The organism is Anaerobacterium chartisolvens (genome assembly GCF_003337415.1).
GTDB classification, from domain to species: Bacteria; Bacillota; Clostridia; order Acetivibrionales; family DSM-27016; genus Anaerobacterium; species Anaerobacterium chartisolvens.
Genome location: NZ_QPJT01000006.1, coordinates 1 through 57,671, shown reverse-complemented (window position 1 = coordinate 57,671; position 57,671 = coordinate 1). Strand labels below are relative to the sequence as shown.

Annotated in this window: 44 protein-coding genes, 2 tRNA genes, 1 CRISPR repeat array and 1 riboswitch (1 of these 48 running past the window's edge); of the genes, 6 read left to right on the top strand and 40 right to left on the bottom strand. The window is 43.0% G+C overall.

Going from position 1 to position 57,671, the window contains the following annotated elements; all coding sequences use genetic code 11:
- From DFR58_RS06640 to DFR58_RS06620, 5 genes are all read right to left on the bottom strand, one after another.
- Positions 1–329: the beginning of an ABC transporter ATP-binding protein gene (locus DFR58_RS06640; protein ID WP_114297032.1), read on the bottom strand. It extends 1,216 nt beyond the left edge of the window; the window shows 329 of its 1,545 coding nt (coding positions 1–329); the start codon lies at positions 327–329; its stop codon lies beyond the left edge, outside the window.
- A gap of 3 nt (positions 330–332) precedes the next feature.
- Positions 333–1,454 carry a BMP family lipoprotein gene (locus DFR58_RS06635; RefSeq protein WP_114297173.1) on the bottom strand — a complete coding sequence of 374 codons (1,122 nt, stop codon included), beginning with the start codon at positions 1,452–1,454 and terminating at the stop codon, positions 333–335.
- 167 nt (positions 1,455–1,621) lie between these two features.
- The gene (locus DFR58_RS06630) at positions 1,622–2,182 is read right to left on the bottom strand and encodes a GNAT family N-acetyltransferase (protein WP_170138056.1); all 561 of its coding nucleotides are present in this window, start codon (positions 2,180–2,182) and stop codon (positions 1,622–1,624) included.
- A gap of 13 nt (positions 2,183–2,195) precedes the next feature.
- Positions 2,196–2,990, bottom strand: a complete 795-nt coding sequence (locus DFR58_RS06625) for a SprT-like domain-containing protein (protein WP_114297030.1) — start codon at positions 2,988–2,990, stop codon at positions 2,196–2,198.
- Positions 2,991–3,001: 11 nt separating this feature from the next.
- Positions 3,002–3,421 carry a PaaI family thioesterase gene (locus tag DFR58_RS06620; protein WP_114297029.1) on the bottom strand — a complete coding sequence of 140 codons (420 nt, stop codon included), beginning with the start codon at positions 3,419–3,421 and terminating at the stop codon, positions 3,002–3,004.
- A gap of 387 nt (positions 3,422–3,808) precedes the next feature.
- Here DFR58_RS06620 and DFR58_RS06610 point away from each other — a divergent pair, with 387 nt between their 5' ends.
- The gene (locus DFR58_RS06610; RefSeq protein ID WP_114297027.1) at positions 3,809–4,069 is read left to right on the top strand and encodes a hypothetical protein; all 261 of its coding nucleotides are present in this window, start codon (positions 3,809–3,811) and stop codon (positions 4,067–4,069) included.
- Entirely contained in the window at positions 4,056–4,391 is a 336-nt protein-coding gene (locus tag DFR58_RS06605; protein ID WP_242987443.1) for a type II toxin-antitoxin system PemK/MazF family toxin, read from the top strand. The genes DFR58_RS06610 and DFR58_RS06605 overlap by 14 nt, the downstream gene beginning before the upstream one ends.
- Positions 4,392–4,431: 40 nt before the next feature.
- Here DFR58_RS06605 and DFR58_RS06600 read toward each other — a convergent pair whose 3' ends face one another.
- From DFR58_RS06600 to DFR58_RS06540, 12 genes are all read right to left on the bottom strand, one after another.
- Complete coding sequence (locus DFR58_RS06600) at positions 4,432–5,262, bottom strand: Rpn family recombination-promoting nuclease/putative transposase (protein WP_114297025.1); 831 nt, start codon at positions 5,260–5,262, stop codon at positions 4,432–4,434.
- Between the two features lie 403 nt (positions 5,263–5,665).
- Positions 5,666–6,443: direct repeats of the CRISPR family, unit length 37 nt; unit sequence GTTTCAATCCTTGTTTTAATGGAACTTGCTCTTAAAC.
- A 928-nt stretch (positions 6,444–7,371) separates the two neighbouring features.
- Entirely contained in the window at positions 7,372–8,226 is an 855-nt protein-coding gene (locus DFR58_RS06590) for an Rpn family recombination-promoting nuclease/putative transposase (RefSeq protein WP_114297023.1), read from the bottom strand.
- Positions 8,227–8,437: 211 nt separating this feature from the next.
- Positions 8,438–8,514 (bottom strand) — tRNA-Met (locus DFR58_RS06585).
- Positions 8,515–8,547: 33 nt separating this feature from the next.
- Positions 8,548–8,636, bottom strand: a tRNA-Leu gene (locus tag DFR58_RS06580).
- A gap of 206 nt (positions 8,637–8,842) precedes the next feature.
- Positions 8,843–9,271 carry a S1 RNA-binding domain-containing protein gene (locus tag DFR58_RS06575; protein WP_114297022.1) on the bottom strand — a complete coding sequence of 143 codons (429 nt, stop codon included), beginning with the start codon at positions 9,269–9,271 and terminating at the stop codon, positions 8,843–8,845.
- 118 nt (positions 9,272–9,389) lie between these two features.
- The gene (locus DFR58_RS06570; RefSeq protein ID WP_114297021.1) at positions 9,390–9,665 is read right to left on the bottom strand and encodes an FtsB family cell division protein; all 276 of its coding nucleotides are present in this window, start codon (positions 9,663–9,665) and stop codon (positions 9,390–9,392) included.
- 80 nt (positions 9,666–9,745) lie between these two features.
- On the bottom strand, positions 9,746–10,255 hold the full coding sequence (gene yabQ / locus DFR58_RS06565; protein WP_114297020.1) for a spore cortex biosynthesis protein YabQ: 510 nt from the start codon (positions 10,253–10,255) through the stop codon (positions 9,746–9,748).
- 34 nt (positions 10,256–10,289) lie between these two features.
- Complete coding sequence (gene yabP / locus DFR58_RS06560; protein WP_114297019.1) at positions 10,290–10,583, bottom strand: sporulation protein YabP; 294 nt, start codon at positions 10,581–10,583, stop codon at positions 10,290–10,292.
- Between the two features lie 280 nt (positions 10,584–10,863).
- On the bottom strand, positions 10,864–11,103 hold the full coding sequence (locus DFR58_RS06555) for an RNA-binding S4 domain-containing protein (RefSeq protein ID WP_114297018.1): 240 nt from the start codon (positions 11,101–11,103) through the stop codon (positions 10,864–10,866).
- 308 nt (positions 11,104–11,411) lie between these two features.
- Positions 11,412–11,687, bottom strand: coding sequence for an HU family DNA-binding protein (locus DFR58_RS06550; RefSeq protein WP_114297017.1), 276 nt, complete (start codon positions 11,685–11,687; stop codon positions 11,412–11,414).
- 70 nt (positions 11,688–11,757) lie between these two features.
- Positions 11,758–12,558, bottom strand: a complete 801-nt coding sequence (gene mazG / locus DFR58_RS06545) for a nucleoside triphosphate pyrophosphohydrolase (RefSeq protein ID WP_114297016.1) — start codon at positions 12,556–12,558, stop codon at positions 11,758–11,760.
- A gap of 133 nt (positions 12,559–12,691) precedes the next feature.
- Complete coding sequence (locus tag DFR58_RS06540) at positions 12,692–13,429, bottom strand: SH3 domain-containing protein (protein WP_114297015.1); 738 nt, start codon at positions 13,427–13,429, stop codon at positions 12,692–12,694.
- Between the two features lie 317 nt (positions 13,430–13,746).
- Between DFR58_RS06540 and DFR58_RS06535 the strand changes: the two genes are divergently transcribed.
- Positions 13,747–14,985: a D-alanyl-D-alanine carboxypeptidase family protein gene (locus DFR58_RS06535; protein WP_114297014.1), complete on the top strand. Its 1,239-nt coding sequence runs from the start codon at positions 13,747–13,749 to the stop codon at positions 14,983–14,985.
- Positions 14,986–15,021: 36 nt separating this feature from the next.
- Here the strand turns inward: DFR58_RS06535 and ablB are convergent, their stop codons facing one another.
- The 13 genes from ablB to DFR58_RS06470 form a co-directional block, all read right to left on the bottom strand.
- Positions 15,022–15,873: a putative beta-lysine N-acetyltransferase gene (gene ablB, locus DFR58_RS06530; protein ID WP_114297013.1), complete on the bottom strand. Its 852-nt coding sequence runs from the start codon at positions 15,871–15,873 to the stop codon at positions 15,022–15,024.
- Positions 15,845–17,128 carry a lysine 2,3-aminomutase gene (kamA, locus tag DFR58_RS06525; RefSeq protein ID WP_114297012.1) on the bottom strand — a complete coding sequence of 428 codons (1,284 nt, stop codon included), beginning with the start codon at positions 17,126–17,128 and terminating at the stop codon, positions 15,845–15,847. Before kamA ends, ablB begins: the two co-directional genes overlap by 29 nt.
- 22 nt (positions 17,129–17,150) lie before the next feature.
- The gene (locus DFR58_RS06520) at positions 17,151–17,882 is read right to left on the bottom strand and encodes an amino acid ABC transporter ATP-binding protein (protein WP_170138065.1); all 732 of its coding nucleotides are present in this window, start codon (positions 17,880–17,882) and stop codon (positions 17,151–17,153) included.
- 36 nt (positions 17,883–17,918) lie between these two features.
- Complete coding sequence (locus DFR58_RS06515; RefSeq protein WP_114297010.1) at positions 17,919–18,572, bottom strand: amino acid ABC transporter permease; 654 nt, start codon at positions 18,570–18,572, stop codon at positions 17,919–17,921.
- Between the two features lie 66 nt (positions 18,573–18,638).
- Complete coding sequence (locus tag DFR58_RS06510) at positions 18,639–19,475, bottom strand: transporter substrate-binding domain-containing protein (protein WP_114297009.1); 837 nt, start codon at positions 19,473–19,475, stop codon at positions 18,639–18,641.
- A gap of 172 nt (positions 19,476–19,647) precedes the next feature.
- A riboswitch (cyclic di-AMP (ydaO/yuaA leader) is annotated at positions 19,648–19,846 on the bottom strand.
- Positions 19,847–20,324: 478 nt separating this feature from the next.
- The gene (gene spoIIR, locus DFR58_RS06505) at positions 20,325–21,038 is read right to left on the bottom strand and encodes a stage II sporulation protein R (RefSeq protein ID WP_114297008.1); all 714 of its coding nucleotides are present in this window, start codon (positions 21,036–21,038) and stop codon (positions 20,325–20,327) included.
- A gap of 231 nt (positions 21,039–21,269) precedes the next feature.
- Positions 21,270–22,880 (bottom strand): CTP synthase, encoded by a 1,611-nt coding sequence (locus DFR58_RS06500; RefSeq protein ID WP_114297007.1) that lies wholly within the window; start codon positions 22,878–22,880, stop codon positions 21,270–21,272.
- Positions 22,881–23,242: 362 nt separating this feature from the next.
- A complete protein-coding gene (locus DFR58_RS06495; protein ID WP_114297006.1) occupies positions 23,243–24,745 on the bottom strand; it encodes a S41 family peptidase in 1,503 nt (500 codons plus the stop codon).
- 136 nt (positions 24,746–24,881) lie between these two features.
- Positions 24,882–26,411, bottom strand: coding sequence for an S-layer homology domain-containing protein (locus tag DFR58_RS06490; RefSeq protein ID WP_242987440.1), 1,530 nt, complete (start codon positions 26,409–26,411; stop codon positions 24,882–24,884).
- A 34-nt stretch (positions 26,412–26,445) separates the two neighbouring features.
- Positions 26,446–29,466, bottom strand: coding sequence for an S-layer homology domain-containing protein (locus tag DFR58_RS06485; RefSeq protein WP_114297005.1), 3,021 nt, complete (start codon positions 29,464–29,466; stop codon positions 26,446–26,448).
- A gap of 219 nt (positions 29,467–29,685) precedes the next feature.
- The gene (locus DFR58_RS06480) at positions 29,686–30,129 is read right to left on the bottom strand and encodes a YwiB family protein (RefSeq protein WP_114297004.1); all 444 of its coding nucleotides are present in this window, start codon (positions 30,127–30,129) and stop codon (positions 29,686–29,688) included.
- Between the two features lie 40 nt (positions 30,130–30,169).
- Positions 30,170–30,976, bottom strand: a complete 807-nt coding sequence (gene murI / locus DFR58_RS06475; RefSeq protein WP_114297003.1) for a glutamate racemase — start codon at positions 30,974–30,976, stop codon at positions 30,170–30,172.
- A gap of 38 nt (positions 30,977–31,014) precedes the next feature.
- Positions 31,015–32,118 (bottom strand): D-alanine--D-alanine ligase family protein, encoded by a 1,104-nt coding sequence (locus DFR58_RS06470; protein ID WP_114297171.1) that lies wholly within the window; start codon positions 32,116–32,118, stop codon positions 31,015–31,017.
- A gap of 264 nt (positions 32,119–32,382) precedes the next feature.
- On the opposite strand from DFR58_RS06470, the gene DFR58_RS06465 reads away from it, so the two are divergent.
- The gene (locus DFR58_RS06465) at positions 32,383–32,598 is read left to right on the top strand and encodes an FmdB family zinc ribbon protein (RefSeq protein ID WP_114297002.1); all 216 of its coding nucleotides are present in this window, start codon (positions 32,383–32,385) and stop codon (positions 32,596–32,598) included.
- Positions 32,599–32,726: 128 nt separating this feature from the next.
- Here DFR58_RS06465 and DFR58_RS06460 read toward each other — a convergent pair whose 3' ends face one another.
- The 7 genes from DFR58_RS06460 to DFR58_RS06430 form a co-directional block, all read right to left on the bottom strand.
- Positions 32,727–33,335 carry a class I SAM-dependent methyltransferase gene (locus tag DFR58_RS06460; protein WP_114297001.1) on the bottom strand — a complete coding sequence of 203 codons (609 nt, stop codon included), beginning with the start codon at positions 33,333–33,335 and terminating at the stop codon, positions 32,727–32,729.
- A gap of 214 nt (positions 33,336–33,549) precedes the next feature.
- Entirely contained in the window at positions 33,550–34,383 is an 834-nt protein-coding gene (locus DFR58_RS06455; RefSeq protein ID WP_242987437.1) for a GerMN domain-containing protein, read from the bottom strand.
- Between the two features lie 182 nt (positions 34,384–34,565).
- Complete coding sequence (locus tag DFR58_RS06450; protein WP_114297000.1) at positions 34,566–37,217, bottom strand: glycoside hydrolase family 3 N-terminal domain-containing protein; 2,652 nt, start codon at positions 37,215–37,217, stop codon at positions 34,566–34,568.
- Between the two features lie 330 nt (positions 37,218–37,547).
- Entirely contained in the window at positions 37,548–43,592 is a 6,045-nt protein-coding gene (locus DFR58_RS06445; protein WP_114296999.1) for an endo-beta-N-acetylglucosaminidase, read from the bottom strand.
- A gap of 31 nt (positions 43,593–43,623) precedes the next feature.
- The gene (locus DFR58_RS06440) at positions 43,624–45,177 is read right to left on the bottom strand and encodes an ABC transporter substrate-binding protein (protein ID WP_114296998.1); all 1,554 of its coding nucleotides are present in this window, start codon (positions 45,175–45,177) and stop codon (positions 43,624–43,626) included.
- Positions 45,178–45,284: 107 nt separating this feature from the next.
- On the bottom strand, positions 45,285–46,238 hold the full coding sequence (locus DFR58_RS06435; protein ID WP_114296997.1) for a carbohydrate ABC transporter permease: 954 nt from the start codon (positions 46,236–46,238) through the stop codon (positions 45,285–45,287).
- Positions 46,239–46,269: 31 nt separating this feature from the next.
- Complete coding sequence (locus DFR58_RS06430) at positions 46,270–47,226, bottom strand: ABC transporter permease (RefSeq protein WP_207659141.1); 957 nt, start codon at positions 47,224–47,226, stop codon at positions 46,270–46,272.
- Positions 47,227–47,665: 439 nt separating this feature from the next.
- On the opposite strand from DFR58_RS06430, the gene DFR58_RS06425 reads away from it, so the two are divergent.
- Together DFR58_RS06425 and DFR58_RS06420 are read left to right on the top strand one after the other, a co-directional pair.
- On the top strand, positions 47,666–49,504 hold the full coding sequence (locus tag DFR58_RS06425) for a sensor histidine kinase (protein ID WP_114296995.1): 1,839 nt from the start codon (positions 47,666–47,668) through the stop codon (positions 49,502–49,504).
- Positions 49,473–51,065: a response regulator transcription factor gene (locus tag DFR58_RS06420; RefSeq protein ID WP_114296994.1), complete on the top strand. Its 1,593-nt coding sequence runs from the start codon at positions 49,473–49,475 to the stop codon at positions 51,063–51,065. The genes DFR58_RS06425 and DFR58_RS06420 overlap by 32 nt, the downstream gene beginning before the upstream one ends.
- A 33-nt stretch (positions 51,066–51,098) precedes the next feature.
- Here DFR58_RS06420 and DFR58_RS06415 read toward each other — a convergent pair whose 3' ends face one another.
- From DFR58_RS06415 to DFR58_RS06405, 3 genes are all read right to left on the bottom strand, one after another.
- Positions 51,099–54,260: an alpha-mannosidase gene (locus tag DFR58_RS06415; RefSeq protein WP_114296993.1), complete on the bottom strand. Its 3,162-nt coding sequence runs from the start codon at positions 54,258–54,260 to the stop codon at positions 51,099–51,101.
- Between the two features lie 118 nt (positions 54,261–54,378).
- A complete protein-coding gene (locus DFR58_RS06410; protein ID WP_114296992.1) occupies positions 54,379–54,654 on the bottom strand; it encodes an ArsR/SmtB family transcription factor in 276 nt (91 codons plus the stop codon).
- Between the two features lie 103 nt (positions 54,655–54,757).
- Positions 54,758–57,226 carry an FAD-dependent oxidoreductase gene (locus tag DFR58_RS06405; RefSeq protein ID WP_114296991.1) on the bottom strand — a complete coding sequence of 823 codons (2,469 nt, stop codon included), beginning with the start codon at positions 57,224–57,226 and terminating at the stop codon, positions 54,758–54,760.
- Between the last annotated feature and the right edge of the window lie 445 nt (positions 57,227–57,671).

The window sequence follows — 57,671 nt, the reverse complement described above, 5'->3', positions numbered from 1 at the left end:
AGCCTGCCGGGCTCAACACCCAGTATAATGTTTTCAAGCACCGTGAAAATTTCCACAAGCTTGAAATGCTGATGTACCATTCCGATCCCAAACCTGTTGGCATCATTGGGGCTGCCTATTCTTATCGTTTTGCCGTTCTTTCTGATCTCGCCCTCTTCAGCCTGATATAGCCCAAAGAGTACGCCCATGAGGGTAGACTTGCCCGCTCCATTTTCACCCAGCAAGGCGTGGATTTCACCTTTTCTCAGGCGCAGCGTAATATTACTGTTTGCTGTAACCCCCGGAAATTCTTTAGTTATACCCAGCATCTCTATAATATATTCCTGCATACACTATCTTACCTTAACTGTAACCTTTTTAAGCCCAAGTCCCGATACAAGCTCTGCGTCTGACGCATAGCCTTTGGAATCCTGAATATTAATAGTACGCAAGGGCTTTACCGAGCCATCGGAAAGAGCCTTGTATATGACATCATAATCCTGTTTGGAGAAAGACGCAAACCTGTCGAAGGCGTTGCCGTCCTTCTGGCCTATTACAATCGTAGGCAGACCCACACCGCCATTCGATGCACTGAAGTATGTAGTCTCCCCTCCATACGTATTCCAGCTTTTGGTATTGTAAATAGAATCGAGAACCTGTCCCACCGAAGTGCCAAGGCCCTTCATGGCAGATGTAATAACTGTTTCACTGTCATATCTCTGATCAACGTCAACGCCTATAACCTTTCTCCCAGCCTCCGCAGCAGCAGACATAACGCTCTTTCCTGCCGAGCCTCCGCAAGCGAATATGCACTCGGTGCCTTCCTGATACATCGTTTTGGCGGTAGACTTATTTGTGTCAGTCTCGGCAAAATCACCGGTATAGTGGTAAATAACAGAAACGCTTCCGTCTGCAAGCCCCTGCTTTACCGCAGCAGCCTCGGCCCCCTGCAAATAGCCGTACCCGTAGGCCTGAACAGCAGGTATAGCCATTCCTCCCATAAATCCAAGCTTTTTTATTCCGTCGGCAACTGCGGCATATCCGGCCAGATAACCTGATTGCTCTTCACTATACATAACACTTGCCACATTTTTTTCTGTTTTTGATATTGAATTATCTGCGGTATGAGGTTTTCCATCCAGAAGTATAATTTTGACATCAGGATATTTTGTCTGTGCTTCGTAAACAGCCACCTCAAACAAATAGCCCGGTGTTACAATAACCTTTGCTCCTCCTGCAACAGCTAAGTCTATAGCTGCAAGATAGCCTGCATCGGATACCTCCTCGGGCTTGTAATATTTGTGAGTGATTTTGTTTTTCTCGGCAAACTCCACCACTCCCTCCCATGATCCCTGATTAAAAGATTTGTCGTCAATATTCCCCTTGTCGGTGATGAGCGCGATTTCAAAGCCCTTACCTTGTTCCGCTCCGCCGCACCCGGCAAGCATAGTGCAGGTAAAGATAAGCGCCAACATAACTGCCAAAAATTTTTTCACAAAACGTCCCCCTTGTTTCCCAATTATAGTGATATTCAAGTATATTTTAACATCTATACACAAATTATCAACCACTAATCATGGGGACATTTCCCATTGAATCACAACAAATTATATTGGATTTATTTATTGATTTTTAACGTAAATTAAAGCATTTTAATCATATGAAAATAGCTGTGTCCCGCTATTTCAATTTCTTTTTCCGTAAGATATCCCATTCCCTTATACAACCTTTGAGCACGGGTGTTATTAAGCTCCACATTTATGGACAGGCAGGTAAGTCCTCTGTCTCTTGCCTCTGCCTGAACGCTTTTCAAAAGCTCCGTGCCGATACCCCTTCCTCTGAACTCCGGCATAACGCAGAGGGAATCTATATAAAATTCTTCTTCCTCCGCTTCCTTATCCAGTATAATATCCTCACTCAGTGAAAACGTATCTCTTATAATCCCGGAAAGCTCCCTGTCAAGCCTTCCTGCATCCGCGCCGTGATACACCACTGCCATCCCCACGGCATGGCTCTCTATTTCCTTTACCCATATGTTATTGTAGCTGAACCTGCTGGCCTCGCCCTTAAATGCTCTGACTATAAATTCAAGGACCTTAGGCTTGGCATGTGCCTTAAGCATGGGAATATCCATTTCATCCAGAATAATATATATCAGCTCCGCCACTTGGGGAGCATCCGTTTTTTTTGCACGTCTTATCAATTCCGATCTCTCCTTACTCCAAAAGAGACAGAGGAACATAGTACTTTGAGTACTTGTTCCCCGCCTTGTCTGTGAGATGCCCATTCTTATCGTTTACCATTACGGTGGCTCTCTTATTTATATTATAGAGTATTCCCGTGAGCCTCTTCCCTTCAAACGTAAAGGAAACAGTGTCTCCGATATTAATTCCTAGCTTCTGCCTGGCTATCTGCTTGTGAGTCGCAAGCCTGTGGTAGCTTTCAGTCTGCCCGAAAATATTATTGGCTATTGCTTTAAACCTGCTGCCGCTGCAATTTGATCTTTTAAAAAGGACAAACTCAATTACATGACAAAGCTCGTGCTCAAACACAAGCTGCATTGCCTCAAGGCTGCTGCTTGTATTTATTCCGCACACCGTATTGGTACCCTTAACCGTTCCATAGTGAAAAAAGAAGTCAACCCCTATCCTGATCTCTATAGAAAGCTCCTCAGGCTTTATGGAATCTATGTTTTTAGGGCAAAGCGTAAGCCCCGCGCTTTTTGTCATACGCCGTGAAAGTGAAAATTTAAGTTTACCCGGAAAGCTGTTCTTAAACCAGCTTTGAAAGAATATTTTATCATACAGCTCAAACATCAGCTTAAGATCAGAAACGGATATTGTTTCAATTGTGCTGCTTTTTATATTGCGAGAGCTTTCTTTTAAAAAGGCAGCTATTTGCATTCTTTTATTGCTGATATCCTGAGGCTTTTGTTTTATATTTATTAAATCCAGCATCGGTAATTCCTCATCCGTGAATTCGTATGCATCCTTAAGATAATCTGTTTTCATTTATGAGTATATCATATTGTTTCTATAATAGGTATATCTTTATCTGTAATAAACATTGTAATAATTGACTTGCTATAGAGCGTGCCATCTTCAGAACGCACCTCAACCTCACACCTGCTTATTGTCCTTCCAAAGGCAATCATTTTGGCCTCAGCAATCACCTTCCCGGAAAATGCGGGCTTGATATATTCGGTATGAGCAGTCAGCGTGACAGCCTGTTTTCCGCAGAAAACAATAGCGGTGCCTGCCGCCACATCAGCCATAGTATACAGCAATCCGCCATGCATACTGCCCATATAATTTTTGCTTGTCTCACCTATTGTCAATTCGACCGTTGCGTACCCCTCTCCCATATCGGTCAAGCTCATACCGTTATTTACAGAAAACATGTCGTGCTTATTAAAATATTCCTTGTATTTTTGAAAATCCATCAATATCCTTTACCCTCCCATTAAATGCAGATAGTGCAAAATTCACAGTCCTACCCGGCTTCATAAGCTTATGCTGCGACTCTCCCTTACGTATAATAGCATACCGCTGCGCCATATACAATATTCCGATATAACCAAACAAAACAACTGCTTTATTTTTTACTTTATATGTAAGTCTATGATTACCATCAATAACCACTAAATTATGCGTATTATTTAAAAATGGCACTATAAACATCGGCTTTTCAGAATTTGTATAAGAATTTGCAAATGAAAGAAGTATGAATTACTTCCTCCCCATGAGAAAACAATTTTAAGTTGATAAATATTCTGCCGCATGGTATACTAAATAGTAGACTTATAATTCCACTTTAGGAGTGATTTTTTATGGTTGAAACTAAATCAATTAAAGTTGCAGCTTCAACATACGAAATATTAAAGGAAGCCGCTGAAAAAGAAAATACTACTTTACAGGCAATTTTAGATAAGTTGGCAAGAGAATATAAAACTAAAAAGTTTTTTGAGGAAGTTAATTTGGCATATGAAAGAATGTCGTCAGAAGATTGGGAAAACGAATTGGCTGAACGCAAGGAATTGGATATTACGCTTATGGATGGATCGGGGGATGCTTCTGATGAAACGTGGTGAAATTTGGTTTGTAAACTTAGACCCCGTTATAGGTAATGAACAAGCTGGCAAAAGACCGGTTCTTGTTATTTCTGTTGATGCTTTTAATCTTGGCGGTTCAAGGATGGTAGTTGCCGTACCATTTACAAAGCGTGATAAAAAACAACCTCTCCACGTTTTGGTAAAGGCACAAGAAACAGGATTAACAGTTGATTCATTTATAAAAACAGAGGATATTAGGGGTATATCCAAGGAACGATTGATTAGCAAAATTGGCGAAGTAAATGAATCAACAATTTCTGAGGTTGAAATAAGACTTAAAAGGCTTTTAGGACTAGAATAATCCACAAATACTACAAAAGTTCAAGGGCAGCCTCTTCCTCTTATTTTATATTCTCTACCTCTTCCACTGTCAGTCCTGTAAGCTTAGCTATGTCATCATCCTTTATTCCCTGACTCCGCATATTTTTAACTATCTGAATATTTCTCATTTCTATGCCTTCTTGTCTTGCTCCTGTAATCCTTGTTATCTCATCATGCACAGCCATTTCCCGCGCTTCATAGTACCTTCTTATCTCATCGAAGCTTCCAAGATACTGAAGCACCTCCTCAGCCCTTGCTATTGCAGGCTCTTCTCTCATTGCCATCTCAATCATCTCCTCCGGCGAATCTTCAATAAACACCAGCCATCTGTCCAGCGGCTTTCCTAAATCCGGCTTTGCCCTCCTGAACTTGGGCAACTCTATAAACCTTACCTCCATTATGTCTGTCAGCTTGCAGTCCTTATGCCTGTCTTCCCATAGGTGAAACACAGTGCTGTAGCTGTCCACATCTATATAGCTGAAATCCAGTATGTTTATCGTTATTGTCTTTTTAAGCTCATTAAAGGGCTGTCCCTCCTTAAGCTGTTCCGTAAATATTTTCGACCAGTAAAAAATAGTCCTCTTATCCATATTATACTGGTTTACAAGCTGAACCTCTATATTTATATGCTCTCCAAGCATGGTTTTGGCCCTTATATCCAGTATTCCCAGCTTGTCGTTTATTCCTTCCTTTTTTAAGCGTGTATTTTCTATTATCTCAATGTCCAGAAGCCGTTTGTTTCCTTCAAGCTCCAGCACCGCGTTTAAAAAACTTATCAGTATTTCCTTATTTTCAGGCTGCCCGAATATCCTCTGGAATATAAAGTCATTCTTTACTTTCAGCCTCTTCATACAAACCACCACATCCCGCATACCGTTATTTTCAATATATTATTATTTTACCAGAAATCATCACATATTAACATAGATTTGTTTGTCGGCTTCGTAAGAAATGAGGTAGGCTTTGCTGTGAAGCAGCCGAAAGCGGCAAACGCGCCGAAAAAAATTGTGTCCAAACATATAATCAAGGCTCTCAGGGGAATCCCTGAGAGCCTTGATATTAGTGGTTGCGGGAGCCCGCAGCACGTAATATGTACTACTTTTCTATATCGCGGAACGTTTTCCAAACTGTTTTTAGAGACAACAAAGAAATTAAGACCCAGAGATTAGCAGGGCCTTTATATAATATGCTTTAATGGACCCTACATTTAAGCAGACTTCCACCTTGATTTATTATTGTCACATCCGAAAAATTGTTTCAATCCTTGTTTTAATGGAACTTGCTCTTAAACTTTCTGACCTGTCAACAGATTTGCAGGATTTGATCTGTTTCAATCCTTGTTTTAATGGAACTTGCTCTTAAACCTCATGTTGCATCAGTCATAGAAATTATATTCGTATGTTTCAATCCTTGTTTTAATGGAACTTGCTCTTAAACTTTATCCAATTTCAATTTAATTTTCTCTATATATAGGTTTCAATCCTTGTTTTAATGGAACTTGCTCTTAAACAATGAACAGGACTTTTCAGTAACAAGAGTTTTAGCAAGGTTTCAATCCTTGTTTTAATGGAACTTGCTCTTAAACAAAAAAGCACCAGGATATGGGATTATTCCAAATAGTATTAGTTTCAATCCTTGTTTTAATGGAACTTGCTCTTAAACATTTCCTCTGCCGTAACCATTGACGAATGGGCGAAAGGTTTCAATCCTTGTTTTAATGGAACTTGCTCTTAAACTACAAAAAAAATGTATCCCGAAGATATAGATACTATGTTTCAATCCTTGTTTTAATGGAACTTGCTCTTAAACAAAAAAGCCGCACAGAGTATGCATAAAAAATTTATACTGTTTCAATCCTTGTTTTAATGGAACTTGCTCTTAAACTCTGAAATTATGGCGATAATTAACAACCTCTATGAGTTTCAATCCTTGTTTTAATGGAACTTGCTCTTAAACCCATTACAGTAGTGTCCAACAAGCTTTCTCCTGTTTCCAGTTTCAATCCTTGTTTTAATGGAACTTGCTCTTAAACAGACCTTTTGGGCAAAATCCTTATATTTCAGTCATTACAGCATTTTCTTGACCCCTTAAATATTGTACTTTTTTTCGTACATCAGGCTCTTTTACCCCGTTTTTTACCCATTTTTCAATCAGCAACAGAGCACTTAAGCCCTACAGCCATGTGCTTTTGCGGATCCAAAGCCGTAAAATGCCGATAATTTCTCAGGAACAGAAATTTTCAAGGTGCAAATCTGCCGGAACACACCGCTTTTAAATCCGGGTGTGTTACTTTCTTGCCTTTACGCTGATTTTACCATATATCCTTTTATTTATCAACATATGTTTTGCTTCGTTGCCAATACGCTTCTCCGATATATCTAATTTTAGTATATATATAATCCCATCAGACTCCCGCGGATACTTTTTCTCAGTACCCCTACCATGCAGCCTATAGCAAATCCCGCATATGAATCTCATCCCCAGAAGCTACATCGCTTTCCCCCAAGGGAAAGCTTCCTATCAAAAATCAGTGCAGCTTATACACACATATACTCTTATATATTAAAGCCTCAAATGCTCTTATGGGTTCTCCTATCCTGCCAGACAAGGTTTCTTGCACGGTCTGGTAATCAACGATTTGGACTATTCTTTTGCCCTGTCTCAAGGAATTGGAATCTTCGGTTAAAATCACTCATAATTTTGTAAATATACCGATAGGTTTAGCCCTTCCAGCAGCAAAACACACCTCATCCTTTCTATGTATTGGTATTATATGTAGGTTATTTACAGTCCGACTGGACATGATAGAGAAGTATGCCATTCGTTAAGTTTTTAACACTCTGAAATGCAAAAAAAGCTCTGGAAAGCCACAGTCCTCTACCTCACTAAGGCTTTCCAGAGCTTCCTTGTAATCTTGGCTTACTTTTTTGAGAACCGCCCCCAAAGGCAACCTCTTCTCCTTATTTTATATTCTTTACCTCTTCCACTGTCAGTCCTGTAAGCTTAGCTATGTCATCATCCTTTATTCCCTGACTCCGCATATTTTTAACTATCTGAATATTTCTCATTTCTATGCCTTCCTGTCTGCCTTCCTGTCTGCCTTCCTGCCTTGCTCCTGTAATCCTTGTGATTTCATCATGCACAGCCATTTCCCGCGCTTCGTAGTACCTTCTTATCTCATCGAAGCTTCCAAGATACTGAAGCACCTCCTCAGCCCTTGCTATTGCAGGCTCTTCTCTCATTGCCATCTCAATCATCTCCTCTGGCGAATCTTCAATAAACACCAGCCACCTGTCCAGCGGCTTTCCTAAATCCGGCTTTGCCCTCCTGAACTTGGGCAACTCTATAAACCTTACCTCCATTATGTCCGTCAGCTTGCAGTCCTTATGCCTGTCTTCCCACAGGTGGAACACAGTGCTGTAGCTGTCCACATCTATATAGCTGAAATCCAGTATGTTTATCGTTATTGTCTTTTTAAGCTCATTGAAGGACTGCCCCTCCTTAAGCTGCTCTGTGAATATTTTAGACCAGTAAAATATGGTGCGTTTATCCATATTATACTGGTTTACAAGCTGAACCTCTATGTTTATATGCTCTCCGAGCATGGTTTTTGCCCTTATATCCAGTATTCCCAGCTTGTCGTTTATCCCTTCCTTTTTTAAGCGTGTATTTTCTATTATCTCAATGTCCAGAAGCCGTTTGTTTCCTTCAAGCTCCAGTACCGCGTTTAAAAAGCTTATCAGTATTTCCTTATTTTCAGGCTGTCCGAATATCTTCTGGAATATAAAGTCGTTCTTTACCTTCAGCCTTTTCATACAACCTATCACATCCCGCATACCGTATTTTTAATATATTATTATTTTACCAGAAATCATCACGGATTAACATAGATTTGTTTGTCGGCTTCGTAAGAAATAAGGCAGGCTTTGCTGTGAAGCAGCCGGAAGCGGCAAAGGCACCGAAAAAAATTGTGTCCAAACATATAATCAAGGCTCACAGGGATTTTCCTGTGAGCCTTAATATTAGTGGTTGCGGGAGCCAGATTTGAACTGACGACCTTCGGGTTATGAGCCCGACGAGCTACCGGACTGCTCCATCCCGCGGTATATAAATATTGCATGAAATTTAACGCATTCTGGTGCCGGAGACCGGAATCGAACCGGTACGGTCGGTAAGGACCGCAGGATTTTAAGTCCTGTGCGTCTGCCAGTTCCGCCACTCCGGCTTACTCTTATGGCGTATCACCCATCGGCGACTTTTCTATTATAATACATACTGCTATGTGTGTCAACACTTTATTTTATTTAATTTTCTACTTATAAAATCCCCCGCTTATGAAGGCTTTATAACATTGTATATCCTGTTTTATCTGCGCGAAAAACAAAACGGACTTAAAGTCCGTCGTATTTGCATAGATAAAGAATCAATCGTTTAAAACTGAATGGATTTCCTGTATCCGCCGCTTCCTCTTTTTGATTCAAAGTTTTTTTTAAGGTCGTGAAGCTTCTCATCACTGTCCTTCATAAATTTCGAAAGACGATCTTCAAATGACAGGTTATCATTCCCGCTTTTATTCCAGTCTACATCCGCAGGCCTGCTGGATCTGACACTAGCCCTTCCAGTCTCTGTAAGTGCCTTTTTAATTGACAAGCTTATCTTTCCATTGTTGTCTATAGAGATTACCCTGACCTTAACAGACTGATTTTCTTTAAGATGTGCTTTAATATCTTTTACGTACTCTTCCGCAACCTCAGAAATGTGTACTAAACCTGTCTTTCCACCTGCTAGCTGAACAAAAGCTCCAAAGCTTGTGATCCCGGAAACCTTTCCTTCAACTACCGTTCCTACCTCAACCAGCATATACTAAGAAATCCTCCTAAAAAAAGTTATAAACCATCTTGATTATATAGCATATCCAACAATTCGTCAAGCACCTGATTCAAGTTTTTTACCGCGTTTCCAGTGCCCCTTTAACGAATTAATCCACATTAATAAAAACCTTTTCTCCCGGCTTTATAAACCCCAGCCTTTCCCTTGCAACGCGCTCGATAAATTCATCGGAGTTTATATCCTCCTTCTGTCTCTTTAAGCTTTTATTTACCCTTTTCTCCTCCTCAATCTTTCTTTCGATCTGTTTTCTTTCCTCTTGCTTAGCGTATATGATTCTTTGCTGGTCTATCATAATACAGGATAAATATATAATACCCGCAAGTATTATAAACAAACCAAGCCTGGATTTTTTCCTCTTGCTCATATCCTGTCCGCTCCCCTAAAATATGTAAATATGCTCCATATATAATATATTTCTATATATCGGCTTAAAATCCTTCTTTATTAAATCTTTTTCCTTATATTTTTTAATACTCTTTTCAGCCCTGCAACTTTTTGCAGCCTGCTTTTGCCAATTCTCCCCGCCCCCCTCACGCCTTTCCCTGCCAGCCTTAACAGCCACTTGCACGGCCTCCTTAATATTCTTGCCAACAGCCTTATAGGGTAAGTTGCTATAGTCCATATGATTTTTAATATTTTGGAAATAATTTTTATTGCAGTAAGGAAAAGCTTCATTACAATCCTGCTTAAAGCAACGACATATAAAGTAACCCCCAAAATAGTACCCGCAAAAATGTACCCTCTTATTTCTCCATCATTGCTATAGTATACTATTATAAACATTACCAGTGTAACAATAAGCCAATATACCAAATCCTCCATATTAGTAGCAATGATTCTGGTTCTTACGGTTCTTCTCTTAATTCTGAAGATATCGTAGATAAATCCAATAATCATGCCGCCAACTACCGCACATAAAAAAATGTGCGCCTGACTGCTAACAGAAATAGTCAACTATTTATCCTACCTCCATGGCTATAAACAGAATTTATTTGAACATTTTGCTAAAGAAGCCCCCGCCCTTGGATTTTGAGCCTTCCTTATCGGAATACTCGCAGCTCATGATATCTCCTTCAATGTTAAGAACAGAATCATCAAGGTTCAGCTTGTTTATATGAAGGTCTTCCCCCCGTATAATAAGCAAGCCCATTTCAGTATCCACTATAACCGATTCGTCATTAAAGCTCTCAACATCAATAACCCCGGAAATACTGAGCTTTTCTCTGTTTTCAAGGATGATATTCTGTGACTTCTGTCTGGGAACCTTTTTTTCTTCAATCATTTTTCGTCTCCATTTCCGGCATGGAATATGCGGCATATTCCCTTGCCGATACTAAAATTTTTCATAAAGCTTTATCGGTTAACGCACTGTCTAAGCTGTCGGGCTTTTGTTTTTGATGTCCAAAAGCAAGCTGCACAGGCAGGCTGCTAATTATAAATATGCATGTACAAGTGAAAAAATTACAGCATAAATAAAAAATCAAGGCCTATAGAAGCTGAAGGATCTATTTTTTAATCCTTCGCTCTGCCTTGATTGGTAATGCTCTTTTAAAATAAATGCACTATTTAATTATGTACATTTCCTTGGATTCGGCCTTTGAAACATGCTCCGATATTGAAGTTACTTCTACCTTGGTATTGCTGTTTCCAAACTGAATCTCAATGACATCTCCCACCTTGATGTCAGTTCCCGGCTTTGCCGTTTTACCGTTTATTTTGACTCTTTCCTGCTCACAGGCCTCATTTGCCAGCGTGCGTCTCTTTATAAGCCTTGAAACCTTTAAAAATTTGTCGATTCTCAAAATTCAATTCCCCCTTAGATATCTAGCGATAAAGATTTTACATGGAGGATATAACTTAATGGAAGAAATTTTTTTGACCCGTAAGGAATCCATCTAAGAAAAGCGCCTGATGATTTACCCGTGAGACATTTCCCCGCAAGGCGTCTTTTCGTTGCTGTTAAAAATTTCTGTAAGTAATTATATCCTCTATGTTTGTAAAATCTTTATCGAGTCCTATATAGATATGTCCATCCAAACCCAATATCCCATGATTCAAAAGCTCCCATGCATTTTATTATACACAGGAGCTTTTGATACAACAATTTATTTTACTTGTTTATTGAGTCCTTTAATGCTTTTCCGACTTTGAAAACAGGAGCCTTAGAAGCAGGAATGTCTATTTCCTCCTTTGTCTGGGGATTTCTCCCCTTCCTTGCAGCCCTTTCTCTTACCTCAAATGAGCCAAAACCCACAAGCTGAATCTTTTCCCCTTTTGAAAGAGCATCCTCCACGCTTTCCATAAATGCATTCAATGCCTTCTCAGCATCCTTTTTTGATAAATCGCTTTTCTCAGCCATATCGGCTATTAAATCTGATTTGTTCATTTATTTTCCTCCTTTTTAAACAATTGACGGTGTGCTTAAAATTATAGCACCCGGCAATTAATTGCTGATTTTATGCTTTTTCTTCTGAAAAATATGCTTTGGCCTCATTCCAGAGCTGATCCATTTCCGCCAAACTCATATCCTCCAGCTTATTGCCATTTTTTATGCTGTTGCTTTCGACATATTCAAATCTCTTTATAAACTTGTTTATAGTCCCCGTAAGCGCCAGCTCGGGCTGTAGCTTTAAAAACCTTGACAAATTTACCAGAGAAAATAATACATCTCCCAGTTCATCCTTTATTCTTTCCATATTTTCACTTTTATATACATCCCTAAGCTCTCTTATTTCCTCTTCAACCTTAGAAAACACATCGTCTAAGTTATCCCAATCAAATCCCACCTGAGCCGCCTTCTGCTGAACCTTGTAGCTTCTCATCAGAGCAGGAAGGTTTGACGGCACATCCTTCAATACCCCCGTCTGGGTTTTCAAGCCCTTCTCCCTCTTCTTCAAAACCTCCCAGTTCTCCACCACCTGCTCAGGGGTGTCGGCCATGTCATTTCCGAAAACATGGGTGTGTCTCAAAATAAGCTTTCTGCATATGCCTGTAATAACATCATCCATACTAAAAGCCTTTGTCTCTCTGGCTATCTGTGCATGGAACACCACCTGCAAAAGCACGTCACCCAGCTCCTCACACAGCTTGTCCCTGTCATTTAAATCTATTGCCTCCAGTGCTTCATAGGTTTCCTCAATGAAACAGCTTTTGAGGCTTTCATGAGTCTGCTTCCTATCCCACGGGCAGCCCTTCTCACTTCTCAACAGCTCTATCAAGTCAATCAAGTCGCTGAGGCTGTACTTGTCCTTGAGCATAATTCATCTCCTGTCCAACTGCTATATAAAAAGCATATCCAAAACTCATAAATTTAACCATGTCACATACCTATTTTATATAGTAATGCCCCGTAAGTCAAACAATTGGGCAAAAATCCTTCATATTAAAGCCTTATTGCTGCTGCATGGTGATATATTTACCCATTACCCAGCCCGAAACACCGTTTGCAGTCTTTATATTGTACCATTCTCCGCTTTTTGACAGCACCGTCACGCTGTCTCCCTTAACGAGGCTTCCTACGATTTGTGCACTGGTGCTTTTTTCAGCCCTTATGTTAAGGGAGGATGCATTAACAATTCCCTTTTGAGTAACCGTCTCCACCGGCTTTTCGACCTTCTCCACAGGAGCGTCCTCTACCTTGTAGCCGCCTCTTATCAGCACCCAGCACTGGCCTGTAACCTTAAAGCCTCTTCCGTCATCCCTTGCTGAAATAACCAGATGATTGTATTCCAATGCCTGTCCGTTGTCAAGATCCTTAGCGGAGGTTGTATCGCAAAGCCCTCCGTTCTGTCCCTTAACAGACACAGCCTTCCCCGATCTCATAACAATTTCCGTCCCCGCACCCGTATAAACAATTTTACCCGCGTCTATGGAAACGGATTCAAAGCCCTGTGCCGCCGTACCCGCTCCGCCTGACTTAAGTTCCTCCACCTGCTTTTTTAATTCCTCCACCTTTTTTTTATATTGCTCTATACTCGCGTCCACATAGCTTTTAGACACCAAAGGGTCTTGGTCAGACCCCGGCTCCGCCGCTCCGTCGGATGCCGCCAAAATTATGTTGAACCCTATCGACACTATTAAAAGAAGGGTCAAAGGAAAAATTAAAATCATATGCCTTGGTAATTTCATAGTAGTCTCCTATACAAAGATATTTTCATAGCCTGATGTATTAAATTATAATTTTTACAGATGAATATTTGGTTACAATATCTTTAAAACATTGTAACAATTATATGTCATCTGATGAATATATGTAGTTAATAAACACCTCTTCAACTCATAAACTGCCCGTCTCCGGCAATCCTGCCTTCCGTTTCATGGCCTCTTGCCGGCAAGGTGCCAAAATTGACTAATACACTAATCAATTATATAATACTTGATATAAATGTTTATTTCAAACATTTCCTTTGCAAAATTGATACAAATGCCGGAAAGGGGATTTGAAAATGCAGCTTAAGAAGCTTTTTTGTTTATTTATAACAATTATTATTGTCGCATCATACTCATTTTCAGCCTTTGGCTTACCCGGCTCTTCCGCTGAAAAAGCTCCCGATATTGATGCCGCATCGGCAATATTAACCGAGCCGCTTAGGGGGCAGACGCTTTACAGTAAGAATCCTTCCCAAAGGCTTCATGTATCAAGTGCGTCAAAAATAATGACCGCAATCATTGTTATAGAAAGAGCAAAGCTTGACGCAAAAATTGCAATCAGCAAGGAATCCGTAGATGTAACGGGTTCAATGCTTAATCTTGAAGCGGGTGAAAAATTCACTGTCGAGGATCTTCTGTACGCAGTGCTCCTTACACCTGCAAACGATGCCGCCAATGCGCTTGCAGAGTTTGCGGGAGGAGATGCCGATAAATTCGTTTCTATGATGAACAGCAAGGCAAAAGAGCTCAATATGGAGAACACACTTTTTAAAAATGTTACCGGGCTTTTTGATAAGGATCAGTATACAACAGCACAGGATATTTCCCTGCTTATGAGCCATGCATTGAAAAACCCTGAGTTTTCAAGGATTTTTTCCTCTAAGGGGAAGGTTTTTAATTCGGGAGTGCTTGTAAACCATAATAAGCTTTTTTGGGAATATGAAGGAGTTGACGGAGGAAAGGCAGGGTATAACGATAAGAATAAGCAATCCGCTATTACTACCGCAAAAAAAGGCAATCAAAGGTTTTTGTGCATAATTCTCGATTCGCCGGAGAATAGCGTGTGGTCCGATTCCTCAAAAATTTTCGACTATGCCTTTGATAATTTTAAAACGGATGTACTTGTGGAAAAGGGACAGAAGCTGCATAGCATAACCATATCCGACACACCGTTAAATCTCGTTTCACAGGAAGAGGTTCTTTATACCTATCCCATAGGAGAGAGCAATATAAGGGATGTAGAATTTCACTTAAACAATGATTTGAGGCTTCCTCTATTAAAAACCCAGAGTGTGGGGACAGCAAAGTATATTTTAGAGGACGAAACCATTATAAATATTTCCCTGTACCCTCAGGAGGACACCGGCGAGTCTAAAAAGACCGTAAGCTATATTTGGGGAAAGCTGACCGAGCACAAGGATTTGCTGTATCTGGTTGTTATTCTCATAATTATAGAGTTTCTTCTTATAATAAAGAGTTTGGTGGGATTTATAAAACGAAGGACTTCATTAAAGGAGAAAAGAGAGGACACATAGCTTTGTATTATGTCCCCTCTTTAAGCTTAATTAATGTCACAGTGTTTTGGACCATATATTCATGTCTTCAAAGCTCCCGCATATATCGCAGTTATTTAACATTCTTCCTGTATATTTATAACCGTGCTTACAAAGGGCCATATTTATTCCCGGGTTTATGGCACGTGAAAGGCTGTAGGCACAGTAAAAATTTCTTTCCTTTAGATCCTGCTCAAGATAATATATCAAATTTGACAGTATTCCCCTTCCTCTGTATTGGGGGTATGTGGCACAATCAGTTATCTCAGCATTGAGATTGTCCTTGTCCATATCCGCAGATGCTGCGGCAACCACCCTGCCGTCTATACAGGCCACCTTATATAATGCTGTTTTATTTAAATTGCTTTTTATATATTCTTCATCAAACACAGGCGAAGGGTAAGTCTCAAACACTGCTTTGAACAGCTCCGTCATGTGGAAGATATCCCCTCTTAAGGCATCTCTCATGGTAATATCCTCCATATCCTTTAATTTAAAGCTGCTTTTTGATTCCATGCACCGTTGTATAATTGCATCCTCTTTATCCTTTTCAGCAGATGCCGCCCTTTTGCTGTCTAAAAAATAAGAAACGCAAAGAGCATCCTCTCCTTTAAAAAAGCCGTAGATCATACCCTCAATTTGAAACCCGGAGGAGATGAATGTCTTCATGGCCTTTATATTAACATTGGAAATAATCTTGCCAAGGCTTTCACCTCTGGCCATTTCTATAATATCCTTTAATATGTCTTCCGAGATTTCTTCATATTCCAGTATTTTGACACGCAAATTGACATAGTCCATAAAAAGCCTTACTCCCTTAAAATACCTGTAGCAGCCTTTATCATTGCGCGCTGTTATTGAATTTAACATGCTCCTCCCTCCTCTTCATTCTTATGTTGGTATTTGGTATCAGGCATATTCTTTCACCCCTCATAAGGCTTTCAAGACCCCTGTACCCGTAATTTTTATACTTTCCGCACATGCCGCATTTCATACACCTGTGAGTCTTATCCTTTGGCTCGTCATATGTGCATATAACTCCCTCAAAGTTTCTTAGTATTACCTTATCAGGCGACTGGGAAATCATATACTGCGGGTTTACAGGTATCTTCCCTCCGCCTCCCGGGGCGTCAACCACGAATGTCGGCACAGCATATCCCGAAGTATGTCCCCGCAGTGTCTCTATAATCTCAACCCCCGCCGAAACACTGGTTCTGAAATGCTCTATGCCCTCCGACAAATCGCACTGGTATAAATAGTATGGCCTTACGCGCATCCTTACCAAATGCTGCATGAGATTTCTCATGACATACGGGCAGTCATTTATATTCTTTAGCAATACCGTCTGGTTTCCCATAGGAATTCCGGCATTTGCAAGCATACTGCAAGCCCTTTTGGATTCCTCGGTAATTTCGTCGGGATGATTAAAATGCGTGTTTATCCACAGGGGATGATATTTCTTCAGCATATTACAAAGCTCGGGCGTGATCCTCTGAGGCATAACCACAGGTGTTCTTGTTCCTATCCTCACCACCTCAACATGCTTTATGTCGGAGAGGCTTCCCAATAAATACTCAAGCTTATTATCCGACAGGCATAACGGATCGCCTCCTGAAATAAGTACATCTCTTATTTCCCTACAACCCTTTATATAATCTATTGCCTTTTTTATGTTTTTCAATGGCATGGCGCTGTCCTCATGGCCTGCAAACCGCCTTCTGGTGCAATGCCGGCAGTACATTGAGCACTGATCAGTTACAAGAAGCAGCACTCTGTCGGGGTACCTGTGGGTAAGCCCCGGGACAGGGGAATCCAGCCCTTCGTGCAAGGGATCATGGCAGTCTGCTTTAGATATTTGAGTCTCCCATATTGTAGGAACCGCCTGCCTTCTTATTCCGCATTCAAACTTATCCGTATTCATTAATGATGCATAATAGGGAGTAATAGCCATCTTAAGACTTTTAAGGCATTTATTTATTCCCTCACGCTCTTTGTCGGTAAGATTTATAATCTGCTCCAGCTCATCTAATGTGGTTATCCTGTTTGATATTTGCCATTTCCAGTCGTCCCACTGCTCCTGCTTAATATCCTTCCATAGCTTTATATTTTTATAGCTTCTTTTCATAGCTATTCACCTCACTTTACCCTTATACGGCCTGTAAGAACTTACCCAAAAAAATTCGGGTGCGATTATTCTTAGGTGTTGTAAATATTTCCTCCGGAGGCCCCTCCTCAACTATCCTGCCCTCATCCATAAAAACTATCCTGTCTGACACCTCTCTTGCAAAGCCCATTTCATGGGTAACTATAAGCATTGTCATGCCTTCCCTTGCAAGGTCTCTTATAACATTTAAAACCTCTCCTACCAACTCTGGGTCCAGCGCGGAGGTGGGCTCATCAAATAATATTATTCCTGGCTCCATAGCCAGAGTCCTGGCAATAGCAACCCTTTGCTTCTGCCCTCCCGAAAGCATTGCGGGATATACATGGGTTTTATCGCTCAAGCCCACATTTCGGAGGATCTCTTCGGCCTGCGTAACAGCGTCCTTTTTAGGCACTCCCTTGACCTGAATAGGCCCCTCAATTACGTTCTGCAAAACAGTCTTATGCGGAAAAAGGTTGAAATGCTGAAACACCATTCCTACATTCTGGCGCATTTTATTTACCACCTTCTCTTTGCGCTCAATGGCATTGCCACCTATATAAATTTCACCCGACTGGCTCTTTTCCAAAAAATTAATGCATCTGAGCAGGGTACTCTTGCCGGAGCCGCTGGGCCCGATAACCGAAACCACCTCTCCCTCCGCCACGCTAAGCGTCACATCCCTTAAAACCTCAAGACTTCCAAACCTTTTGTTGAGATTTAAAATCTTTAAAATTTCAGCCTTATTTTTTTTATTCATAGCATATCACTCCTATCTGCTGCTTATATCCAGCCTTTTTTCCACCTTGTGTATAATAAGCCCCAGCACCGATGTAATGATAAAGTAGTATATCCCCGCAATAAGGAAGTACTCCATAAAGCGGTATGTGGATGATCCAAGCTGCTGTGATTTCAACAAAAGCTCCCGCACTGTTACCGCACTTGCCAGAGATGAATCCTTTGTAGCTATAATAAGCTGATTTCCCAGAGGGGGAATTGCCCTCTTAAACGCCTGAGGAAGTATTATTCTGTACATCGCCTTAAATTTACTCATGCCTATTGATCTCGCCGCCTCCATTTGCCCTTTATCTATTGACTTTATGGCACCCCTGAATATTTCAGCAATATATGCCCCGTTATGCACACCAAAGGCAATAATGGCTGATGGGTAAGGGTCAAGCTTTATAATTCCAGACAGACCATAATAGACTATGAACAGCTGCAGAAGTATAGGAGTCCCTCTTATAATGGTAACATAGGCTGATGCAGGATAGCGGAGGACTTTAAACGCCGATATTCTTGCAAAGGCTGTAAGCAGTCCTATCACCATACCCACTATAATAGCAGCAGCAGTTATTTTAAGGGTTTCAACGGCGGCCGGTAAAAACAAATGAAACTTTTCAAATATTATACTGAAATCATACAATTTTTACGCTTCCCCCAATCCAAGTCATAGTGGATAACCGGCGGGACATTCCCGCCGGTTGTTTTTTTACTCAAGGTCTTCAGGCCCTTTAATCTTTGAATCCTTAGCTACAATAAGCTGGGCTCCCGAATAATAATAAGGGTCTGTAAAATCAACCACCTCCATGCGCTCCTCGGTAATAGCCATGCTTCCGAATATCCCATCATAGCGGCTGCTCCTTAAGCCCTCCAATATTCCGTTCCAGTCGGTAGTAACAGGCTCATACTCCACCCCAAGCCTTTTTGCTACCTCCATCCCTATATCCACGTCAAAGCCCGTCAGCTTATCCTCGTCATCAAAATAGTTGAACGGCGGATAGCCTCCGCTCATAGCAAATACAATCCTGCCCGCATCCTTTACCCTTTGCAGGCTTCCGTCTGAGGCTTCCTCTTCTCCCGCATGGGTGTGTAAATATTCAACCCCTTCCAATATATCCACATCAAAGTATTTTTTGCTTATAGAGGCATATGTACCATCCTCTATAATTTCCTTTAGGGCTTTGTTTATTGCCTGCCGCAATGATTTGTCATCCTGCCTTACCGCCACGGCTATAACCTCCTTATACAGCAGCTCTCCTGCCAGCCTCAAGTTGTCATAGCCTCCGTTTTTTATGCCTATGGCACCCACCATTCTGTCTGTTATTACTCCGTCAAGCCTTCCGTTTGAAAGCTCCCACAGTGTAAGGGTGTCGTCCTTGTACAGCTTTACCTCCTTCACCTGACCGAGCTTATTGGCCTCAGCCTCAAAGGTTGTACCCGTTACAACACCTATAGTGTACCCGCTGCTCGCGCAGGCGGAAATCAACCCCGCAAGCATAAAAATCATAATGGACATGCTTAAAAGCTTTAAACCTCTCACCTTCATAGTTGTTAACCTCCCATTTTGTAAAATAAATTTTTTTCCGCCGCCTTTGTCCTTTCAATGCGGAAGGACGTTTTAAGACGGCAAAAAAGCCGCAGAGAAAGTATCTGCGGCTTTAAGGTATGCCAAAAAAGTATGTACCAAACCAAGGTACAATTAATAAAGCATATTAACCACCTTCTCTTCCAACGCTTACGAGATTAGCTGACGGATTCGGATCGAAAGATAACCCTAGATACCTTGAAGCTTTAAGCCACAAAGCATAATTCACCCCAAAAGGATAGGACTGAACAGCCCCCCTTTAAAAATTTTATAACCAGAAGATTATAAAATTAACCGGTTCTCCCGTTCTTACGATTAAGCGCGTATTTTTAATATTAAATTTTATAAACATCATATGAGATAATTTTTAAAATAGTACATTATCCCATATTTTCACTAATAGGTTTATATAGAATATACCGTTAGCTTTTGTTTCTCCCTTATTATCCCTAAATTATTACATCAAGTCTTACCCATTTTAATCCATATAGTCAATCTTTATAGGTTAATATACCAGACATATCAGGGTATGTCAACCTTTCACGACGGCTTTCATGCAGAGTTAAACGTCTCAAACTGGCTTATAGCGTCTATTGAGGCATATTCGTTTTTTTTTAAATTTCCTGTAAAAAAATTAAGGGCAGACACACAGGTCTGCCCCTACAGCAATGTTTGTCCCTATAACAAATAATATAATGGTCTGCTATATATTTAGCAATAAAGATTTTACATGGAGGATATAGTTTGATGGAAGCAATTATATCCTCCATGTTTGTAAAATCTTTATTGCATCCTATATATTATATTTGTTTAAAAAATCCTTCCCAAAAGATTGGATATTTTTATTCTGGAGTCTTGAAAAAATTCTACAATTTTAAACCTTACCTTAATAGGTATGTCATCCTCGCTGTCAGCCGAGGTTACAATGTCATATTCCTCCGCTGTCAGAATATTTTTAAGATCAGCTTTCACCGAATCGGAAATAGTTCCGTGGGTTGCATCTACAAAGCATAAGGGAGGGAATAGAACACACCACCAGTTTGCACCCTCGCCCTTTCCTATTACTACCCTTAGGGCCTGATAATTCCCCGCAGGGAGCGTTATATCCCCATACATTTTTGTCGGAAACGGATGAATTCCCATGTCGGCCTTCACCTCGTACGCCTTTCCCTGACGAAAAATTTCCTCTTTTGCAAGCTCTTCTATTTTCTCCATATCCCTGCTTATTACATTCTTTGTATTCTCAATGTCCTTTGAATCCTTTAGCTGCTGCTGCATATAATTTATAATTACATCCCTTACATCACGCTTTAGCGCCTGATCCACATCGCCATCACTGTTGGCAACCACATGCAGCCTGATGAGATTTTCCGACAAGCCTTTGTTGACATCCTCAGAATAAGTGGTCAGATAAACCCCCAGCCACAGTATTGCAATTAAAAACAGTAATATGACTGCTTTTAACGGAATGTTATTTTTTACACCACTTCCAAATCCCTTAACACTTTTTACGATCCTGTTCATGGCTCATTCCCCCTGTTTTATATTTTTTACCGATACATTACAGGTAATTTATCAAAGTCTTTTATAAATTCTCATTAATTTCTTATGTTTATAAGTATTATCAAACTTATGAGAATTTATACTATACATAAAATAATTTCAAAAATTACAGGGGAAAACTAAAAACCGGCCCCGCTGCCTCAAAAATTGATTTTTTGAGGCAGTGGGGCCGGTTAAGCCGGAGCTTTGTCTTTATCTATTTACAGACCTGTCAAATGCCGCTTTGACAAAGCTTTTAAATAACGGGTGGGCCCTGTTCGGCCTTGATCTGAATTCCGGATGAAACTGTACTCCTACAAACCATGGGTGTTCGGGCAGCTCTATTATCTCAACCAGCTTTTCGCTGGGAGAAAGCCCCGAAAAAATCATCCCCTTGGAACCGAGCTTCTCTCTGAACTCATTGTTGAACTCGTATCTGTGCCTGTGCCTCTCATATACCAGCTCATCACCGTAAATCTCGTATGCCCTTGTGTCCTTTCTGAGCTTGCAGGGATAAAGACCAAGTCTCATAGTCCCGCCCTTTTCGTCTATGTCCCTCTGCTCCGGCATAAGGTCTATGACAGGATAGACGGCGTCGGGATTAAATTCCGAGCTGTTTGCATTTGGAAGCTCCGCTATGCTTCTTGCAAATTCAATAACCGCCATCTGCATTCCAAGGCATATTCCGAAATACGGCACTTTATTTTCACGCGCATATTTCGCGGCAAGTATTTTGCCCTCAATTCCCCTGTCTCCAAAGCCCCCCGGCACAAGTATGCCGCTGACCTTTCCCAGATAGTTTTCTATATTTTCCTCATCAATATGCTCTGAATTAACCCACTTTATTTTTACGTCAATGCTGTTTGCTATTCCTCCATGATTAAGCGATTCCACTATACTTAAATAGGCGTCATGAAGCTCCACATACTTTCCTACGAGAGCTATTGTAACAGTATTGGAAAGGTTTTTTTGCCTTTGCACCATGTCCTGCCACTCTGTCAGATCGGGCAGATTGCACTGCAAATGCATTTTGCTGCATACTATGTCTGCCAGTCCCTCTTTTTCCAGCATGAGCGGTACCTCATAAAGTATTTCCGCATCCATATTCTGAATTACCCATTCTCCCGGAATATTGCAAAACAGGCCGATTTTGTCCTTTAAATCCTTGGAAAGATGCTTTTCGGTGCGGCATACAATAATATCCGGCTGGATACCTATGCTGCTCAGCTCCTTAACGCTGTGCTGGGTAGGCTTGGTCTTAAGCTCTCCCGATTTGCCGAGGTAAGGGACAAGAGTAACATGTATATATATCACATTCTCTCTTCCAACGTCGGACGCAACCTGCCTTATTGCCTCTAAAAAAGGCAGGCTCTCTATGTCGCCTACCGTACCGCCTATTTCGGTTATTACCACATCAGTATGGTCGGACTTCCCTACCCTGTATATTCTTTCCTTAATCTCGTTGGTTATGTGAGGTATTACCTGAACCGTGCCTCCAAGAAAGTCCCCTTTTCTTTCCTTGCTTATGATGGACCAGTATATTTTACCTGTAGTGACATTGCTGTTTTTACTCAAATTCTCGTCTATAAACCTTTCATAATGACCAAGGTCTAAATCGGTTTCCGCTCCATCATCGGTCACAAAAACCTCACCATGCTGATATGGACTCATTGTACCGGGATCTACATTTATATAAGGGTCAAACTTTTGAATGGTAACGCGCAAGCCCCGGGCTTTTAAAAGCCTCCCTAAAGATGCCGCCGTAATTCCCTTGCCCAGCCCGGATACCACTCCCCCGGTGACAAATATGTACTTCACAGACATTTTATTTAATCCTCCTAAAATAAATTGGGCCATTTCCTCTGTCTCTTAAGAAACGGCCTTGGCCGAATAAGCTAAATTATTTGCTATTAAATATTTAGCAATAAAGATTTTACATGGAGAATATAATTTGATGGAAGAAATTTTTTTGACCCATAAGGAATACATCTAAGAAAAGCGCCTGATGACAGACCCGGGAGACATTTCCCCGCAAGGCGTCTTTTCGTTGCTATTAAAAATTTCTGTAGTCAATTATATTATCTATGTTTGTAAAATCTTTATTGCAACTTATATAAATATTTTTATAAAAAAGCACACCCTATATTTTATATTTCATACAATTAGGTGTCAATAGAAATTAAATCTTAATTTTTTAACAATTCAACAGCTCTGGCATACTGCTTGTCATTTTCAAGCCTAAGCCTGTTCAGCTCTTCATTAAGCCATTTCTGCGTTGTAAAGTCAAGCCTTCCAAACCCATAGGGGCCTCCTCCCTTAAGCTTTTGAAACTCGCCCACAGCGGCATAGGTCTTTTTGTCAAGCAGTGAGTCGGGCTCATCTATATCATATCCCAGCAGCTTGAGTATTTGCTCGGCATAGTAAATGTCCCCCCCTTCGTCGTTCAGCCCCGGCTTCCACGTCACTGTGAGGTTTTCAATTGAGTCGGTATCAATCCCCGATCCCGGTAAATCACGCGATACCTCAACATCAGGCTTAAGACCCACTTTGTCTATCATTCTTCCATGAGGAGTTGTATAAACGCCCATAGTTATCTTGGATGAACCCAGTATTTCCTCCTCCGCCGGGTTTATTCCGTACTCCCAAAGCAGCTTAGACGCATCCACAATCTTGACTCCCAGCTCATCGCTGTACTTTTTATAAGCCTCAGGAGTAAGAATAGGAACTATATACTGGACCCTCGCCTTTCCAAAGGTTTTTTCCCCGACCAGCCTTCCCACGCCGGTGTCCTGTATCGCTCCCGCCAATATTTCCGAAGCGCTTGCAGTATTTCTGTTAACAAGCACCGATAGCTTGTATTTTACCTCGTCCAGCGGCGATTCATATTTTATGTTCTCCTTGTATCCTTCTTTAAATTCAAGCCTTGTAACCAGCCCGCGCGGAACCAGCTTAGAGGCTATGGCAACGGCGGCTTCAACATATCCTCCCGAATTGTCTCTTAAATCCAGAACTATATCCCGTATACCGTTGTCCTCCATTTGCTTTAAAGCGTCTATAAATTCATCAACGGCGGCGCCGCCAAAGGATGCTATTTTTATATAACCCTTGCCATCACTTATATCATGCTTTACAAGCCTCATAGAAACCTCTCCCGTCAGCAGCTCAATGTCCTCCTGTTTGCGCAAATCCCCGCGCAGAATCCCCAGCACCACCCTGCTTCCCTTCTGACCACGGATAAGCTCCACCGCATCCTTAACAGCCATGTCGGCAGTATTGACGCCACCTATTGAAACGATTATATCTCCTGCATAAACTCCCGCTCTTTCGGCGGGTGAGGATTCAAAAACCTTAGTTACTTTTATATGATCGCCAATCTTGCTCATAGAAATTCCTATGCCGTAATAGCCTCCGTTTATGCTTTCATAGAAGCTCTCCTCCTCCGCTGCCGTCATATACTCAGTATAAGGGTCCATCGAACCGAATATTCCCTTTAGCGCACCCTCCAGCAGCTCACTGTCGGTAACCTCAAATCTGTATCTTTCCTTTATCATTTCCATAATACTCACTATGTAATCATCACTGCCGTTCAAAATTCCAGAGTTCTGTCCATCCGCAGAAGCAATCTGCGGCAGCAAAAGACAAATTGCCAGTGCCGAGGCTATTAGGAGCCGGGGAAGCCTGATTTTCATAAATATTCTCCTTAAAGTAACAAATTTATATCTGTAATATTATTTTAACACAGCTTATAAAACCATATTTTAAAAAAATGTTTCAAAATTATTACCGAATAATTAAAAAGACGGCCGGCAGCCGTCTTTGACTATTTTAGAAATTGATTATCCTCTCCCTGTAGTCCTTCCTGATCCCATCCTGCATATACTCTATAAACCCCGAAATAAGCTGCGCCGCCTGAGCCTTTGTAAGAGTTCCCGAAACATTTATGTTGCCCTTGCTGTCAGGCTGTATTATACCTATTCTTTCGGCAACATATACAGCCGCTCTGGCATGGGAGGGTATTTTGTCGTTATCCCTGAAGGTTGTAACCGGCGCAGGGTTGGGCGCAAGACTTTCCAAGCCCACCGCCCTTATAAAAATCAAAATAGCATCGGCTACGGTTATATAGCTGTTAGGGTAAAATTTTCCTCCTACCCCGCCCTCCATAAGTCCCCGTTTATACGCACTCTCTATCCCGTGAAAATACGCGTTTTCGACAGAAACGTCCCCGAACGGAGATATTAATTCCTGATTCTGAGTTCTGGGTGTCCTCACCGCTCTTGTGGAAAGCGCCGGGTCGGCAGGAACCTCCTTTGCGGCGGCTGTAATTGCCGAAGCGAATTCAGACCTCGACATGTACTGCTCAGGCTTAAATACGCTCCCGTCCAGCTTAAAGACCTCAAGCCCGTAAAGCAGCTTTATGTCCTTCTCGGCCCAATGTCCTCTCAAATAGCTTAAGCCCGCAACAGGAAGATCCTTAGATGTAGGAAAGGATTCAAGCTTAAGGCTTCCCTTCCTCTCTAGCATAGTGTCTGTGGAAATTCCTTTAGAATCAAATTCCGGTAGCCTGCTGGTATACTCCATTACGCTGTCGTTATTTTGTCTCTGCACATACCTTCCGCTAAAGCTTATTTGATCGGGTATGCTCTCTATATACTCAAACCTCTGCGTAATGCCTGACGAAAGCTTAATATTGGCCGTTCCCCCCCATTTGTCAACCTGATCCCCGTTTCTCATCTCAGCCTCTATTGTGTAATCCACAACCTGTGCCTCTGAGGTTCCCCAATACTGGTCATAGCCATAAAACTCACCTGTCTGCCTGACAGTAACGGTACCCGTTCCTCCGCCTCCTGTAACCTGATATGTCTTAACTCCTCCCAACGTCCCCGCATAATAATTGATAGAAGGCTTTTCATCTATAACACTTGATCTGGAAAAATCATAGCTCCTAAGCCTGTACGCTCTACCTCCTATTATTATGTTCTCATTTAAACGGCTGTTGGCGGGAAGCGAAGTCTCCTCAACCGTCTGTCCGTTATCCTTTTTAGTTCTTTTAGTGGTAAGCGATACCGTCCTCCTTAATGTGGCACCTATGTCTGCATTCTCAAGGCTGTATGTATAAACTGTGTTGACATTATTCTGCTTAAGGCTCTTTTTCATGGTAAGGCTTCCTTTAAAGATAACAGGCTCACCGCTTACAAAGCATATCTCCTGATAGTTTATCCCAACCTTGTCAGGCTCATCCCCGGAGGCTATACCCCCTTCATATCCGTTATCACCCTCTCTCGCAAAAGCTGAGGCGGATATGAACAAATTTAAAAGCATGGCTATGCAAAGAATCAGGCTTATTCTTTTTAACATCAGAGTACCTCCAGTCATTTCAAATTTTAAGGCTTCAGTTCTCAACTATAATAATGTACGCTTCACCCGTCGTGGTACTGTCGCGCTTTATCACTCTAATCTTATCTCCGTTTTTGAGCTCAGAAGGCTTGGCGACTTTTTTATCCTTTAATATTATACTTCCCGGGAGAATTTTAAGCTCCATATCCTTGCTGTCCAGCCACATATGCCGGGATGCCCCATACACCTTTGCCTCTGTCAGCTTTATATCGGTGGGCTGGGAAATTATAGTGCCTCCCGCGCCTGTATCTCCCCCCGATATGCTGTAAATCCTGCCTCGTGCGTTTACCGTACCGTAAGGAGCGGTTGTAACAAGCAGTGCATTAAGGTTGTCGGCTACTATATATACCGTACGGTTGGCATAGCTGTTGTCACCATAATCGGTAAAGTCCCTTTGGCCTACTACACCCTCATCCCCCACTATACGGGTGTTATATGTTATGTTAAAGGTTTTTGGAGTATTGCTGTAGCTCCATGCAGTTCCGTTAAGCTGTGAGAAGGACTCTACGGTAAAGCTGCTGTTTTCATTGATCTTCTTTATCCTTGCGCGGTATATCTGTACAAAGCTGTCATCCTGCCTAGCCCCAATTTGCACCACTCCCGCATAATAGCTCCCCGTATCATAGCTCCTGTTGGCAACGACATAAACCTTGTCGTCCTCAGATATGCTCCCGGTCGAAACAAGCCTGCCGTCCTTTACAACAATTGTACCTTCTCCTCCATTGATTGTGTGGGTCTTTTTGCTGACAGAAAACTGACCTGAGGACGGATATGCGTGCGAAACACTGTCGTCATACGGCACATCCTCGGTATCCTCCTCATTTCTGAAGGAAATAAGCACTGCCCTCTCCTGTCCTCCATAATCCTTCTCTACTGCAATATAAGCCTCCGCCTGCTTAAAGTATTTATTAGCCTGAGTGGTGTCAATAGCCCTGTTATCAAAATACATTTTATACTCTTGGGATATGCGTATATCATTGGTTCCCTTTTGTTCAGTCCTTACCCACTTTCCGTTGGTAAACCTTTGAAGGCTGTCGATGCTGATCCTCCCTGATGCCGTGTTGATTTTAGATACCTTTCCCTTGTAAATATTGGATATAAAGTGCTCGTCGCCCTCAATAGTGATTTCCTTTATTACTGTGGCCTTATTGGTAATGCTTAAGAGCAGCTTTACCCTGTCACCGTTTTGCAGCTTGCTCATGGATACCGCTCTTCCCTCATAAACAATAAAGGCCTTTCCATCCACATCAAGTACCTGCTGTGTGCCGTCGTCATACTGTACACCCAGTGTAGAGCTTGTCCTTGACAGCACCTTTCCGTATTTCACAGTGTAATTGTCGACTCCGCTGACAGAAACAACACTCGCCGTACCATCCAGCTTTAAAAAAACGGTGTCTCCCGGCTCAATATCCTCAAGATCTGCGGTCTGGTGGTTTTTAAAAACCTCAATGTCGTTCTGATCTCCGTAGTTATAGGTTCTCGACTCAAGGAGTCTCTGTGCCCCACCGGGTGAATTGCCGGTGCCATCCTCGTTATAAAGCGTTATATACCCAAGCTCAGGATTATTGTCCTCCACTATTCCCCGTACAACGGTATTTCTGTTGTCCTGACCTAATTCCAGATATTTTACCGCAGTGACAATATTGTCCTTAACAGTAAGTATTACATACGTTTCTGGCGTAACAGAGACGATGCCGGAGCCCCTGCCTCCCGTATCAACCGACACATTGGCACTGTATCTGTAATTCACAACAGCATTTTCATTTCCCGGAGCAAAGGATATGTTCGCCTTTGATAAATCGAAGTCGGGATAGTCCAGCTTAAAAAATACAGAAGTGTTCATGAGCAGGTTGGCAGTGTCAACATTATTTATTGTGGCAACATAATATTTGGTGTCATATATGCTTGACAGCACCTTTACAAACCTTACGGTGTTGTCCTGCGAGACAATATACTCAATTCTGTCCCCGGTTTTTAAAAGGCTGCTTTTACCAAGAGTTCCGTTTTTGTATACTACTATGTCTCTCTGTCCTCCCGCCGAAGTCTTTCCGCTTCTTTCATCAGCCTGCGATGAGCCTGCGGCTGCCCTCAGCTCTATTCGGTGCAGCCTTCCGCTTGTGTTTCTCACATCTATGGTCTTAAGCTCTTCCCTCGTACTCCCGGAGTAGTCCCCTTGATTCCTTATTTCTTCAACTATGCCTGTCCTTCTCCCAAGTCCGGCGGCAGGCAATATCAAGCCCTCGGAATTTTTTATAATCTGTGCAAGCTGTGTCCTCGTAACAGCACTGGCAGGATTGAAGCTGCCCTTGCCGTTTCCGTTCATTATACCCGCGCTTAAAACAGCCTCTATAAAAGGAACCTTAACGGGATCGGCACTTTTCCAGTCATTGAAATTGTTGAATATGCTCTGCTGATTATATACCGGCACCAAGCCCAGAGCTCTGGCAAGCCAGTACGCCACCTCCTGCCTCTGTGCAGCCGCCCCTCTATGGAAATCCCCCGGCTCAAGTCCGGCCTGATCCTCATCAAGCGCATCCGCCAGCTCATTCGCCGTTATCAAGCCTTCGTTTGCAGCCAACTGAAGAAACCCGTCAGCCCACATGCTCAATGTATTTTTCTTTTTATCCTCTTCCGATCTTGCGTTGTCCAGATTCTGAGCCAGCACCTGTGCCTCGGCCTCACGCCCGGCAGCGGTATATATTTTGGTGATGGCCTCCTCCTTAGATACCGCTTTAGACAAGCCGAAGTTTTTATCTCCATAGCCCTTTAAAAGCTCCAGCACACCTGTTTCATAAACAGCCTCCCTAATCCACAGGTCGGCACTCTTCACATCTGTGTAAGCCATGTTGTTTATAAGCACATCGGCATTGGTTACGCCGGTATAAACAGCTTCGGCAGTCTCCGCGGCGGCTGTGCCAATCGGCAAAGATGACAGCACAATAGACGCGGACAGCAAAGCCACGGCCCACCTTTTGATGTTGAGTATTTTATGCAATCCGTACTTTCTACTATTCATATATGTACCTTCCCAAATTCCTTGCACATACGGCCGCTCCAAGCACTAACGCCGCCGGCCTTAACAGGGGCCTTAGGCTTTTAGGCCATATTTTGCATTTTGTTATTTTATTAGTATATAACTGTATATTATTTATCGGCAAAATTATATTTTAAGTTTATCTCTGACGCGTTACCGTATCTTTACTTTTATGTTACACAAATAAAAACGTACCCGGCATTAACCCCCCGCTTGTCTTATAACCATTATAAAGTCATTTATTCCTGACTTCTGTCCGTCAATTTCTATTTCATAATCCACCTTAATTTGTCCGCCATCATCATCCACACTGACATCTACCTCATTGGTGAAAATACCTATTGTAAAAGCGCCGTTAACGGTATCATAATACGACATGTGCTTTTGTCCCTGCTCAAATATAAACTGGGTGTTGACGGTTCCAAAGCGCATAAGAGTAACGCTTCTGTCTGAGATCTTCAGCGTTGTGGTGGTTCCCTCCATTCCCGTAACTTCGCTTTCCTTATAAACGGCATAGTATGTATCCGCCTTTTTATAATACCTTCCTTCAGTAACCAGCTCCACGTGATTTATACCCTGATCTATAATAGCCTGAGTCCCACTGACGGAGATTATAACATTTTTACTTCCCGAATTATTTAACAAACAAGCATCCTCCTGTAAAATAAAACTAAACTTATATAATCTAATATTTTTCTATATCTATTTTTTCCGCGGAGTGCAGTGTACCCTCCAGAAATGAGCCTCCGAGTGCCTCAAACTTTTCCACGCTGTCACTGGTATAGTACCTGTATACCGGAGGTATCCTCTCGTCCCTTCCTATGCCCCTTTCCTTTATAATATCACCGACTGCCCTTGCAATCTCAATCCCTGAGCTCACAAGCCTTACCCCGTCTCCCATCACCCCGGATATAGTTCCCTGCAGCAGCGGGTAGTGGGTGCAGCCCAGTACAAGGGTGTCTATCCCTTCTTTTTTAAGAGGTATCAGATATTCCTCAGCCGTTCTGACAGCTATATCGTTAGACCACCACCCCTCCTCAGCCAGAGGAACAAAAAGAGGACAGGCCCTTGAAAATATCTGCACACTGCCGTCAATTTCAGTTATAGCCCTCTCGTACACCCCGCTGCTTATAGTTCCCGGAGTGCCTATAACACCTATTTTTTTTGTCCTGCTTTCTCTTACGGCAGCCTCCGCTCCCGGCCTTACAACCTCCAGCACTGGTATGTCAAAGCAGTCCCGTATCCGCTTATATCCATACGCACTGGCTGTATTGCACGCTATTACTATCATTTTTATGTCCTGATTCAATAAAAACCTTATATCCTGAAATGTATACTTTATTATGGTATCCTGAGACTTGGTGCCATAAGGAGATCTCCCGCTGTCCCCAAAGTAAACAAGGCTTTCACACGGTACCAGCCTCATAATTTCCTTAAGGACCGTAAGTCCTCCAAGTCCCGAATCGAATACCCCTATAGGTCTGTTATCCATATTACCCCCAAATATAATCAGCAATCCTTAAGCAGCCCTCAACAATCAATAGAGCGCTTATTATCCTCAAATCTTTCAAACGCAAGCTCTATAAGCCTTTCGATCAGCTTATCGTATGGTACCCCGGATTCCTCCCACAGCTTCGGGTACATGCTTATGCTGGTAAAGCCGGGCAGTGTGTTTATTTCATTTATATACACCTCTCCCGTCTCCTTGTGCACAAAAAAATCCACTCTGGAAAGCCCGGAGCAGTCAAGAGCCTTAAAAGCCCTGACGGCATATTCCCTTATTTTGAATATTGTATCGCAGGGCAGGTCTGCGGGAATTATGCATTTTGAATTGCCGTCAATATATTTTGCGTTATAATCATAGAACTCATTGCATGGAACTATTTCTCCAACCGTTGAAGCGACAGCGTCATCATTGCCTAAAACAGCGCATTCAATTTCTCTCCCGTCTATAAATTCCTCAACAAGTATCCTCCTGTCATACCGTGCGGCAGCATTTAAGGCATTAACCAGCGTGTGCCTGTCATGTGCCTTCCCGACCCCCACAGACGATCCCGCATTAGAGGGCTTAACAAAGCAAGGGTACTGCAAAGCAGCCTCAACCGCGCTTACCGCCGAATCCATGTCGTGTTTAAGCTGCTTTCTGTTTAACACCACATACTTCCCCTGAGGTATTCCTTCCTTCTCAAAAACTATTTTCGAGTATGCCTTATCCATTCCAAGCGCTGAGCCCAAAACACCGCAGCCGACATAGGGTATGCCCGCAAGCTCAAAAAAACCTTGAATTGTGCCGTCTTCGCCATTGCAGCCATGCAGCACAGGAAACACCGCATCAATGCCTCCGCACCCATTCTTTGCACCGGCAGCCTTAAAAAGGCTTACGGCAGAATTGCTTTCGCACAGGCAGGACGTATCCGAAGACCCTTCCGCAATTGCCTGCCATTCACCGCTCCCCAGCTTTTCCACAGGCCCGTTATATGTAAGCCATCTGCCTTCCTTTGTAATTCCTATCATCACTACATTGTATTTATCCCTATCAAGGTTTTCAATAACGCTCTGAGCTGAAATCCTCGAAACATCATGCTCGGAGGACTGTCCTCCGAACAGGACGGCAATTGTTTTCTTGTCCGTCATTCTCCCCTGCTCCCCCCGCATATTAATGGCATCAGGCATAAGCCTGCTGCCCCCGGTGCTTTTTAACGCCTTGTATGCCGGAAATCCGCCGTGTTAAAAAGCCTCGGTTCATTACCTGCTTTATATATATTTTTCATTTTACTATTTCATTACGGCAACTTCAAGTTTTTTTAAGCAGCACTGATGTTGTCTTTTTTAATTATGCTTTGGTTATCCAAATATGATATAATGTTGTAAAATTATTTTCCCGGAGGTTTTTGAGAGATGCCATTTTATGATTTAAGATGCAAAAAATGCAGTGAGGAGTTTAACATAATGGCCAAAATGAGCGACAGGGAAAGCAACACCATAAAGTGCCCCGCCTGCGGCTCAAACGAGCTTGAAACGGTATTTAAAAGCGTTAATATAGTTCATTCTAAAAAAGCGGAGGCCGGAGACTGTCCCCACGCCCACACCTGCGGGGGCTGCTGTAATCATTGATAGTAGGGGCAGACCTATGTGTCTGCCCTGAATTTCTGTATATTCCATGTTTGTGGGCAATTTAGGGCAGACACGCAGGTCTGCCCCTACTATAATACAATTAAAATGATACAGTGCCGCCGTCCCTTTTATTTGCGGCATACAACGGTAAAGTCATTGTTGAGATAGTTTTCAACTATCTTCATTGTTTTAACCCTCTGAGGCAGTTCCTCCACAATATCCTTTACCTCCTCCGGGTCAAAGTAGTAGTAAGGTTCCTCTTTGTCGGGGGATTTATGATGCAAAAGGTTAAAAACAACCGCCTCTTTGGACAAATCCATAAAAAGCCTTAACGCATTTGATAAGAATTTTCTATTGTTGTTTAAATTCAAATTGAAAATCCCCGAAGCATAAATGATATCGAAGGAATTATTTTGGAAAATATTTTTTTCAAAAATATCCGCATGGTAAAATGTACCGTTCAAGCCCTTTCTTCCGGCCTGCTCAATCATGCTTTTTAAAATATCCACTCCTGTATAATCTACCTGTATGCCTTTAAGGTTTAAGTATTCCAAAAGGTTGCCCATGCCGCAGCCCACATCAAGTATTTTTTTGCCTGCCATGTCTACAGAAAAAATAAGCGAATTAAAACGAAGCCTTTGAGCCTCCTCGCTTTCCCATCCTAAAACCTTATATTCGGGCAGTCCCTTGTTCATATTCTCTTCGTAGTATGTTCTGATAACCTCAACTTTTTTCATAAATGTATTTTACCCCTGCCCCGCGCATATTAAACAAAAACCCCTACAAATATAATATGCATTCTAAAGGCCATAAGTCAAGCCATAATGCTCACAGGGATGTATAAAATAAAAGCAATTTAAGGGCAGACACGCAGGTCTGCCCCCTATAAATTCGCTAATATAATTAAAATCATTTGGCTAATGATTAACACCACTATGTGCAGGTATATTTCTATTCCATAATTTCTCCGTTTTCATCCAAAGCTCCGCCGAATTCATTAAATATTTCTTCCGTTATGCCGTCCTCCTCCTGATACACCTCTCCTGACTTTTTATCATTTTTATCGTTCTTATTATTCTTATCGTTTTTATTGTTCTCATTGTTCTTATCCTTCTCATTGTTCTTATTGTTCTCATTGTTCTTATCCTTCTCAGGGACGGTTGCATCCCCCGCCTCCATATTCCCCACCTCGTGCTCTAACATTATGTCTTCATTTTGTATGGCCTCCTCATAATCGGCTGTCCCTGATGACGGCACCTCCTTGCTTATCAATGAAGCAGTTCTCGGGAAAGCGGAATCAAACCGGAAATTTCCCTTAAACTCCTTTTGTGCCTTGCCGTCGATTGTGAATTTCACCTTTTCAATCTCCTTAAGCTCAGTAAGAGAATTGACTATTGAGTAAATAGTAATTCTTTCGGCATCCTTGCCCCCCGGGTGCTTGCTGACAAATTCCTTATTAAAGTCCACAGTGGCAGTCGAGCTTTCCGCATCAATTTTTACGGGAGACGCAAGCTTGGCTTCCTTGGGTATGGTGCTCTTTAAGGCGCTCCCCTCTGAGGGCCCCTTTATAAGCTCTTCAACAATCTTGCCCGCCAGATTGTTGACACTTTTTTTAGCCTCGCTTACAGGCATGTACCTTATCTCAAGCTTCAGTCTGGTATTGTCCTCATTTGCAAAGTAGAGGTGTACAGGCACCTTGTCAGTCAGCTTTTTGGCTTCATCCTCGCCTATGGCAATACTGCTGACAGGCGTGACCTCATCGCTGTCCCCTTTCTGCAATCCCATTTTTTGCAGAAGACCACACCCTGAAAAGACTGAAATTATTATAAAGCATAATGTAATAAGACTTATAGCTCTCCGCATTATCCGGCCACCTCGCACAATATATTTATTCTTATACGATATTTTTATGCCGGTACGGCTTTCAGTATTCTATATACAAGCAAATTTTACAGTGATACTCCTCCTCATACCACCTCCAGTGTTCCCGCAAGCCTGACATCGGCGGAATTGGAGCCGAGCATAACATCATATATCCCCGGTTCCACAGCCCACCTGAATCTGCTGTTTAATACTTTAAGCTCCTTTGAGCCCAATGTAAATGATACCGTCCTTTTCTCTCCGGGCTTCAGTCCTATCCTCTGAAAACCCTTTAACTCCTTCAAGGGGCGCACGGTAGAGCTGCACCTCTGGTGAATGTAAAGCTGTACCACCTCGTCGCCGGCCATATGCCCTATGTTCTCTATTTCCAGCTTAATGGTGCATTTACCTTTGGCCGAAATGCAGGGGGGGTCAATCACAAGGCTGTCATAGCAAAAGCTTGTATAGCTGAGGCCATATCCGAAGGGGAAAAGAGGCGCCCAATCCTCTTCAACATATTTTATGCCGCCTCCCGGCTTGCGGTTGTAATTGACGGGAAGCTGTCCAACTGATTTTGGGAATGATACGGGGAGCCTCCCTGCCGGGTTCACATCTCCGAACAATACTTCGGCGACAGCCTGCCCCCCTTTTTCACCTCCAAACCATGCTTCTAAAATAGCAGGGATATTTTCAAGCTCCCATGTAAGAGAAAGGGGCCGTCCATTTTGAAGCACAAGTACAACGGGAGTGCCTGTCTCATACACCCGTTTTAACAGCTCCAATTGTCTACCGGGAAGGCACAGATCCGACCGATCCATATTCTCTCCGCTCGTCTCATCGGAATCTCCCAGCACCATAATGGCAACCTGCGCATTTCTGGCTGCTTCAACGGCCTGAGCTATTTCATCGGACTTGTCGCACAAGCCGAAAAACACCTGCGCTCCATTTGCATCCTTAAGGTATTCCAGCCTCACCGAATATTCTCTCCCCTGCTCCAGCACAACAGGTATGCTCCGGCTTGAATTTGCGTACAGCCCCCACCCGTCTATTAAAAGCATGTCATCGATCCACAGTCTCATGCTGTCATAGCTTCTAGTGCCTATCCATCCCTTGAAAGCCTTGTCTGGAACCAGCTTTCCCGTCCAGCGTACAGTATAGCTGTTTTTTGTCAAAAGCTCCGATGGTCTGGTAAACACCCAGCTAAATTGGATCTTCTCATCATTTCTTACCATAACGGGCCGGCCGGTAAAATCCCTGCTGTCAAAATATTCGCCCGTTAATCCGTCATTTCCTTCGGGAGTCCTAAGCCATCCTGAAGGGAACGGTAGTATCTCCTCCTCAAGCACCCCAACTCCTCTTACGTATTCCACGTTTGTATGCGCTCCAACCACTTTTCTTATGCCCTCTAAAACTGTTACCGGCTTAAAGCCTTCAACTACAGGAGTATAATCTCCAAGCCGTGCTTCATCGGCATTTGGCCCTATGACAGCAATAGAGCCTAAGTCTTTTTTAAGAGGCAACAGTCCCCCTTTGTTTTTAAGGAGGCATATCCCGTCACGGGCAGCTTGAAGGGTTATCTGCCCATGTTTCTCACACCTCATGGCCTTTTCATAGGATGCGGGGTCGGTATAAGGATTTTCAAACAGTCCCAGCAAAAACTTTACCCTTAATATCCTGCTGACAGCGAGGTCAATTGTCTCCATTTTCATAACCCCATCCCTGACCATCTTTATGATGGACTCTTGATAAAACTCATGGGAAAAATCATAGTACTGCATATCCACACCCGCTTCTATTGCCTGCCGAATTGCATCCTCGGGGCTGTGTGCAGTGCCATGGGTATCATAAAGCCTTACTATCGAACACATATCAGCTCTTACAAAGCCCTTCATCTTCCACCTGTTTCTCAGCACACCGGTTAAAAGTGCCGAGTTTGATACACATGGAATGCCGTCTATAGAGCTGTAGGAATTCATTGCATTAATTGCCCCCGCTTCTTTAAAAGCGGCCTCAAAAACAGGCATGAAACAGCTTTCATGCTCATGGGGACCCAACCGCACAGGCGCACAGTTTAAGCCTCCCTCAGCAATTCCGTATGCTGAGAAATGCTTTACCTCGGCTATAACACTGTCAGAGGAAGATATATCCTCTCCTTGCAAGCCCTTAACCATAGCAACTGCCATTCTTGAGGAAAGGTAAGTGTCCTCCCCATATGTCTCTTCCAGCCTGCCCCACCTTGCGTCCCTCGCTAAATCAATAACAGGGGAAAAAACCTCATGTATTCCGCAGCAGCGTGTTTCGGCAGCAATGCTCCTGCCTACCCGGTATACAAGATCAGGGTTCCATGTCGCCGCAAGAGTAATCTGCTGCGGAAAAATACTGCAGCCCGGCCTACCTAAACCATGGAGAGCTTCCTCACTGAACAGAATTGGAATACCCAATCTGGTTCTTTCGACAGCATACTTCTGCAGTTCATTATTTATATCCGGCGTACCATACAGGTCATGAATACAGCCAACCCCCAGGCTGCCTATAGTCTGCTCTACTCTTTCCCATACTATATCCGCCCCTCTGTCGGCACAGTTATGCTGCTCAGGATGCGCCCTATCTACAAGGTCGGTACCGAAGTACTGATCCATCTGCCGGACCTTCTCCTGAAGGGTCATCCTTTGCAGAAGATCCTGTATTCTCTCCTCCAGTGGAGCATTGGGATTCCTGTATTCCGCAATTTTATTTTGATTGTCAATCTCTTTTCCCATAATATTTTGTCTCCCTGCCTTTCCGTATCAGACTGTGTGAAAACTATTTTGAATGAAATCGTAATCTTTAGTTCTTGCAAAAAAGTAGTGAAGGAATCTTGGGGACGGATTCCTGTGCTTCCGCAGCGCAGCGTAGGACTGAAGGGAAAGCATAGGAACCGTACCCCATGATGCCGTAGCGGTGGCAAGCTGCAGTTTCTCAAATAACTCTGGAGTTTTCACACAGTCTGGTATAGCTTATATGTAATGTAAGAAGCTTTTTTTATATATAACTGTAAAAAGGGCAGTGTAGAATAAAATCCCACACTGCCCTTTTTATATCCCACTTTTTTATTTGCTTATCAGGTTGTATATCATTACCGCCGCCGAAGCTCTTGTAATATTACCCTTCGGGCTGATACCTTTTCCTCCGCCCTTTACTATTCCTGCTTTTACAAGATTGGCTATGCTCTGTCTTGCATAACTGGCTATTTCCTTCTCATCATTGAATTTCTGCAATTCATCAGTTTCCGCTGTGTCATAGCTCCTGCCGCTTATTTGAAGCGCCCTGTCCGCAAGCACCATTATATCCTGTCTGGATATCTCCTTGTCGGGACTGAATTTATCAGTTCCTCCTCCTGTTGCTATTCCCAGAGCCTTGGCTGTTGCTATCTCACGGCTGTATTTGTAATCCTCGCCCACATCATTGAAATTCTGATCAGCTTTTGCATAAAGCCCCAGAGCTCTTACCAGCATACCTATAAATTCTCCTCTTGTCATATCCTCTGCCGGCTCGTATTCTGTGCGGTCTGTGTCTATAACACCCTTAGATGCCAATACCTCAATCTGCTTCTGTGCCCATTTGAATTGGCCGGCATCGTCAAATGTCTTGCTTACATAGGCCACCGCATATTTGCCTGGTGTATCAGTGGTAAACACAACCTTGCCTGTCACAGGGTTGAACCTTGAGCTGGGGACAGGCACAGAACTGCCGTTTTGGTCTATGCGCAATACCACAATATTCTCCTGACTGCTCAGTTCCTTATCTGAAGGCCTGTAGGCCAGAGACATGGTTACAGAGCCCCCATTCCATTGCACCTCTTTTGCACCTGCTTGAAGCTTAACTTCTACTGAAGGCCTGTCCCCCACAAGATGTTTTACTCCTTCGCCAAAGCCTTCCTTATCAGCTTTCCCTATGCTTACAGTGATCCTGTCTTTGATCTCCTTGCTGCTGTAAAGCATATTTCCAGGGAGTGCAACGCTGCCCGAGGCTGTGTCAATAATAATTGCTTTGTCATTAACAGCAGATGACAACACCGACACAGGAAGCTCCACAGAATATTGTCTCGCATTCTTTACTTCGGGAAGGCTTACCATAACCGTCTTTTTATTCCCGCTGTCTTCCTTTGCCATCTCCACGGCCTTCTTAATGACATCTGCCCCAATAGAAGCCTTCGCATTCTTATTTCCATCAAGTACAGGTGCTATTACTATAGTTGCTGTACCATCCTGATTTGCCTGAACCTGAGGTTTAGGTAAAGGAGTGCTTTCAGATGAAGAGCTATGTGGATTACTGGGTGGTGTGTACGAAGGCTCTGTCACAGTCACGGAACACTCTGCGTACTTTGACGCATCCTCTGCACTTGAAGCCCTTACGGTAGCCGTACCTGCCTTAGCCGCCGTAACAAGCCCCCCGCTGACCGTTACCACTCCTGCAGTGCTCTCATTCAGCACCTGCCATACAACATTTTTGTTTGAAGCATCCTCGGGAAGAACCGCAGCGGTAAGCTGTTCACTCGCTCCTGTCTGCAATGATACCGTGGTCTTATTAAGACTTACCTGCTCTACAGGTATAACAGGGTCGGCTCCAGCATTAACTGTTACAGCACACTCTGCGTACTTTGACGCATCCTCTGCGCTTGAAGCTCTTACGGTAGCCGTACCTTCCTTAACCGCCGTAACAAGCCCGCCGCTGACCGTTACCACTCCTGCAGCGCTCTCATTCACAACCTGCCATACAACATTTTTGTTTGAAGCATCCTCGGGAAGAACCTCAGCGGTAAGCTGTCCGGCCTGTCCAGGCTCAAGAGTCAATGTATTATGTTCCAGACTTACGCTTTCTACAGCTACCGTTCCGGCAAGGGTTGTAAAATCTTTTATGTCCCCATAGAAAGTACCGACAGAATTAGTTGCATACGCCCTGTAATAATATGTTGTTCCGCTTTCGAGCCCTTCAATAGAAGTTGAAAAGCTGTCGTCACCGCCTTCTACAGCTATTTTGGAATCTTCCTCGGTAGGATCGTTATCGGTAGAGTATACAAAGCCCCTTTGAGTTACCGTGCTTCCTCCGTCAGACTCCACTTGGCCGGAGATTTCCGCACTGTTCTGCGTAATTTCCGATGCAGAGCCTGTAATTACTGTAGGAGTGTTTATTTCCCGCATAAGGCTTATCGACATAATTTTTATATTGGTATTATCGGGCAATGTTAGTCCCGTAACGGTAGTTCCTCTTTCAGGTGTCAGATAATAGGCAAATATACCGCATGGGGTGTTGTCATCTTCATTTGTGCAGCGGTGTCTGTGAGTCATTGCCAGCACTGTGTCCTGTCCGCTTGTGCACCAGTCATTCATTGCTACGCTTACTTCACTGCCGTCAGATTCTGAATAATTGATAGTGAAGGTGCCTGTCTTATTTCCATCTGTGGTGGAACCCAAAAGCATTATGGAGGCATAGCTGCCCTCATCAAAATCTATGTCCTGGCCTGTGCAGTCTATGACATTGTTGTCGCCATCGGTAAATGAGCCCCATTGAAAATCTATTCCATTATAGGAAGTAATGCCGGATTCCTCAACAAGATCTGCCGAATAGCAGAAGTACCACGGATAGTTGCCTCCGTCAAAATTTCCATCTTCTCTGTTTGAATCATAGCTGAAGCCGTCTCTGTTAAAATAGCTCTCAAGATCCACCTTCATTACTTCTTTTACGCTTTCTGTCCGTGTTATGAAGTTCTTTATCTCTCCGTAGGCGGTACCTTCGGAATTGGCGGCATAGGCTCTGTAATAATACTTCGTTTGGCTGGAAAGCCCTGTAATATTTGCTTTGTAGCTGCCGCTTCCGCTTCCTTCTTTCACCAGCGTGCCGTTCTCTTCCGAGGGGCTGGCATTCTGAGAGTATATGAAGCCTCTTTCGGTTACCATGCTGCCGCCGTCTGAGGTTACTTCAGCAGAAAGTGCAGCACTGTCATAGGTTATATTTTCCGCTCCGCCTGTCGCCACCTGGGGAATAGTCTCCTCCCCTGTCAGGGTGTTAAATGATTTAACCTCTCCGTAAGCGATACCTTCGGAATTGACGGCATATGCCCTGTAATAATATGCTGTTCCCATTTCGAGCCCTGTAATGCTGGCCGAAAAGCTGTCCTGTACACCAGCGGATTTTATAACAGTGCCATTGGCTTCAGTCGGATCATTATTTTGAGAGTATACGAAGCCTCTTTCGGATATTGTATCGTTACCGTCCGAGGTTATATTTCCATGAATTACCGCACCCTCCGCAGTAATATCCGATGCCTCCCCCGTTGTTACATCAGGCAAGGTTATCTGAACCTGTCTGAGATATATCCGCTCCGACTTATTGCCTTCATAGTCCTCCATCACCACATACATAGTCTCTGCTGACGATGTGAATTTCAGGCATGATTTTGTTGAGCGTCCGCGTATAATCATCGGCTTGTTCCCTACACTGTATGTAGTGGCAAATTGTTTGGGATTTCCGTCTTCATATACGTACATATACCGCCAGTCCCTCGTATTAGGCATAGGCAGATTGAGCGTATTGCCGTTCCACGACCATTCTTCTGCATAAGGCTCGCAAACCTTGTCTATGAAATTTCCGCTGACGGAAACCGGAGGATTGCTTCCCACAGCTATCTGTACAATATAGTCGTCTCCGTTTACAGGCATATCTGTAAATGCAGCAGAGACTGACCCTGACGGCACCGTTGTTTCTTTTGATATTACAGCTTCCGGTTTAAGGTTTAATGACCTCACCTTAACGGTGATATCCCCCGAAGCATTTACGGGATTCGTCCAGGAAACGTTGAAATTTCCGTCTTCCTTTGATTCCACATTAATATTGCTACCCGCTTTGCCGAGGTCAAACGGCACAGATGCTGCCTCGCCTTCAACACCATCCGCCCCAACCGGGACAACCTTCACCGTTCCCGACGCGGCAGGAAGTTTTTTAATATACAATACACCGTCATACTTGCCGCCTACATAAATATCGTTTACATAAACGTTATATTGTTTTACTTTGGAGTAATCTGTATCCATGTCCCATTTGATATTCATTTCACCCGTGTTTACAAAGATATCCGTTATCTCGAGTCCTGAAGGAGCAGAGGGCTCTGCCGCTGACCCGTCATAAACCCTTATTTGTCCGATATTCATCTGATAGCCGTCAATTGCAGCACCGCCGTTGTCGAATACAAGTCCCATTACGGCGGCAGTTCTGCCGGCATAAGCCGAAAGGTCAAGCTGCTTCGATATCCAGCCCGCCGTCTTATTCCCGGAATCTGCAACAGGTACCTTTACTACAGTATCAGGGGCATCCTTAAATATCAGGCCCACACTCATAGTTGAAGCATCACCGTCGGAAGGCTTATTATATGTAATTGACAATTTGGAATTTGCATTGATGCTTATTTCTGTCTTATACAAACGCAAGAAATCTTCGGCATTCAGATTGCCGTTTACAACAAGGGAGCTTCCCCCGTTGTAACCGCCTATTTTCTGATAAGCGAAACGGTTATTTGTATTGCCTGTCATACTGTATTTCTCGCCATAGTCAAAGTCTGCCTCAAGCTTATTGCCCGTTGTCTCCTGCCACCACTGCCACGTAACCGGAATATCCTGAAGGCTCATGTTGGACCATTCATCGTTGTTGGACACCGACCCGTTTACATAATATGATAGTCCGTGGCCCGTATTAAAGTTTGTAAAGAAATTTGTTCCTTCTATGACTGAACGCTCCGAAATAACCGAAGCTATACCCGGCCAATAACGATTATCTGCATAAACGTCACCAAATCCATTAGTTGCAGCCTTCGCCGTGTTTTTTGGATCTTGGTTGGGGCCTGACCACCACAGACGATCGCGTACCGTTGTCATCCATTGATAATCATTCTCCGACCTGTGACTAACGGGCCATGAAAGTCCCATGTCTTCATCCAGACCCGCATGGACAAAATCAGTACCAAGCACTGCTATGCTTGTATCAGGCAAACCACTGCCGTTTAGCTTGCTATTTAACGCAGAGCCCTGTACACTTTTAAATCTATCCCTGCCGCCTTCAAGTCCTGCAAATCCAACGTCAAATATATTGTAATTCGTACCATAGTTAGAATTTAAAGCGTTGAGGTAGCTATTTGAGCTATTAATGAGTGCCGAACCTACTCCATAATCAAAAAAGAATGAATTTGTAACCGGTTCATTAGCAGCTCTGTCATACAGCCAACTGATATTGCTGTCGGCAAATGTCCTCGCAAAAGAATTTGAGCCTGTGCCGGTATTTACAGAGTCATACCATTGCACATAAAGCCCCTCCTTCTGAAATACCTTTAAAAAAGCTATGTAGTCAGGAATATCCTGGGTCTGTATGTTAGGGCCCACTTCTTCTTGATTAAAGAAATATCCGTCATAGCCAAAATAGTGTGCCATTTCAACCATTTTCTCGGCAACGGGGAATTTACCGTTTTCATCCTTTACAATCATTTGCTTGTAAGTCTGCTGTCCACGGTCGTTATTGGAAAAGAAAACACACGCAAGAGACAAAACTCCGTTTTTATGAGCTGCGTCGGTATACGTGGGGTTGGGGATATTCAGACAGCCGAATTCAAACCACTTCTGCTGCCAATTCGACTGAGCGAGGTCATCATAGTATTGCGGAGGAGTATATGCTGTTGCCGTACCATGCCAGTATGAATAGTAATCGACATACTGCCAGAAGTTGAAATGATATTGCGCAAATTTATTGGTATATGCAGCATTCTCAATAAATGCGTTTCCATAGTCGCCCGCCAAGTTAAACATCTTAACTTTTGGATCGAGATTCGGGTTGGCCTGTGTCTGTGCAAAGGCATTTATGCGCTGCTGCAGCGGTATAAAAGACCTCAGCATTTCTGCGCCGGGATCGGTTTCAGGGCTCCAGTCGAGAATCTGTCCGCTGGTATAGCCATGCACACTCGGCTGGTTCACACCATGTGCGCTTTCCCCTTTAAACGGCCATGTATCGCCTGCCACCACCAGCATTACCAAGCTTTGACTTACCAGTGCAACTGTCAGTACAAAGGCTAGAGCCTTTTTAAAGCTTCCTCTTTTAATAAGCTTACCGCTCATTGTTTTTCCCCCTTTTTCGTAAAGCCGTTTTTTATTTACCGTTTGCCGCCTTCCATTCGTCAATCTGCTTCTGAAGCTCCTTCTTAACCGCATCATAACCATTTGAATTCATCTTATCCATATATTTGGGCAGATAAGACTTATAGTCAACTGTGCCTGTAACGATAGGACGGTAGAATTCCGCATGTATGTTGCTTAATGCCGCTACCTCTTTCTTTACACCGTCAAGGTTGGAATTAAATCCAAGAATAGGGGACTTGATTCCCGAATCGTTAAAGCTCTTGTACTGATCCCACAGGTCATCGGGATCATCTTGATAAAGGTTGCATATAAACCTGTTTCCAAGTGAGAAGGAAGGCATGTTGTAGTCATTAGTTCCTTTTTCCAGATCAATCTGCTTTCCGTTTTCCATTTTATAGTGTACATTCTCTATTCCCGAATCAACCATATTTCTTACAAACTTATCGGTATTGAGCAGGTTCAAAAACTCCATTGATTTTTCAGGATTCTTGGATGTAGCCGATATTGCTATCATTGAGCCCGAAAGCTGGCTTCCCGAGATGTAAAGGTCTCCTGTAATAGGAGTAGATACAACAGGGTCTTTCTCTTCCCTTGACCATATCTGATCGGCACCGGGGAGCCATCCTCCTATTCTTACAAACCACTTTCCTGTTTTCTTGTAATCCTGATCGGTGCTGGTGGCAGCATCCTTTCTTATGTAGCCTGCGTTAAAATATTTCCTCATTGTATCGAGGCTCTTTAATACATCCGGCTGTTCAAAATACTCTATTACCTTGTAATCCTTAGTAGACATAGGTACCACCATAGGAATGGAGGTTCCTGCCGCCCACTCATAATCATCGGCCTGTCTCGGAAGGTTAAAGTCATTGCGCACCACAAGCAAATCGCCAATGTCTTTTTCTCCCTCTTTTACGGTTCTGAGCATGGGTTCCAGTTCTTCCAGTGTAAGAGGCTTTGAAATATCAAGCTTATACTTTTCTACAAGTGTTTTATTGAATAGCCATCTGGACTGGGCCGACAATTCCTTGTTAACTGGTATGGCATAAAGCTTTCCGTTAACCTTGTTGGCTTCGAGGAATAAAGGGTTCTCACTTTCAATAATCCCCTTCCCGTATTCCTTCAGCAAATCATCAACAGGAAGAAATGCATTCCTTGCAACATTAGGCAGGTACTGGTTTGCCCATGAACAGGTAAAGCAAAGGTCATAGGGCTCACCCGAGGAAATGATTACATTCATTTTGTTGTTATAGTCATCTCCCCAGTTAAACTGCGTCATCTTTACCGTTGCATTTATCTTCTCCTTGGTATACTTGCTCAGCTCTTCCATAACATCAGGAATATCCTTTTGCGGAGAACCGATGGTGTACCACATAATTTCATAAGGCTTTCCCTTGTCCTCAGTATTTTCATTTTTTACCGCTGTCTTATCACCTGCGGCTGTCTTATCTTTTCCCGAAGCTGCACCGTCATTTGAGCCGCAGCCCGACATCAGGACAGCAAACAGCATAAATGTTGCCAGCATTAGTGTCAGGGCTTTTTTTGTTTTCGTTAACTTATACATCATAATTCCTCCTTGTTTTTTATTATTTAAACAAATTACACCGCATTTTGCCAAAAAGCATAATTTGCATAAACGACCCGTTATTATGAAGCTTTAAGGGCTTGTTTAACCTAACCCTTAACCGCACCCACCTGCAGTCCCTGTATAAAGTATCTCTGAAAAAACGGATAGGCCAGTGTTATTGGAAGTGTGCTTATAAAAACCATAGCCATTCTTGAGCTTTCGGCGGGAACAGACTTAAAGGCATCACTTGCATTTGCTCCCAGCATGGAGCTGTTTCTGACAAGGAAATCTATTTCACTCTGCACCTGAGACAAAAGATATTGCAACGGAAACAGCTTTTCCGTCCTTATGTACAGCAAGGCGTTAAACCAGTCATTCCAGTATGCAAGCGTAGAGAACAACGCTATTGTGGCAATTCCCGGCAGTGACATGGGGAAAACAATAGATACCAGAATTTTTAGCTCATTTGCGCCGTCAATCATGGCAGAATCAATAATCGATTCATGAATACTGGATTTTAAGAATGTCCTCAATACCATTATGTAAAACGCGTCAACACACAGGGGCAGAATCAGTGCAAGCACATTATCCTTCAACCCGAGCAGCTGTGTGTTTATAATATAGCTGGGAACCGTCCCCCCATTAAAAAGTATTGTGAAAATGGCCATAAAAGAGAAGAACCTCCTGTATTTAAAGCCATCGCGGAACAGGGCATAGGCATACATAGTCATAATCGCCACTCCTGTCACAGTTCCTGCAATTGTCACAAATGCGCTTATTCCGAAGGAATTCAGCATCTGATCCCCTATTTTAAATATATACTCGTAGGCTGTCGTTCCCAGCTTTTCAGGGAAAAAACTGTAGCCGTTGGCGGCAATAGCACTTTCATCTGTAATTGAAATAATGAAAACCAGTATGAAAGGCAGCATACATAAAGCCATAAATACTATAAATATAATATTTAAAATAAAATTCGCAACCGGTGAAACCGATCCCGGAGATCTCTTTTTCCCTGTAAACTTAAAATTTGAGCTGTTTTCACCAAAAGCAGACTGGCTCATTTCCATTCCTCCGTATAAAGTTTGTAGTATGTTAAAACAATGCTTGATCCTTGTCAAATCTTCTTACAATTAAATTGGATACCATTATCAGCGTAAAGCCCAGTACCGACTGATAAAGCCCCGCCGCAGAGGTCATGCCTATATCCCCCATTTTCATAAGCCCTCTGTAAACAAACGTATCAATTACATTTGTCACGGGGAACAGTACGCCCGATTCACGCGGGATCTGGTAAAACAAGCCAAAATCAGCATAAAAAATCTTTCCTATTGCAAGCAGTGTAAGTATGACAATCGTCGGCGACAGCAAAGGAATAGTAATATACCTTATCTGCTGTATTTTTTTCGCCCCGTCAATCATAGCGGACTCATAATATGTACTGTCAATACCACATATTGCAGCAAGATAAAATACCGTATAATAACCCACACTTTTCCATAATGCCATTATGGTTAATATCAAAGGCCAATATTCAGGCTCAGAGTACCATGAAACCGTGTCCTTCCCCAGAAATCCCAGCATATTGTTCATTATGCCCTTGTCCACACTTAAAAATGAAAAAAGAAAATAACTGGCCACCACCCAGGAAAGAAAATACGGGAAAATCATTCCGGTTTGATATATTTTAGAAAACCTTTTGCTGCGTATTTCATTAAGTCCTATTGCAAATGCCACAGGTATAACCACCTGGAGAATTATAAACAGTCCGTTATAGCCAATGGTGTTCCTCATAATAATAAAAGCGTCACTAGAAGCAAAAAGGTATTTGAAGTTTTCAAACCCAACCCATTCACTGTTGATAAGACTGAAAACAAAGCCTCTCCTGTCAATTTTGAAATCCTTAAATGCGATAACACTCCCTATCATGGGAAGATATTTAAAAAGTACGAACCATATTGCTCCCGGCAATACCATCAGAAGCAGAAACAGGTTTTTTCTGGTGGATACACGGCCGTTTTTTGCCTCTGTTCCATAGGAATTTACTTTCATTATGTCATCTCCTGCCCGTAATAAATTCATAGACTAATAGTACTTTAGCATTTAGGAAAGAAATATCTTCCGAAATAATTTTCAACAGCATCGGAAAGATGAATTCGGGGGAAAAGTCTCTAGGGAACGAGCATGAATTCACTTTCCTCTGAGGTATTCCTTACGGGTAGATGAAAATTATTCTCCAGAAATTTCTTTCCACCGCCAATCTAACACAGTACTCCTAAGCTCGTGATAATGCAATTAGACCCTAGAGTTATTATATTATAATTATAATGCCGTCCTTGGCGACAGTAAACTTTAATAACTATAGTATTACTGTAAAAATTTTAGCTCAGTCAAAAACGGGGTTTTAACCATATTGTAAAAGCTTCTAAAATTAATTATAATAAATAAGTAGACATAAAACTCCATTATAGTTAAGGATCGGTGCAGGGAAATGAAATTTCATAATAAAAGTTTTAAAATAAAGCTGTTCAATAAAATATTTCTTCTGTATTCGATAGTTACAGTTTTGTCACTTTCTGCACTGTCATTTTTTATAATTGCAAATCTCACTCAAACCTTAAGGCAAAAGGAGCTTAACTTCAACAAGCAAATCCTTGACAGAATAAGCACCAACTTCAGCCAGAAATATTATTCCTCACTGAGCATCATACAGCAGCTCTATGCCAATAATGAGGCGTCCTCCGATTTGACATATTACTTAAAGAATGATTATGACGACTATATCATGCAGAGGCTGGACAGGCTCTACAACAGCCAGTCCAATACGCTTTTCAGATGGCAGACCTATTTTGAGACCTATTTTTCACGGGATCAGGATATCAACAGCATAATGCTGTACAGCAAGAAAAAAAATTTCTTTTCGGTTTACGGCGACAGGAAAATTCCCGGCTCCTTTGAGCTGGACCCAAATATTCAAGGATTTGTGGATAAGCTTTTTGAAAACACCAACCGCTATTATCCGTACATACTTCCCGACAGTAATTTATCCCCTGACAACCAGCAGGTGTATTCCATTATAAGTGAAATAAAAGACCCCGAAACCCTTGAAAATTCAGGTGCGCTGGTTGTTAATTACAACACGGAAGGCATATACCGTACTTATGAAAAATATCTAAAGGACATAAAGGGGTATATTATTATGCTGACCGATGACGGCAGAGTGCTGTTTGATTCCTCGGGAAGGTACTATAAGTCACAATACCCTTATTTCAACATGATTAAGGAATCGGAGCTGCCTCAGTTGCTTGAAGAAAAATCCTATGTGAACCTGATCCGTCTTCCCGACTCAGGGGTCGTTATTGCGGGAGTGATCCCTGTCTCTCATATTATTTCGGGTATCGCTCCCACCGTAAGGACAATATACCTTATTTCTTTTGTGCTGATATTCTTAAGCTTGCTGCTGGCTTACTTTATAATAAGTACCTTTTCAAGACGCACAAAGGTTATTATGCAAGGCATGGAAGCCCTTAAGGAGGGTGATTTTACCACAAGAATACCTGTCGGCAAAAGTGACGATGAGCTATCCCAAATAGCCGTAAATTTCAACCACATGTGCGAGTCTCTTACGGATTATATTAAAAAAGTATATGTATCGGAAATAAAGCAGAAAAATGCCGAGCTTACGGCACTGCAGGCACAGATAAATCCCCACTTTCTTTACAATACTCTCGAGGTCATACGCATGAAGGCGGTATCAACAGGAGCATCCAATGTTGGAAACATGATATATATTCTGGCTGCTTTGTTCAGAAACACGGTAAGAAGTGAAACCTTCATACCAATTTCTGAGGAGCTGAGACAATGCGAGCTTTATCTCCAGTTATTCAGGACAAGGTACGAAGAAAAGCTAACCTATGTTATTGACGTAAAAGAAGAAATTTTCGACTATACCATTGTAAAATTTACTCTTCAGCCTATTATAGAGAACTGCATATTTCACGGAATAAAACAGGATTCGGAGGATAATACCATTATCCTGTCAGGATACCGGGATGCGGGAGATATTTGTTTTACCATCAGCGATAACGGGGCCGGAATCAGTGAAGTACGTCTGAATTATTTAAAAGATGTCTTAAACGGAAAAGGAAATTACCCTTCCAAATCCATCGGCCTTTCAAACGTCCATGAAAGACTCAGAATAATATTCGGAGAGCCTTACGGCCTGAACATTTACAGCGAAGTGCAAAAGGGCACGACAGTTGAAATCAGAATTCCTGCAAAAAAAAGGGAGGATATGAATGACTATGCGCAAGGTATTATTGGTGGATGACGAACCGTTTATACTTGACGGCTTAAAAAATATAATAGACTGGAAGGCTTATGGGTTTGAGATAAGCGGACAGGCCCTCAATGGAGAGGAGGCTTATGCAATTTTCCTTAAGGAACCGTGTGACGTACTGATTACAGACATTACCATGCCCAAAATGGATGGATTGAAGTTGATAAGTAAAGTAAAAAGGCTTAATCCTGATACAAAATTCATTGTGCTGAGCGGATATAACGAATTTGATTTTGTTAAGCAGGGAATAGTTCTTGGAATAGAAAACTATCTTCTGAAGCCTGTAAACATTGAAGAGCTTGTATCTACCCTTACAAACACACTGAAAAAACTGGAGTCCTCCGTTTACAGCGATATATACAGCAATGAAAATTTCAACATATTAAGAGACAACATACTGTACAGGTGGGCTACCGACAGAATTGACTATTCCGAGCTTAAGGAACGCTCCGAAGTACTTCAGATCAATATAAGCCATTCTTATTATTGGGCATGTATATTAAAGGTTTCATTCAGGCGTTCCTCAAAATCGTCTGCGGCTTACGCAAAGCTTCCGCCCTTCTCAACCGTTTACAGCAGTATTTATACCGTCATCGGGCAAAATAGCTCGTGCCTTTGCTTTAATAACTTTGACGGAGAATTTATACTTATATTCGGGTCTGAATCGGAAGCCACCGGAGAAGCATTTATCAGGCAGAAGCTTGATGTGCTACGGCCGGAAGTAGAACGCCTTCCTAATATGGGGGTTTTTATAACCGTAGGAGATTGTCAGCCGGGATGCACAAACCTTTGCAAGAGCTACTCTCATGCAAAGCAAATGCAGGAATACAGCCTGATAAATCCCCATGAAAAAATCCTGTTTTACCAAGCTTCAAATGATGAACCTCAATCGGACAGTACTCAGTTTAAGATAGATTATCAGTGCCTTTCAAAGCTGCTTCTGTCAAAAAACAAAGAAGAAGCATCCGAATTTATCGATTCGGTCTTTGAAGCTATGCAAAGCAGTCCCAATATAACCCCCTCTTACATTCATAACTGCTGCATTGAAATGCTTTTGCATATTAATAAAACGGTACATAATTTTGATTACAGCAGTTCTTTTGCAGAAAATGATTATAAGGAATTATTCTTATCGGTTATCAAGCTGCACAGCCTTGAGCATCTGAAGGATTATATCAAAAGCATTGCAGAGAATGCTATCAACTGCCTGATAGCCGATGACAACAGGGTCAGCCCCATAATACGCCAGGTTTTGAACCACATCAACAAGCACTACACCGAGGAATTGTCCTTAAAAACTCTGGGGCACAGGCTAAATGTCAGTCCTGTATATCTGGGGCAGCTATTTCAAAAGGAAGTAGGCCAGCTATTCAATGAATATGTAAATGTATTTAAAATGGAAAAGGCAAAGCAGATGCTCTTAAACACCAATCTTACAGCCACAGAAATATCTAAAAAAATAGGATTCCCGGATTCAAACTACTTTTTCAGATTATTTAAAAAGTATGTCGGAGTGTCCCCTTCAGAGCTCAGGCTTCATAAGCAATATTAACCCGCGGCCCTTACGAGCCGCGGACATGGTTTTTTATAACACAAGTCTGAAGGTTTTAATTTCATAAGGCTTTATCAAAAACTCAAAGCTGTTCCCGTCAGAATCCACAGGGGACAGAATATTCTCCATAAGGTCGCATTCGTATACCTGTTTAAATTCTTTGAAAGATGTCAGCTGTGCCGCACTTCTCCTGTTGTGGCACTCATACATCCTAACAATAATGTCGCTGTTGTCTTCAGCAAGCTTTACCGTTTCAAGAACAATATTGTCCCTGTTTATGCCAATTAGCGAGAACACCTTAGGCAAATCCCCTCCATGCGCTTCCTCAAGCTTTGTATACATAGGACAATTCAACTCGTACGCCGCCTTAACCGTACCGCCCTTTTTCCAATCCTCCGCATGGGGGAAAATAGAATATGTAAACTCATGAAGCTCCCTGTCGGCATCAGGATAAGGCACAACTCCGGATTTCAAAAGGGTTATGCGCATTATTCCATCCTTTATGTCATACCCATACTTGCAGTCGTTCATCAGACTTATTCCATAACCGTCCTCCGAAAGGTCGGCCCATTTGTGGGCACATACCTCAAACCTTGCGGTATCCCAGCTTGTATTCCAGCAGGTGGGTCTTTCCACATTGCCGAACTGCACGTCATAAGCCGCCTTATCTGTGTGGATATCTACCGGGAAAGCGGCTTTTAAAAGGATTTGGCTCTGCTTCCAATCAATTGTTGTATTAAAATCAATTCTGGGAACATGGGTATAAATACATATCCTTTGTATTATAACAGAATCCAGAAACCGTCTCCTTATTTCCACAGAAGCCCTTACAGGGCCGTTTTCAACTGCTTCTATGCTCTCCACATCATTTATTTCCCACATCTTCTGGGAATAAAAAATATTTATATCCCATGCATCATAGTCCAGAGGCATATCCTCAAAAGCTTGCAGCACGTTTCCTCTGGAGCCCTGTGTCAATAATTCCCTTTTGTTCGTTTTATCATAAATGGATGAAAGGGTTCCCTGAACGTCAAGCCTTATATCAAAAAAGCGGTTTGTAAGGCGGTATTTATCAGCCTGAGCAAAAGCCCCACTCTCTTCACAGCAAACGCGTAAGTCCTCACCCTTCACCAGTTCAAATGCCTTATATCCCTTGGAAGGAATTTTCTCGGCAAAAAACATAAGCTGGGTCTGTCCCTCGGAGGAATTGTTGCAAATTTTCTGTACAGGCAGAATATTTCCCTCATCCCCCAGAAGTTGTATATCCCCCATGTCCTCAGGTACATTTAATGAAACGACGTCACTTCTTTCAAAGCCCAATTGATTAAATACCACTACCGACTTCCCATGCAGTGCGATGTTGGCGCCAATATTGCCAATTGCTTCATCAAGCAGGCCTTCTCCATCCTTTATGACTCGTAAATAATCTTTTTTGGAATCGTCGTATACCTCTTTTATTGAAGACCCCGGAAGAATATCATGAAACTGGTTTAAAAGAATGGTCTTCCAGCCCGCATTCAGCCTCTCTCTCCTGTAAAGACGCGCAGAGCTTGTCATTGTGCCCATAACCGACAGCATTTCGGCATCCTGATAAAGGAATTCGCACTTCCTGTTAGCCTTCTTATTCCTTGCCATAGAGGTATATGTACCCCTGTGGTTTTCAAAATAAAGCTCCCCCGTCCATTTAGGCATATCCTTGCGGTGACAAACCCTTTCATCAAGATTTTTAAAGAATTCCGCCGCAGTTCCAAGCTTGACTCTAGGGCAGCCGGGTATTCCCTTTTCAAGCCGTCTGGCATTCTCAAGCATTTCTTCTGTGGGGCCGCCGCCTCCATCCCCATACCCGTATGCCACAAGCACCTCATTATTGATGCTCTTTTGCTGGTACCGCTTCCATGCCCCTATAACCTGTGAGGGATTTATGATGCCTGAGTACGTGGTAAAAAACGACCTGTCAACAGAAGCAGCCTCACTGGTGGTAACAAGATACGAAAGAACCTCCGAACCGTCCAGCCCCTTCCACATGAAGGTGTCATACGGAAATTTATTGTACTCATTCCAGCTCAGCTTGGTTGTCATAAAATACTCAATACCGCTTTTTTTCATAATTTGAGGAAGGGCGGCACTGTACCCGAACACATCAGGCATCCACAGCACCTTGCTCTTTACCCCGAATTCCTTTTCAAAAAATCTTGTACCAAAGAGAATCTGTCTTACAAGAGATTCCCCTGACGTGAGGTTGCAGTCAGCCTCCAGCCACATAGAGCCTTCGGCCTCCCATTTCCCTTCTTTAACCCTCTGTACTATGTTCTTATAAATCTCAGGGTACCCCTCTTTGACAAACTCATAGAGCTGAGGCTGACTGGACATGAAAACAAACTCAGGATAACGCTTCATCAGCTCCAGCGCACTCGAAAAGCTCCTCGCCGATTTTTGCTTAGATTGCGATACAGTCCATCTCCATGCAACATCAATATGGGTATGGCCTACACAATACACCGCTGCATCAGAGCTTTTGCACAACCTGCCGTAAAAATTTTCCTCCAGGTGTTTAATGGCTGCCTTTACTGAAGCATTGAACTCTTCAGAAAGAGGCTTCCTGAAATCAATTAAGTTTATGGAAGCATTGAGGCAGCCTAACATATCTATTTTCTTTATATCCTCTTTATCCATCAGAATTGCCGTTTCATACGGGTTCTTTAAATCATAATAAAGCTTTTTTACGTTATTATCCACACAGTGAAGTGATGCCTCCAGTATGCTTTGCTTCTCCTCCATCCCGGAATAGGCATGAAGCACTATGCAGTATTCATCTTCCGCCGTTGCATTGCCTGAAAGTATTATATCCCTGTGGTTTACGTCCAGACCCTGCACGGGAAGGTCGTCAACATATGCCATGAATTGTGGATTCACAGCATCCCAGCCGCCTTCCCTTCCCGTTTTTACCCTGAATACTATTTCCTTGCCCGAAAACCTTTCAGGAACCTTAACAACCATTTTGAACCAGGAATACCTGTCATACCCTCCCCACGTATCACCCGGCTTAAAGTCCTCCCATTCCTCAATATCCCAATTTATTCTTTTTTCATCAGCCTCCCTCTTACACAAGCAGCTTGAAACCTTTTCGCAATCGGGATAAATATATTTTTGAAGCTCCTCGACAGCTCTGCCTACTCTTTCCTGAATTAAAAACATTTCCGCACCCCCGTTTATCAGCCGTACATATACGAATATAGTATCCAATCCCGGGGGTATCCGTAAACTTCAAAAAGTATATCTTCACTAAAATAATTTAAGTTTTATGCGTAATAAATCACTCTTCAAGTATTATTTTTACTATTTCCGCCACTATTGGATTAGTGACGCTGTAGCACACCTCAATGCCCCTTCTGTCACCGTTTATTATCCCTGCCGCCTTAAGCTTTGCAAGGTGCTGGGACACCGTAGATTGAGGCAGCCCCAGACATTCCTGCATTTTAGTCACATTGCACTTATTTTCAAGCAGGCCCTTTACTATGCAAAGCCTGTGAGGATGCGCCAGTGCCTTCAATACCTCGGCCTTGCCCTCATACTTTTTAAAGTCTTCCACAATAATACCTCCGATTTAGAAAGGGCTATTCTGCGAGCATGTGCCCGGGGTGCATACACCGCTCCGCAGCAATTGCATGAGGGAACTTCCGCAGCCGGATGCATCAGATGAACATGCCCATATCCGATTCCTCAACCGCTCCGAGGAAGGAAGCCACTCCCCCAATTTCCACTCCGTCAATAAGCTCTTCTTTTTTTATTCCCATTATATCCATAGACATGTTGCAGGCGATAAACCTTACGCCGTTCGATCTGGCCTGCTCCATCAGCTCCTCCATGGAGGCAACATTCTTTTTGCGCATAAGAAGCCGTATCATTTTAGCTCCCATGCCCCCCATATTCATCTTGGATAATGACAGCTTTTTGGAGCCTCTCGGCATCATAAATCCAAACATTTTCCCGAACAAGTCTTTTTTTACATCCACCTTATCAGATTTTCGCAGAACATTCAAGCCCCAGAAGGTGAAGAACATTGTGACCTTCCTGCCCATCGCGGCTGCTCCGTTTGCAATTATAAAGGACGCTATGCATTTGTCAAGATCATTGCTGAAAACTATAAGTGTTTTGTCATTTTTCTGACCGCGCCCAACACCGGCCTCATTCGGCCTGTCTTTTTTTATAAGGGCTTTAAAGGCGTTATTTTCAAACGACACACCTAAAAGCCTGTTTCCCGTCCTCTCACACCATGTTTTTATATCCTCTCTAAAGGCCGGATCGGTAGCTGTAACCTGAAGCACTTCTCCATGACTCATGGACTTTATGGATTCATAAACCTTCATTATGGGGCCGGGGCACTGAAGCCCGCAGGCATCAAGCCTTATATCGGCATCCGGCACAGCTTCCTTCCCGCAGCCGCCCGCCGACTTTATTTCATCATCCTTACCTATCTTGTCATACTCGTAAATATCCTCATTGGACTGCTTCTGTACCGCAAGCTGGTACGTCTTGTAGCCGCCGCTGAGGTTGTATATCCTGCTGTAGCCCTTCTGTGCCAATATTCTGTAAGCCAGATATCCCCTTAGTCCCACCTGGCAGAATATATACACATCCCTGTCCAGAGGTATTTCATTCAGCCTGCTTCTTATGGTATCAATAGGAATGTTAATGGCTCCGTCAATGCTGCCCAGCTTAAACTCCATAGCATCACGCACATCCAGAAGCACTGATTTAGTTCTGTCTATGGAAGCCACCTCGTCCCAGTGGAATATTGCGCAGTCCTTTTTCAATATGTTTGCCGCCGTAAATCCGGCGATATTAACAGGGTCCTTTGCTGAGGAATACGGCGGTGCGTATGCAAGCTCAAGCTTCTCAAGGTCGTAGACCGACATTCCGGCACGTATGGCGGTAGCCAGCACGTCAATCCTCTTATCAACGCCCTCATAGCCCACTATCTGGGCTCCCAGCACCTTACCGTCATTCTTTGCAAACAGCAGCTTTATAGACATTGGAATAGCTCCGGGATAATAGCCTGCGTGCGAAGCCGAATGGGTGAAGGATTTTTCGTAGTCTATTCCGTTTCGCTTCAATGCCTTTTCATTGCTTCCCGTTGTTGCCACGGTTATATCAAACACCTTTAGTATGGAAGTGCCCTGAGTCCCGTAAAAGCTCTCCTCCATACCGCACATGTTGTCCGCCGCAATCCTTCCCTGCTTGTTTGCGGGCCCCGCAAGGGGTATAAGGGCCTGCTCCCCGCTGACAAAGTCCCGCACCTCCACCGCATCGCCCACGGCGTAAATGTTTGGGTCGGAGGTACGCATATGCTCATCCACCGCTATTCCCGATCTTGCTCCAAGCTTTAAGCCCGCACCGGCGGCAAGCCTTGTCTCGGGCCTCACTCCTATACCCAGCACTACCATGTCGGTCTTTATGGCTCTTCCGCTTGTAAGCTGAACCTGTATGACATTATCAATGCCGGAAAATTCCTTTACTCCGTCGTTTAAATAAAATTCCACATCCTTTGACTTCATGTGCTGATGAACTATAGCCGCCATATCGTAGTCAAGAGGCCCTATAACATGGTTAGCAAGCTCAACGACTGTGACCTTGACACCTCTTTCCGCCAAGTTTTCGGCGACCTCAATGCCTATAAAGCCGGCACCCACCACAACAGCTCTTCTGGGGCGGGTATTATCCACAAAATCCTTTATCCTGTAGGTATCCGGGATATTTCTCAGCGTAAATATTCCGGGAAGATCTATACCGGGAAGAGGCGGCTTTACCGGCTCCGCTCCGGGGGAGAGGAGCAGCTTGTCATAGCCTTCGCTGTAAGTCCTGTTACGGGCCTTGTCATGCACCTCCACCACCTTTTTTGCGGCGTCTATTTTTATAACCTCACTGTTTACTCTGACGTCAATATTGAATCTCTCCCTCATCTTTTCGGGAGTCTGAACCACCAGCTTATCCTTCTCCTTTATAACCTCACCTATATAATAGGGCAGCCCGCAATTTGCAAAGGAAATATACTCGCCCTTTTCAAACAGGATGATCTCCGCATCCTCATTGATTCTCCTGAGTCTAGCGGCAGCACTGGCTCCCCCTGCAACACCGCCCACTATTACAACCTTAAGCCCCATACCGTTACCCCTCCTTATTATCTATACATTCATATATTATGATTTTATGATATATTTGTGTCAATGTCAATACACAAACGGGCAAAAAAATGGGGACACTTCTCAAAAAACGGACAGAGAAATGTCCCTGTTTCCTTTTGTGTCTTCCGCAGCCCCTTGCCGCTTTTGAATGACCAAAATCGGCGGAAAAGTCACCATTCAGACGCCATGAGGGCTTCCGCCGCTAGCAGCCATGCAGTCGCCACGCTATGGGATGAATTTATGACCCTCCTGTCCTCCCCTGTAAGCCTTATTTTTCCATGCAGCCGTGCTTCATGAGACCGAGGCGTATGAGGCTTGCTGCCGCCATTCGGTCTGTGACGGAGGACTTGTATCCGCTGCTGTAGCATTTGTCCTCCACATCCAGTATCATGTCCTCCAGCTCAAGTGCCGCCTCAGGATTGCC

What these genes read in the sequence shown, in the direction of transcription:
- DFR58_RS06635 (WP_114297173.1), bottom strand. Translation starts at nt 1,454, where the DNA reads ATGTTGGCGCTTATCTTTACCTGCACTATGCTTGCCGGGTGCGGCGGA.
- DFR58_RS06625 (WP_114297030.1), bottom strand. Translation starts at nt 2,990, where the DNA reads ATGAAAACAGATTATCTTAAGGATGCATACGAATTCACGGATGAGGAA.
- DFR58_RS06620 (WP_114297029.1), bottom strand. Translation starts at nt 3,421, where the DNA reads ATGGATTTTCAAAAATACAAGGAATATTTTAATAAGCACGACATGTTT.
- DFR58_RS06610 (WP_114297027.1), top strand. Translation starts at nt 3,809, where the DNA reads ATGGTTGAAACTAAATCAATTAAAGTTGCAGCTTCAACATACGAAATA.
- DFR58_RS06605 (WP_242987443.1), top strand. Translation starts at nt 4,056, where the DNA reads ATGAAACGTGGTGAAATTTGGTTTGTAAACTTAGACCCCGTTATAGGT.
- DFR58_RS06600 (WP_114297025.1), bottom strand. Translation starts at nt 5,262, where the DNA reads ATGAAGAGGCTGAAAGTAAAGAATGACTTTATATTCCAGAGGATATTC.
- DFR58_RS06590 (WP_114297023.1), bottom strand. Translation starts at nt 8,226, where the DNA reads ATGAAAAGGCTGAAGGTAAAGAACGACTTTATATTCCAGAAGATATTC.
- DFR58_RS06575 (WP_114297022.1), bottom strand. Translation starts at nt 9,271, where the DNA reads ATGCTGGTTGAGGTAGGAACGGTAGTTGAAGGAAAGGTTTCCGGGATC.
- DFR58_RS06570 (WP_114297021.1), bottom strand. Translation starts at nt 9,665, where the DNA reads ATGAGCAAGAGGAAAAAATCCAGGCTTGGTTTGTTTATAATACTTGCG.
- yabP (WP_114297019.1), bottom strand. Translation starts at nt 10,583, where the DNA reads ATGATTGAAGAAAAAAAGGTTCCCAGACAGAAGTCACAGAATATCATC.
- DFR58_RS06550 (WP_114297017.1), bottom strand. Translation starts at nt 11,687, where the DNA reads ATGAACAAATCAGATTTAATAGCCGATATGGCTGAGAAAAGCGATTTA.
- mazG (WP_114297016.1), bottom strand. Translation starts at nt 12,558, where the DNA reads ATGCTCAAGGACAAGTACAGCCTCAGCGACTTGATTGACTTGATAGAG.
- DFR58_RS06540 (WP_114297015.1), bottom strand. Translation starts at nt 13,429, where the DNA reads ATGAAATTACCAAGGCATATGATTTTAATTTTTCCTTTGACCCTTCTT.
- DFR58_RS06535 (WP_114297014.1), top strand. Translation starts at nt 13,747, where the DNA reads ATGCAGCTTAAGAAGCTTTTTTGTTTATTTATAACAATTATTATTGTC.
- ablB (WP_114297013.1), bottom strand. Translation starts at nt 15,873, where the DNA reads ATGTTAAATTCAATAACAGCGCGCAATGATAAAGGCTGCTACAGGTAT.
- kamA (WP_114297012.1), bottom strand. Translation starts at nt 17,128, where the DNA reads ATGAAAAGAAGCTATAAAAATATAAAGCTATGGAAGGATATTAAGCAG.
- DFR58_RS06510 (WP_114297009.1), bottom strand. Translation starts at nt 19,475, where the DNA reads ATGAAGGTGAGAGGTTTAAAGCTTTTAAGCATGTCCATTATGATTTTT.
- spoIIR (WP_114297008.1), bottom strand. Translation starts at nt 21,038, where the DNA reads ATGAACAGGATCGTAAAAAGTGTTAAGGGATTTGGAAGTGGTGTAAAA.
- DFR58_RS06500 (WP_114297007.1), bottom strand. Translation starts at nt 22,880, where the DNA reads ATGTCTGTGAAGTACATATTTGTCACCGGGGGAGTGGTATCCGGGCTG.
- DFR58_RS06495 (WP_114297006.1), bottom strand. Translation starts at nt 24,745, where the DNA reads ATGAAAATCAGGCTTCCCCGGCTCCTAATAGCCTCGGCACTGGCAATT.
- DFR58_RS06490 (WP_242987440.1), bottom strand. Translation starts at nt 26,411, where the DNA reads ATGTTAAAAAGAATAAGCCTGATTCTTTGCATAGCCATGCTTTTAAAT.
- DFR58_RS06485 (WP_114297005.1), bottom strand. Translation starts at nt 29,466, where the DNA reads ATGAATAGTAGAAAGTACGGATTGCATAAAATACTCAACATCAAAAGG.
- murI (WP_114297003.1), bottom strand. Translation starts at nt 30,976, where the DNA reads ATGGATAACAGACCTATAGGGGTATTCGATTCGGGACTTGGAGGACTT.
- DFR58_RS06470 (WP_114297171.1), bottom strand. Translation starts at nt 32,118, where the DNA reads ATGACGGACAAGAAAACAATTGCCGTCCTGTTCGGAGGACAGTCCTCC.
- DFR58_RS06465 (WP_114297002.1), top strand. Translation starts at nt 32,383, where the DNA reads ATGCCATTTTATGATTTAAGATGCAAAAAATGCAGTGAGGAGTTTAAC.
- DFR58_RS06460 (WP_114297001.1), bottom strand. Translation starts at nt 33,335, where the DNA reads ATGAAAAAAGTTGAGGTTATCAGAACATACTACGAAGAGAATATGAAC.
- DFR58_RS06455 (WP_242987437.1), bottom strand. Translation starts at nt 34,383, where the DNA reads ATGGGATTGCAGAAAGGGGACAGCGATGAGGTCACGCCTGTCAGCAGT.
- DFR58_RS06450 (WP_114297000.1), bottom strand. Translation starts at nt 37,217, where the DNA reads ATGGGAAAAGAGATTGACAATCAAAATAAAATTGCGGAATACAGGAAT.
- DFR58_RS06445 (WP_114296999.1), bottom strand. Translation starts at nt 43,592, where the DNA reads ATGAGCGGTAAGCTTATTAAAAGAGGAAGCTTTAAAAAGGCTCTAGCC.
- DFR58_RS06440 (WP_114296998.1), bottom strand. Translation starts at nt 45,177, where the DNA reads ATGATGTATAAGTTAACGAAAACAAAAAAAGCCCTGACACTAATGCTG.
- DFR58_RS06435 (WP_114296997.1), bottom strand. Translation starts at nt 46,238, where the DNA reads ATGAGCCAGTCTGCTTTTGGTGAAAACAGCTCAAATTTTAAGTTTACA.
- DFR58_RS06430 (WP_207659141.1), bottom strand. Translation starts at nt 47,226, where the DNA reads ATGAAAGTAAATTCCTATGGAACAGAGGCAAAAAACGGCCGTGTATCC.
- DFR58_RS06425 (WP_114296995.1), top strand. Translation starts at nt 47,666, where the DNA reads ATGAAATTTCATAATAAAAGTTTTAAAATAAAGCTGTTCAATAAAATA.
- DFR58_RS06420 (WP_114296994.1), top strand. Translation starts at nt 49,473, where the DNA reads ATGACTATGCGCAAGGTATTATTGGTGGATGACGAACCGTTTATACTT.
- DFR58_RS06415 (WP_114296993.1), bottom strand. Translation starts at nt 54,260, where the DNA reads ATGTTTTTAATTCAGGAAAGAGTAGGCAGAGCTGTCGAGGAGCTTCAA.
- DFR58_RS06405 (WP_114296991.1), bottom strand. Translation starts at nt 57,226, where the DNA reads ATGGGGCTTAAGGTTGTAATAGTGGGCGGTGTTGCAGGGGGAGCCAGT.